Annotated in this window: 48 protein-coding genes, 2 tRNA genes and 1 other RNA gene (2 of these 51 only partly in view); 28 read left to right on the top strand and 23 right to left on the bottom strand. The window is 74.1% G+C overall.

The features are described 5' to 3' along the window. Positions 1 to 476, top strand: partial view of a type I restriction-modification system subunit M/S gene (locus ACFVU7_RS12115; RefSeq protein WP_158077683.1) — the final stretch only. It extends 1,903 nt beyond the left edge of the window; only the last 476 of its 2,379 coding nucleotides appear in the window; its start codon lies off the left edge, out of view; the stop codon is at positions 474 to 476. Beyond that, positions 469 to 669, top strand: a complete 201-nt coding sequence (locus tag ACFVU7_RS12110) for a hypothetical protein (RefSeq protein WP_074001804.1) — start codon at positions 469 to 471, stop codon at positions 667 to 669. The genes ACFVU7_RS12115 and ACFVU7_RS12110 overlap by 8 nt, the downstream gene beginning before the upstream one ends. 58 nt (positions 670 to 727) lie before the next feature. Here the strand turns inward: ACFVU7_RS12110 and ACFVU7_RS12105 are convergent. Continuing rightward, a tRNA-Ser gene (locus ACFVU7_RS12105) sits at positions 728 to 812 on the bottom strand. A gap of 111 nt (positions 813 to 923) precedes the next feature. Here ACFVU7_RS12105 and ffs point away from each other — a divergent pair. From ffs to ACFVU7_RS12055, 10 genes are all read left to right on the top strand, one after another. Continuing rightward, positions 924 to 1,014: signal recognition particle sRNA small type (gene ffs / locus ACFVU7_RS12100), an RNA gene on the top strand. Between the two features lie 81 nt (positions 1,015 to 1,095). Then, positions 1,096 to 3,321 carry a DNA polymerase III subunit gamma and tau gene (locus ACFVU7_RS12095; protein WP_388044983.1) on the top strand — a complete coding sequence of 742 codons (2,226 nt, stop codon included), beginning with the start codon at positions 1,096 to 1,098 and terminating at the stop codon, positions 3,319 to 3,321. A 159-nt stretch (positions 3,322 to 3,480) separates the two neighbouring features. Continuing rightward, positions 3,481 to 3,822: a YbaB/EbfC family nucleoid-associated protein gene (locus tag ACFVU7_RS12090; protein WP_074001802.1), complete on the top strand. Its 342-nt coding sequence runs from the start codon at positions 3,481 to 3,483 to the stop codon at positions 3,820 to 3,822. Between the two features lie 264 nt (positions 3,823 to 4,086). Beyond that, positions 4,087 to 4,686 (top strand): recombination mediator RecR, encoded by a 600-nt coding sequence (gene recR / locus ACFVU7_RS12085; protein WP_049658152.1) that lies wholly within the window; start codon positions 4,087 to 4,089, stop codon positions 4,684 to 4,686. Beyond that, positions 4,679 to 5,392 carry a DUF5063 domain-containing protein gene (locus ACFVU7_RS12080; RefSeq protein WP_241852803.1) on the top strand — a complete coding sequence of 238 codons (714 nt, stop codon included), beginning with the start codon at positions 4,679 to 4,681 and terminating at the stop codon, positions 5,390 to 5,392. Before recR ends, ACFVU7_RS12080 begins: the two co-directional genes overlap by 8 nt. A gap of 376 nt (positions 5,393 to 5,768) precedes the next feature. Continuing rightward, a complete protein-coding gene (locus ACFVU7_RS12075; protein ID WP_074001801.1) occupies positions 5,769 to 7,049 on the top strand; it encodes an aspartate kinase in 1,281 nt (426 codons plus the stop codon). 28 nt (positions 7,050 to 7,077) lie between these two features. Then, on the top strand, positions 7,078 to 8,145 hold the full coding sequence (locus ACFVU7_RS12070) for an aspartate-semialdehyde dehydrogenase (protein ID WP_387973478.1): 1,068 nt from the start codon (positions 7,078 to 7,080) through the stop codon (positions 8,143 to 8,145). A 292-nt stretch (positions 8,146 to 8,437) separates the two neighbouring features. After that, positions 8,438 to 8,983 carry a SigE family RNA polymerase sigma factor gene (locus tag ACFVU7_RS12065; protein WP_049658157.1) on the top strand — a complete coding sequence of 182 codons (546 nt, stop codon included), beginning with the start codon at positions 8,438 to 8,440 and terminating at the stop codon, positions 8,981 to 8,983. Next, entirely contained in the window at positions 8,976 to 10,274 is a 1,299-nt protein-coding gene (locus tag ACFVU7_RS12060; RefSeq protein WP_388044982.1) for a hypothetical protein, read from the top strand. The genes ACFVU7_RS12065 and ACFVU7_RS12060 overlap by 8 nt, the downstream gene beginning before the upstream one ends. A gap of 126 nt (positions 10,275 to 10,400) precedes the next feature. Beyond that, a complete protein-coding gene (locus tag ACFVU7_RS12055; protein ID WP_388044980.1) occupies positions 10,401 to 11,180 on the top strand; it encodes an SURF1 family protein in 780 nt (259 codons plus the stop codon). Between the two features lie 91 nt (positions 11,181 to 11,271). Here ACFVU7_RS12055 and ACFVU7_RS12050 read toward each other — a convergent pair whose 3' ends face one another. The 4 genes from ACFVU7_RS12050 to ACFVU7_RS12035 form a co-directional block, all read right to left on the bottom strand. Further along, positions 11,272 to 11,883, bottom strand: coding sequence for a hypothetical protein (locus ACFVU7_RS12050; protein ID WP_388044979.1), 612 nt, complete (start codon positions 11,881 to 11,883; stop codon positions 11,272 to 11,274). Then, positions 11,880 to 13,736, bottom strand: coding sequence for a S9 family peptidase (locus ACFVU7_RS12045; protein ID WP_375877592.1), 1,857 nt, complete (start codon positions 13,734 to 13,736; stop codon positions 11,880 to 11,882). The genes ACFVU7_RS12050 and ACFVU7_RS12045 overlap by 4 nt, the downstream gene beginning before the upstream one ends. Positions 13,737 to 13,931: 195 nt before the next feature. Continuing rightward, entirely contained in the window at positions 13,932 to 15,431 is a 1,500-nt protein-coding gene (locus tag ACFVU7_RS12040; protein WP_388044978.1) for an MFS transporter, read from the bottom strand. A 112-nt stretch (positions 15,432 to 15,543) separates the two neighbouring features. Then, entirely contained in the window at positions 15,544 to 15,921 is a 378-nt protein-coding gene (locus ACFVU7_RS12035) for a nuclear transport factor 2 family protein (RefSeq protein WP_380739122.1), read from the bottom strand. Between the two features lie 179 nt (positions 15,922 to 16,100). On the opposite strand from ACFVU7_RS12035, the gene ACFVU7_RS12030 reads away from it, so the two are divergent. Continuing rightward, positions 16,101 to 18,869, top strand: a complete 2,769-nt coding sequence (locus ACFVU7_RS12030) for an AAA family ATPase (RefSeq protein WP_388044977.1) — start codon at positions 16,101 to 16,103, stop codon at positions 18,867 to 18,869. Between the two features lie 266 nt (positions 18,870 to 19,135). Here ACFVU7_RS12030 and ACFVU7_RS12025 read toward each other — a convergent pair. The 4 genes from ACFVU7_RS12025 to ACFVU7_RS12010 all read right to left on the bottom strand — a co-directional run bounded on the left by ACFVU7_RS12025 (position 19,136) and on the right by ACFVU7_RS12010 (position 22,393). After that, positions 19,136 to 19,209: transfer RNA gene (locus tag ACFVU7_RS12025), tRNA-Pro, on the bottom strand. A gap of 100 nt (positions 19,210 to 19,309) precedes the next feature. Next, positions 19,310 to 20,254 carry a metallophosphoesterase gene (locus ACFVU7_RS12020; protein WP_049658238.1) on the bottom strand — a complete coding sequence of 315 codons (945 nt, stop codon included), beginning with the start codon at positions 20,252 to 20,254 and terminating at the stop codon, positions 19,310 to 19,312. Further along, positions 20,254 to 20,964 (bottom strand): CGNR zinc finger domain-containing protein, encoded by a 711-nt coding sequence (locus ACFVU7_RS12015; protein ID WP_388044976.1) that lies wholly within the window; start codon positions 20,962 to 20,964, stop codon positions 20,254 to 20,256. The genes ACFVU7_RS12020 and ACFVU7_RS12015 overlap by 1 nt, the downstream gene beginning before the upstream one ends. A 163-nt stretch (positions 20,965 to 21,127) precedes the next feature. Beyond that, positions 21,128 to 22,393, bottom strand: a complete 1,266-nt coding sequence (locus tag ACFVU7_RS12010) for a helix-turn-helix domain-containing protein (RefSeq protein ID WP_255357465.1) — start codon at positions 22,391 to 22,393, stop codon at positions 21,128 to 21,130. Positions 22,394 to 23,209: 816 nt separating this feature from the next. Between ACFVU7_RS12010 and ACFVU7_RS12005 the strand changes: the two genes are divergently transcribed. Then, positions 23,210 to 23,662, top strand: a complete 453-nt coding sequence (locus ACFVU7_RS12005) for a GatB/YqeY domain-containing protein (RefSeq protein WP_049658244.1) — start codon at positions 23,210 to 23,212, stop codon at positions 23,660 to 23,662. Positions 23,663 to 23,830: 168 nt separating this feature from the next. Here ACFVU7_RS12005 and ACFVU7_RS12000 read toward each other — a convergent pair whose 3' ends face one another. Then, the gene (locus ACFVU7_RS12000; RefSeq protein ID WP_388044975.1) at positions 23,831 to 26,200 is read right to left on the bottom strand and encodes a transglycosylase domain-containing protein; all 2,370 of its coding nucleotides are present in this window, start codon (positions 26,198 to 26,200) and stop codon (positions 23,831 to 23,833) included. Positions 26,201 to 26,623: 423 nt separating this feature from the next. Between ACFVU7_RS12000 and ACFVU7_RS11995 the strand changes: the two genes are divergently transcribed. After that, positions 26,624 to 26,947 (top strand): WhiB family transcriptional regulator, encoded by a 324-nt coding sequence (locus ACFVU7_RS11995; protein ID WP_030240986.1) that lies wholly within the window; start codon positions 26,624 to 26,626, stop codon positions 26,945 to 26,947. 111 nt (positions 26,948 to 27,058) lie between these two features. Here ACFVU7_RS11995 and ACFVU7_RS11990 read toward each other — a convergent pair whose 3' ends face one another. Together ACFVU7_RS11990 and ACFVU7_RS11985 are read right to left on the bottom strand one after the other, a co-directional pair. Further along, complete coding sequence (locus ACFVU7_RS11990) at positions 27,059 to 28,228, bottom strand: ArsA family ATPase (RefSeq protein WP_388044974.1); 1,170 nt, start codon at positions 28,226 to 28,228, stop codon at positions 27,059 to 27,061. After that, complete coding sequence (locus ACFVU7_RS11985; protein ID WP_117488530.1) at positions 28,225 to 29,298, bottom strand: ArsA-related P-loop ATPase; 1,074 nt, start codon at positions 29,296 to 29,298, stop codon at positions 28,225 to 28,227. The genes ACFVU7_RS11990 and ACFVU7_RS11985 overlap by 4 nt, the downstream gene beginning before the upstream one ends. 212 nt (positions 29,299 to 29,510) lie before the next feature. On the opposite strand from ACFVU7_RS11985, the gene ACFVU7_RS11980 reads away from it, so the two are divergent. From ACFVU7_RS11980 to ACFVU7_RS11960, 5 genes are all read left to right on the top strand, one after another. Next, a complete protein-coding gene (locus tag ACFVU7_RS11980; protein WP_158835332.1) occupies positions 29,511 to 29,669 on the top strand; it encodes a DUF4177 domain-containing protein in 159 nt (52 codons plus the stop codon). After that, complete coding sequence (locus tag ACFVU7_RS11975) at positions 29,666 to 30,133, top strand: RidA family protein (RefSeq protein WP_388044973.1); 468 nt, start codon at positions 29,666 to 29,668, stop codon at positions 30,131 to 30,133. The genes ACFVU7_RS11980 and ACFVU7_RS11975 overlap by 4 nt, the downstream gene beginning before the upstream one ends. A gap of 115 nt (positions 30,134 to 30,248) precedes the next feature. Then, on the top strand, positions 30,249 to 31,115 hold the full coding sequence (locus ACFVU7_RS11970) for an NUDIX hydrolase (protein ID WP_074001790.1): 867 nt from the start codon (positions 30,249 to 30,251) through the stop codon (positions 31,113 to 31,115). A gap of 144 nt (positions 31,116 to 31,259) precedes the next feature. Further along, entirely contained in the window at positions 31,260 to 31,433 is a 174-nt protein-coding gene (locus ACFVU7_RS11965; protein ID WP_158077682.1) for a hypothetical protein, read from the top strand. Further along, on the top strand, positions 31,430 to 32,263 hold the full coding sequence (locus ACFVU7_RS11960) for an MBL fold metallo-hydrolase (protein ID WP_388044972.1): 834 nt from the start codon (positions 31,430 to 31,432) through the stop codon (positions 32,261 to 32,263). Before ACFVU7_RS11965 ends, ACFVU7_RS11960 begins: the two co-directional genes overlap by 4 nt. 84 nt (positions 32,264 to 32,347) lie before the next feature. Here ACFVU7_RS11960 and ACFVU7_RS11955 read toward each other — a convergent pair whose 3' ends face one another. After that, positions 32,348 to 33,022, bottom strand: a complete 675-nt coding sequence (locus ACFVU7_RS11955; RefSeq protein ID WP_030288117.1) for a Crp/Fnr family transcriptional regulator — start codon at positions 33,020 to 33,022, stop codon at positions 32,348 to 32,350. Between the two features lie 310 nt (positions 33,023 to 33,332). Here ACFVU7_RS11955 and ACFVU7_RS11950 point away from each other — a divergent pair, with 310 nt between their 5' ends. The 3 genes from ACFVU7_RS11950 (at position 33,333) to ACFVU7_RS11940 (ending at position 36,910) form a co-directional block, all read left to right on the top strand. Continuing rightward, positions 33,333 to 34,979, top strand: a complete 1,647-nt coding sequence (locus ACFVU7_RS11950; RefSeq protein WP_388044971.1) for an FUSC family protein — start codon at positions 33,333 to 33,335, stop codon at positions 34,977 to 34,979. A gap of 51 nt (positions 34,980 to 35,030) precedes the next feature. After that, positions 35,031 to 35,531 carry a MarR family winged helix-turn-helix transcriptional regulator gene (locus tag ACFVU7_RS11945; RefSeq protein WP_049659810.1) on the top strand — a complete coding sequence of 167 codons (501 nt, stop codon included), beginning with the start codon at positions 35,031 to 35,033 and terminating at the stop codon, positions 35,529 to 35,531. A 266-nt stretch (positions 35,532 to 35,797) separates the two neighbouring features. Continuing rightward, positions 35,798 to 36,910 (top strand): sensor histidine kinase, encoded by a 1,113-nt coding sequence (locus ACFVU7_RS11940; protein ID WP_388044970.1) that lies wholly within the window; start codon positions 35,798 to 35,800, stop codon positions 36,908 to 36,910. A 46-nt stretch (positions 36,911 to 36,956) separates the two neighbouring features. On the opposite strand, the gene ACFVU7_RS11935 is transcribed toward ACFVU7_RS11940, so the two are convergent. Further along, positions 36,957 to 39,497, bottom strand: coding sequence for an ABC transporter permease (locus ACFVU7_RS11935; protein WP_388044969.1), 2,541 nt, complete (start codon positions 39,495 to 39,497; stop codon positions 36,957 to 36,959). Between the two features lie 234 nt (positions 39,498 to 39,731). After that, the gene (locus tag ACFVU7_RS11930; protein ID WP_380778627.1) at positions 39,732 to 40,364 is read right to left on the bottom strand and encodes a DNA-binding response regulator; all 633 of its coding nucleotides are present in this window, start codon (positions 40,362 to 40,364) and stop codon (positions 39,732 to 39,734) included. 123 nt (positions 40,365 to 40,487) lie between these two features. On the opposite strand from ACFVU7_RS11930, the gene nth reads away from it, so the two are divergent. The 4 genes from nth (at position 40,488) to ACFVU7_RS11910 (ending at position 44,240) form a co-directional block, all read left to right on the top strand. Beyond that, on the top strand, positions 40,488 to 41,381 hold the full coding sequence (gene nth, locus ACFVU7_RS11925; protein ID WP_375876585.1) for an endonuclease III: 894 nt from the start codon (positions 40,488 to 40,490) through the stop codon (positions 41,379 to 41,381). Next, positions 41,378 to 42,151, top strand: coding sequence for a CoA pyrophosphatase (locus tag ACFVU7_RS11920; RefSeq protein WP_049652149.1), 774 nt, complete (start codon positions 41,378 to 41,380; stop codon positions 42,149 to 42,151). The genes nth and ACFVU7_RS11920 overlap by 4 nt, the downstream gene beginning before the upstream one ends. 46 nt (positions 42,152 to 42,197) lie before the next feature. Further along, positions 42,198 to 43,385: a MarP family serine protease gene (locus ACFVU7_RS11915; protein WP_049652148.1), complete on the top strand. Its 1,188-nt coding sequence runs from the start codon at positions 42,198 to 42,200 to the stop codon at positions 43,383 to 43,385. Positions 43,386 to 43,538: 153 nt separating this feature from the next. Beyond that, positions 43,539 to 44,240 carry a metal-dependent hydrolase gene (locus tag ACFVU7_RS11910; protein WP_388044968.1) on the top strand — a complete coding sequence of 234 codons (702 nt, stop codon included), beginning with the start codon at positions 43,539 to 43,541 and terminating at the stop codon, positions 44,238 to 44,240. 112 nt (positions 44,241 to 44,352) lie between these two features. Here the strand turns inward: ACFVU7_RS11910 and ACFVU7_RS11905 are convergent, their stop codons facing one another. The 7 genes from ACFVU7_RS11905 to ACFVU7_RS11875 form a co-directional block, all read right to left on the bottom strand. Continuing rightward, entirely contained in the window at positions 44,353 to 44,553 is a 201-nt protein-coding gene (locus tag ACFVU7_RS11905) for a hypothetical protein (protein ID WP_049652146.1), read from the bottom strand. Positions 44,554 to 44,805: 252 nt separating this feature from the next. Next, entirely contained in the window at positions 44,806 to 45,912 is a 1,107-nt protein-coding gene (locus ACFVU7_RS11900) for an alpha/beta fold hydrolase (RefSeq protein ID WP_388044967.1), read from the bottom strand. Positions 45,913 to 46,122: 210 nt separating this feature from the next. Beyond that, positions 46,123 to 46,599 (bottom strand): phage holin family protein, encoded by a 477-nt coding sequence (locus ACFVU7_RS11895; protein ID WP_049652144.1) that lies wholly within the window; start codon positions 46,597 to 46,599, stop codon positions 46,123 to 46,125. Positions 46,600 to 46,848: 249 nt separating this feature from the next. Then, entirely contained in the window at positions 46,849 to 48,255 is a 1,407-nt protein-coding gene (nhaA, locus tag ACFVU7_RS11890) for a Na+/H+ antiporter NhaA (protein ID WP_388044966.1), read from the bottom strand. A 430-nt stretch (positions 48,256 to 48,685) separates the two neighbouring features. Continuing rightward, positions 48,686 to 50,662, bottom strand: coding sequence for an acetate--CoA ligase (gene acs, locus ACFVU7_RS11885; RefSeq protein WP_117488519.1), 1,977 nt, complete (start codon positions 50,660 to 50,662; stop codon positions 48,686 to 48,688). A 264-nt stretch (positions 50,663 to 50,926) separates the two neighbouring features. Further along, positions 50,927 to 53,359, bottom strand: a complete 2,433-nt coding sequence (locus ACFVU7_RS11880) for a SulP family inorganic anion transporter (RefSeq protein ID WP_388044965.1) — start codon at positions 53,357 to 53,359, stop codon at positions 50,927 to 50,929. Positions 53,360 to 53,812: 453 nt separating this feature from the next. Next, on the bottom strand, positions 53,813 to 54,820 hold the full coding sequence (locus ACFVU7_RS11875; protein ID WP_388044964.1) for an ATP-binding protein: 1,008 nt from the start codon (positions 54,818 to 54,820) through the stop codon (positions 53,813 to 53,815). Positions 54,821 to 55,036: 216 nt separating this feature from the next. Between ACFVU7_RS11875 and ACFVU7_RS11870 the strand changes: the two genes are divergently transcribed. Then, positions 55,037 to 55,927, top strand: coding sequence for an oxidoreductase (locus ACFVU7_RS11870; protein WP_074001781.1), 891 nt, complete (start codon positions 55,037 to 55,039; stop codon positions 55,925 to 55,927). 380 nt (positions 55,928 to 56,307) lie between these two features. Here the strand turns inward: ACFVU7_RS11870 and ACFVU7_RS11865 are convergent, their stop codons facing one another. Continuing rightward, positions 56,308 to 56,771 carry the 3' portion of an HAD family phosphatase gene (locus tag ACFVU7_RS11865; RefSeq protein WP_049660070.1) on the bottom strand. It continues 334 nt past the right edge of the window, so the window shows 464 of its 798 coding nt (coding positions 335-798); the start codon falls outside the window, past its right edge; its stop codon occupies positions 56,308 to 56,310.

Below are 56,771 nucleotides of genomic sequence, written 5' to 3'. Positions count from 1 at the left end.
TGTTGCGCGAGGGCGACATCCTCTGCACGCGTACCGGGACGGTCGGACCCGTGGCACTGGTGGGAGAGGAGGGGGCCGGCAGCCTCTACAGCGGGAACCTCCTCCGGCTGTACGACTTCGAACCCGATGTGGACCCGCGTTTCGTCCTGGCATACCTCTCGCTTCCGGGAGCCCAGGCATGGATCAAGGACCGGGCGGCGATGTCGACCGTCCACTCGATCAAGACCAGCGCGATGAGGCAGCTCCCGGTATCGCTGCCGCCGTACGAGGAGCAGCAGCGCGTTGGAGAGCTTCTGCGTGCGCTCGACGATCAGATCGCAGCCCACCAGCAGGCAGCTGCCGCAGCCGATGCCGCCAGGGGCGAGCTTTCAACGCTCTTGGTGGACACCGCGGCACTGCCGACCACTCACCAGTCCGATGCGGGCCTCATCCCTCCTATCGACCACACCACAGCAGAGGAAGCCGAAAATGAGTAGCCTGCCCGTCGTCACGCGAGTCCCGTGGCTGCTTGTCTCCGCGCTCACTTCCGTGGTCATCGCTTTGCTGGCCTTCATGCTGAAGCGGGGCGCCGGCACGGACCGGCACAGCGCCGTCATCACGGCCGGCGCGGCCTTCGCCAGCTGCATGCTGCTCTGCCTCGCGGTCCTCTCGGCCGCCGTGAGCGGCTGAACCGGACACCGGAAACGACGAAGGCCCGGGCCGCTGAGCGGTCCGGGCCTTCTGCCGGCGGAGGATACGAGATTCGAACTCGTGAGGGGTTGCCCCCAACACGCTTTCCAAGCGTGCGCCCTAGGCCTCTAGGCGAATCCTCCGTGGGAGAGCTTAGTACATGTTTCGGGGTGCTCGCGACCACCTGTCCCGCAGGCGGGAGGGTGGGGGTGGCCTGTGGATCGTTGGGGCGGGGATCCGGTACTGTGGGGGTCAGCCCCTCGTGTGGCGTCATCTCTCTGAACCCCCCCAGGGCCGGAAGGCAGCAAGGGTAAGAGGGCTCTGGCGGGTGCGCGAGGGGTCTTTGCGTTCCCGGGGCCCGGTCGGGGACGGTCGGCGGAGTGAGGGGCGACGCGTTTGTCGGTCCGTCCCGATATCGTCGGGGGTGTGTCCCTAGCCCTGTACCGCCGCTACCGCCCCGAGACCTTCGCGGAGGTCATCGGGCAGGAGCACGTGACCGCTCCGCTCCAGCAGGCCCTGCGCAACAACAGGGTCAACCACGCGTACCTGTTCAGCGGGCCGCGCGGCTGTGGCAAGACGACGAGCGCGCGCATCCTGGCCCGTTGCCTCAACTGCGAACAGGGGCCGACGCCGACGCCCTGCGGGGAGTGCCAGTCCTGTCGGGACCTCGCGACCGGCGGGCCCGGGTCGATCGACGTGATCGAGATCGACGCCGCCTCGCACGGTGGTGTGGACGACGCGCGCGAGCTGCGCGAGCGGGCGTTCTTCGCGCCGGTGCACAGCCGGTACAAGATCTTCATCCTGGACGAGGCCCACATGGTGACCTCGGCCGGCTTCAACGCGCTGCTGAAGGTGGTCGAGGAGCCGCCGGAGCACCTCAAGTTCATCTTCGCGACCACCGAGCCGGAGAAGGTGATCGGGACGATCCGGTCCCGGACGCACCACTACCCGTTCCGGCTGGTCCCGCCCGGCACGCTGCGCGACTACCTGGCGGAGGTGTGCGGCCGGGAGGGGATCCAGGTCGAGGACACCGTGTTCCCGCTGGTGGTGCGGGCGGGGGCCGGGTCGGTGCGTGACTCGATGTCGGTCATGGACCAGCTGCTGGCCGGGGCCGGCGAGGGCGGCGTGACGTACCAGATGGCCACGGCGCTGCTCGGGTACACCGACTCCGCGCTGCTGGACGAGGTGGTGGACGCCTTCGCCGCGCACGACGGGGCGACGGTGTTCCAGGTGATCGACCGGGTGGTCGAGGGCGGGCACGACCCGCGCCGCTTCGTCACCGACCTGCTGGAGCGGCTGCGCGACCTGGTGATCCTGGCCACCGTGCCGGACGCGGGGGAGAAGGGGCTGATCGACGCCCCGGCCGACCGGGTCGCGGTGATGCAGGCACAGGCGGACGCGTTCGGCGCGGCCGAGCTGAGCCGGGCCGCCGACCTCGTCAACACCGGGCTGACCGAGATGCGCGGCAACGCGGCGCCCCGGTTGCAGCTGGAGCTGATCTGCGCCCGGGTGATGCTGCCGGGCGCGTACAGCGACGAGCTGTCGTTGCAGGCGCGGATGGACAAGCTGGAGCGACGGGCGTCCGCGGGCGGGTTCGCCGCGCCGATGGCGGTGCCCGGGGGCATGCCGATGGCGGCTCCGACGGCGACGCCTCCGATGGCGGTGGCGCCGGTGGCCGAGGTGCCGGTGGCGCCCGCGCCGGTCCAGCCCGCCGCCGTACCGGCCGCGCAGGCCCCCCAGCCTGCGCAGGCCCCCCAGCCCGTACAGGCCGCGCCGCCCGCCGCCGCGCCCGCCGGGCCGGCGCCGGGTGCCTGGCCGATCCCGCGCAGCTTCCCGCCCGCCGGCGGGGCCCCCGCCGCGGCTCCCGCGGCGCCCCCCGTGGCGCAGCCGCAGGCCGCCCCGGCTCCGGCCCCGGCGCCGGCCGCCGCTCCCGTGCCCGCCCCGGCCCCCGCCCCGGTGGCGGCTCCCGGTGGGCAGCCGTCGGCGTCCGCGCAGCAGGGTGCCGCGCAGGTGCGGCAGCTGTGGCCGCAGATCCTGGAGGCGGTCAAGAACCGCCGCCGCTTCACCTGGATCCTGCTCAGCCAGAACGGCCAGGTGGCCGGGTTCGACGGCAGTGTGCTCCAGGTGTCCTTCATCAACGCCGGCGCCCGGGACAGCTTCGTCGGCAGCAACAGCGACGACGTGCTGCGCTCCGCGCTGGCCGACGCGCTGGGCGTGGACTGGCGGATCGAGTGCATCATCGACCCGTCCGGCGGCGTCGGCGGCCCGTCCGGCGGCGGCCTGTCCGGCGGTGGCCAGAGCGGCGGCGCACCGGGTGGCGGTGCCCAGGCCGGTGGCGGCTGGGGAGCCCCGGCGGCGCGTCCGGCGGCCGCCGCGCCGTCGATGCCCGCGCCAGCCCCGGCGCCCGTGCAGGCTCCGCCGGTCCAGGCCGCGCCGGCGCCCGTCCAGGCCCCGCCCGTGCAGCCCGCGCCGGTGCAGGCCCCGCCGCCGGTGGCGGCGCAGGCCCGTCCGGTGCGGTCGGTGGCTCCGGAGGACGACGTCCCGGAGGCGGACGACCCGGACCTCAAGGAGGACGTGTTCTCCGGCCAGGAGCTGATCATCCGCGAGTTGGGGGCGACGGTGCTGGAGGAGATCCACCACCAGGGCTCCTGAACCGGCCCCCGGGTCCTCCGGCCCAGGTCTCCAGGCCTACGGGCCCCTGAGCGGACCCTGATCCGGGCCCGATCCGGGGCCCGGACCGGCGGGCAGCACGTAGGCTCGGCGGTGACGGACGAAGCGCCGTACGACAGCCGTGACAGCAAGGAGACAGCCGTGTTCCCCGGTGGTGGCCAGCCCAACATGCAGCAGCTGCTGAAGCAGGCGCAGAAGATGCAGCAGGATCTCGCGAACGCCCAGCAGGAGCTGGCCGAGGCGAAGGTGAGCGGTTCGGCGGGCGGCGGCCTGGTCGAGGCGACGGTGACCGGTGCCGGTGAGCTGGTGGCGCTGAGCATCTCCCCGGCCGCCGTGGACCCGGACGACACCGAGACCCTGGCCGACCTGGTCCTGGCGGCCGTCCGGGACGCCAACCAGACCGCGCAGAAGCTGCAGGCCGAGCGCATGGGCCCGCTGACCCAGGGCCTGGGCGGCGGCGGCATCCCCGGCCTGCCGTTCTGACGTCGTCCAACGGCGGCTTCCAAGGCCAGAAGGTCTGAAGTTCAGACGACAGACCCATGTGATTTATGTGGGAGTCGGGCGTCGGGCGCTGTGTCCGACGCCCGATTCGTTGGATGATGGCACCGGAGCACCACCGGCCGTCCGGCACCACCGGCCCCGGCCACCCGGCTTCACCAGCTCCGGCTCCACGGGCCGCCAGGCCCCACCAGCCACCCGGCTCCACCGGCCGTCCGGCACACCGACCATCCGAGGGAAGGCGCGACGTTGTACGAGGGCGTGGTTCAGGACCTGATCGACGAACTGGGCAGGCTGCCCGGCGTCGGGCCCAAGAGCGCGCAGCGGATCGCCTTCCACGTGCTGCAGTCCGACCCGACGGACGTGCGCCGGCTGGCGCACGCGCTGCTGGAGGTCAAGGACAAGGTCCGCTTCTGCGCGGTCTGCGGCAACGTCGCGGAGGCCGAGCGGTGCCGGGTCTGCCTGGACCCGCGCCGCGACCTCGCCGTCATCTGCGTGGTCGAGGAGCCCAAGGACGTCGTCGCCATCGAGCGCACCCGTGAGTTCCGCGGCCGCTACCACGTGCTGGGCGGCGCGATCAGCCCCATCGAGGGCGTCGGCCCGGACGACCTGCGGATCCGCGAGCTGCTGTCGCGCCTCGCGGACGGCACGGTCACCGAGCTGATCCTGGCCACCGACCCCAACCTGGAGGGGGAGGCGACCGCCACCTACCTGGCCCGGCTCTGCAAGCCGATGGGCCTGAAGGTGACCCGTCTGGCGAGCGGCCTGCCCGTCGGCGGGGATCTGGAGTACGCGGACGAGGTCACCCTCGGCCGCGCCTTCGAAGGGAGACGACTGCTCGATGTCTGACCGGACGATCAACCAGCAGCCCCACACCCCCCACCAGCAGTCCCACGGGGAACCGGGGGCGCACGCCCCGCACGTCCACGGCCACGGCTCGGAGCCGGACGACTTCGCCGTGCAGATCGCCGACTCGGTGGAGAGCTTCGTGCTCGCCGTCACCGAGGTCGCCAAGGGCGACGAGCCCGGCAGCGCGGTCTCGCTGCTGCTCCTGGAGGTCTCGCAGCTGCTGCTGGCCGGCGGCCGGCTGGGCGCGATCGAGGACGTCGTCCCGGAGGACCGGTTCGAGCCGGACACCGGCCCCGAGCCGGACGGCGAGCAGCTGCGCGAGCGCCTCGCCGAGCTGCTCGCGCCGATCGACGTCTACCACGAGGTCTTCGACCCGTACGGTCCGCCGGAGAAGCCCAACGCCTTCCGGATCTCGGACGACCTGGCCGGCGTGGTCAGCGAGCTCCAGCACGGCCTGACCCACTACCGCGAGGGCCGGGTCAGCGAGGCGCTGTGGTGGTGGCAGTTCTCGTACCTCTCCAACTGGGGCACGACCTGCACGGCGGTGCTGCGGGCCCTGCAGTCGCTGATCGCCCACGTCCGGTTGGACAGCCCGATCGGCGCGGCGCCGGACGGCGCGGACACCGACGACGACGGGCTCACCGACGAGCAGCTGGAGCAGCAGGCGGGCGACCTGATGGCGGCCGAGCTCGGCCTCGGGCGGTAGTTTCCCGGGCGGAAATCCGGTGGGAAGCCGGCGGATCGCGGGCACAACGCGGTACGGATCCCGGCACGGATCGCGGGCTGATCGAATGCGCCCTCGGATTGTGACGAATGCCTCAGCGCCCCGGCCGGAAAAGAAATCCGGCCGGATCGCCGGCCCCCGGTCGGGCGATTCTTCGGAGCGGTACCGAATCGCCCGCAGACCTGACGGCGGAGCCGCCCGTACGGCCGCTCACGTGCTGAAACTACCGTCTCACGATATGGAAAGCGCCGGTCGGAGCACCCCTGCTCGGTAGACTGACGACGACCGCACCCCCCTCTCCCCCGGGGGGTACGGGGGCCCGTAGCCCCCGGAAAAGACTTCGAGTCGAGGAGCGCACGTGGGCCTTGTCGTGCAGAAGTACGGCGGCTCATCCGTTGCGGATGCCGAAGGCATCAAGCGCGTGGCCCGCCGAATCGTTGACGCCAAGAAGGCCGGCCATGAGGTCGTCGTCGTGGTGTCCGCGATGGGCGACACGACGGACGAGCTCATCGAACTCGCGGAGCAGGTGTCACCGCTGCCTGCCGGCCGTGAGTTCGACATGCTGCTGACCGCTGGAGAGCGCATCTCCATGGCGCTGCTGGCCATGGCGATCAAATCCCTGGGGCACGAGGCGCAGTCCTTCACGGGCAGCCAGGCCGGTGTCATCACCGACTCCGTGCACAACAAGGCGCGCATCATCGACGTGACGCCCGGTCGCATCCGCACCGCCCTGGACCAGGGCAACATCGCGATCGTGGCCGGCTTCCAGGGCGTCTCCCAGACCAGCAAGGACATCACCACGCTGGGCCGGGGCGGCTCGGACACCACCGCCGTGGCGCTCGCCGCCGCGCTGAAGGCCGAGGTCTGCGAGATCTACACCGACGTGGACGGCGTGTTCACCGCCGACCCGCGCGTGGTGAAGAAGGCCCGCAAGATCGACTGGATCGCCTACGAGGACATGCTGGAGCTGGCCTCGTCGGGTTCCAAGGTGCTGCTCGATCGGTGTGTCGAGTACGCCCGTCGCTACAACATCCCGATTCACGTACGCTCGTCCTTCTCGGGTCTTCCCGGGACGATCGTCAGCAACGACAACCCGAACAAGCCCGAAGGGGGCGAGATGGAGCAGGCCATCATCTCCGGAGTCGCCCACGACACCTCCGAGGCCAAGGTCACCGTCGTCGGCGTGCCCGACAAGCCGGGCGAGGCGGCGCGCATCTTCCGCGCCATCGCCGACGCCGAGGTCAACATCGACATGGTGGTGCAGAACGTCTCCGCCGCGTCGACCGGCCTGACCGACATCTCCTTCACCCTGCCCAAGACCGAGGGCCAGAAGGCCATCGACGCGCTGGGCCGGGTCAAGCAGGGCATCGGGTACGAGTCGCTCCGCTACGACGACGCGATCGGCAAGATCTCGCTGGTCGGCGCCGGCATGCGCTCCAACCCGGGCGTCACGGCGACCTTCTTCGAGGCGCTGTCCGCCGCGGGCGTCAACATCGAGCTGATCTCCACCTCGGAGATCCGCATCTCGGTGGTCACCCGCGCCGACGACGTGCCGGAGGCCGTCCGTGCCGTGCACAGCGCCTTCGGCCTGGACAGCGAGAGCGACGAGGCCGTCGTCTACGGCGGCACCGGGCGATGACCCGGGCACCGGGCCGGGACGCCGGGCGATGACCCGGCGTCCCAACCTCGCCGTCGTCGGCGCCACCGGCGCGGTCGGCGAGGTGCTGCTCGGGCTGCTCTCCCTCCGCCAGGACGTCTGGGGCGAGGTCCGACTCGTCGCCTCCCCGCGCTCGGCCGGCCGTACGGCGGTGGTGCGCGGGGAGACCGTCGGGGTCGTCCCGCTGAACGAGGAGGCCTTCGCGGGGATCGACGTCGCGGTCTTCGCCGTCCCCGACCAGGTCTCCGCCCAGTGGGCGCCGATCGCGGCGGCCAAGGGCGTCGTGGTGGTCGACGACTCGGCCGCCTTCCGCACCGCGGAGGACGTGCCGCTGGTCGTCCCGGAGGTCAACGCGGCCGCGCTGCGGATCCGCCCGCGCGGCATCGTCGCCAGTCCGGCCGGCACCACGCTCGCGATGATCGCCGCGGTCGGCGCGCTGCACGCCGAGTACGGGCTGGCGCAGCTCGTGGTCGCCTCCTACCAGGCCGCCGGCGGCGAGGGCCGCGACGGCGAGGCGGCGCTGCGCGCGCAGACCGGGCTGGTGGCGGGCACCGCGGTCGGCCGGCAGACCGGCGACCTGCGCGCGCTGATCGCCGATCAGGGGCCTTTCGCCGCCCCGCTCGCGCTCAACGCCGTGCCCTGGACCGGCGGGCTGCGCGAGGGCGGCTGGTCCGCCGAGGAGATGGGCATCCGCGACGAGTCCCGCAAGGTCCTCGGCCTGCCCGCCCTGAAGGTCTCGGCGACCTGCGTCCACATCCCCGTCGTCCGCACCCACGCGCTGGCCGTGCACGCGCGGTTCGAACGCGAGGTCACCCAGGAGCACGCGCAGGAGATCCTGCGGGACGCGCCCGGCGTGGTCCTCTACGACGACCCGGCGGCGGGCGAGTTCCCGACGCCGAACGACGTGGTCGGGACGGACCCGGTCTGGGTCGGGCGGGTCCGGCGGGCGCTGGACGAGCCGGAGGCGCTGGACCTCTTCCTCTGCGGGGACAACCTGCGCAAGGGCGCGGCGCTCAACCTGGTGCAGCTGGCCGAGCTGGTGGCGGCGGAGCTGACGGCGGGAACGCCGACGGATTAGGTCCTGACGGGCTCTCACGGGTTCCGATGTGCCCGCTTGTGTCCACACCTGTGTCCATACCTGTGTTCGCTCCTCGACACAATCTGTCCGGAATCCCGTGGGAATCCCCTGGAGGCCTCTTCCGCCGATGCGGAAGAATGGGCCCCGGGCTGGGCAACCATGACAGGGGATCGAGTGTCCAACGTGCGTGGCGAACGTGATGGTGGGGGCAAGGGCGGGCATCCCGGCAAGAGCCGCGGTGTCCTTCCCCTCGCGCGCCCCGAGGCCTGCGAGTAGGCCGGAAGAAGACCAGATGACGGCGGCCGCACCCGGTGCGGCGGACTCCGGTGCCGGTACCGACGCGGGTACCAGCGAGGACCTGCTCACCGCGACCTACCAGGCGCACTACCGCTCGCTGCTGCGGCTCGCCGCGCTGCTCCTCGACGACCTCTCGACCTGCGAGGACGTCGTCCAGGAGGCGTTCATCCGGGTGCACGCCGCCCGGCGCCGGGTGCGCGAGCCCGAGAAGACCCTGGCGTACCTGCGGCAGACGGTCGTCAACCTGTCCCGCTCCACGCTGCGCCGCCGCATCCTCGGGCTGCGACTGCTGCCGAAGCCCATGCCTGACATGGCCAGTGCAGAAGAAGGTGCTTACGATGCCCTGGAGCGCGACCAGTTGAAGGCCGCGCTGCGTGGTCTGCAACGCCGTCAGCGGGAGGTTCTGGTGCTGCGTTACTTCGTGGACATGACGGAGGCGCAGGTCGCCGAGACCCTGGGCATCTCGCTCGGCTCGGTGAAGGCCTACGGCTCGCGCGGGCTCGCCGCCCTGCGCGTCCAGATGGCGGCCGGACATGGCTGAGGCGGACGGCGACCGACGGCGGCCGGCGGACGGCACTCCGGAGGCGGGCGGGCCTGAGGTGAACGGACCCGGGACGCCCGGGGCGAACGAGCCCGGGGCGACCGGGCTCGGCGCGACCGGGCTCGGCGCTTCCAGAGCGAGCAGGCCCGGGGCCGAGGCCCCGGAGGAGCTGCTGTCCCTGTCCACCGAGGAACGGGCGGTGCGCGAACTGCTGCACGGCGCCGTCTCCGGCATCCAGCCCGCGGCCGGCGGGCTGCCGCGGATCCGGCGGGCGGTGCCCCGCCGCCGGGCCGCCCGGCGCGGTGCCTGGACCGGGGCGGCCGCGCTCGCCTTCGTCGTCGCGATCGGCCTGCCCGTCCTGCACGAGGGGGAGCACCTCGGGCTCTCCGGCGGCCCCGGCTCGGCCGACGCCAAGAGCCCGGCCGCCGCCTCGCCCAGCGGCACCGCCGGGACGACCGGCGGCACCGGGGCGGCCTCGCACGCGAACCCGAGCGGCCCCGGCGACACCACCCCGCCGCCCGGTACGGCCTCGGCCCCGCACAGCCCCGGCGGCGGGCAGGCGAGCACCGACGGCGGCGTCGCGCCCAGCGGGACCTCCGGCGCCGGTGACGGCGGCATCGTCCCGCTCTGCACCCGGACGGACCTCGGTGAGGGCCTCGCCCAGGTCGGCACGGCCGACGGCGACGGGCGGATCTACGGCTCGTTCACCGTCTACAACGTGTCCGGGCGCAGCTGTCGGCTCGGCGGGCCGGGCTCGGTGGCGGTCACCGCCGTCAGCGGCGGCGACCGCGGCCGCATCCGCACCGCCGACCACGCCCCGGGCGACCCGGCCGCCGGCCTGCCCGCGATGGACGGGGAGCCGCCGGTGCTCGCGCCGCGGGCCGGGTACCGGGTGCCGTTCGCCTGGGTCCCCGACCAGACCTGTACCGGCTCGGGCACCCTGAGCACCCCGTCGAACAGCGTCAACCAGGTGGCCCTGCGCTCGGACGTCCCCGCCGCCGAGTCCGGCGCCCCGGCCTCCGTCCCCACCAGTGAGGTCAGCGCCAACCCGCCGGCCTCCTCGTCCCCGTCGGCGGGCCCCACCACGGCCCCCAGCCCGACCGCGACGCCGACCGGCAACCCGACCACCGCGCCGCCCGCCGTGACCATCGCCCACACCCCCGCCCCCGGCAGCCCGGCGGCCGCCACGGCGACCCTGCCGGTGGCGTGCAGCGGCACCGTCTACCGCGGCGGCGTCCAGGGGCTGGGCGGCCCGGCGCCGCAGCCGTCGGGCTCACCGACGGCTCGGTGACGGCTCGGTGACGACGGCCTGAGCGTGGCCGCCGATGTAGAGGAGGGGCCGGGGCGACCGCCCGGAGGCGGCCGTGTTCGGGGCCCGGGGGACGGGGCGGGTGTGAGGAGTGGATACCGTGGGGGTGTGTACCGGTTCCTCCTGACTCCGCGCTGGCTCGGCGGCACCGTCGTGGCCGTGGCGGCCGTGGCGGTCTGCCTGTGGCTGGGTTCCTGGCAGCTCGGCCGCTTCGAGGACCGGGTGTCCACGCACCAGGAGGCCAAGCAGGCGGTCACCGCTTCGGGTGACGCCCGGCCGATCGACGCGCTGCTCAACCAGGCGACCCCGCAGGTGAGCACGGAAACCGTCGGCAGGACCGTCACGGTGACCGGCAGCTACGACGGCGAGCACCAACTGCTCGTCCCCAACCGCGTGGTGGACGGCAAGCAGGGCTACTACGTGCTCACCCCGCTGCGCACCGCCGACGGACACGCCGTCGCCGTGGTGCGCGGCTGGTCGGCCGGGGACCCGACCGCCGCCGGGCCGCCGCCGGGCGGAGAGGTGACGGTGACCGGGCGCCTCCAGGCCAACGAGTCGGTGGGCAGCAACGGCGCGGTGGCGGGCGGTCTGCCCGCCGGGCAGCTCGGCATGATCAACCGGGCCTCGCTGCTGAACGTGCTGGAGTACGACGGCTGGTACGACGGCTGGGTGGCCGCCGACGACGCGCCCGCCGGGCTGGCCTCCGTACCGACCGTGCAGCCGCAGGGCGGCGACGGGCTCACCCTGCGCGCGTTCCAGAACCTGGGCTACACCCTGGAGTGGTTCGTCTTCGGCGGGTTCGTGGTCTTCATGTGGTACCGCCTGGTGCGCCGGGAGGCGGAGGCGGAGCAGGACCGGGCCCTCGGGCTGGACCCGGTCCTGGACTGACCGGCGGCGCCTTGACGCCGACGCCGGTTCGGCGCTCGGCCGCTCCAGCTCGGCGCTTGGTCGCCCCGGCTCGGCGTTCGGCCGCCCCGGCTCAGCGCTTGGTCGGCAGGGCCGGTGCCGGTGTCGGCTTGACCGCCGGCGGGGGCGTCGTCGGCGTCGGCGTCTGCGGGGGGAGCAGCGGCTGGGTCGGGGTCGACGAGCCGGTGGGCAGCGGCGTCGGGTCGCTGTGGCAGTGGCCGCTGCCGTTGCCGCCGCTGCCGTTGTGGTCGTCGGAGTCGTAGTGGTCGATGTGGTGGTGCACGCTGCGACCGGTCTTGGAGCCCTTGGACCCCGACCCCTTCGAACCGGACGAGCCGCTCTTGCCGCCCCCCTTGGCGAGCTGGACCGGGTCGCCCCCGTCCGCGGGCGGCGTGTACACCGCCCGCGCGACGGCCGCCCCCGGACCCGCCGCGCCCGCCTTGGTCGCGGTGCCGGCGTGCGGAGTGACGGGCGGTGTGGCGGGCGGTGTGGCGCCGGCGGGCGGCGTCGCGGCGGCGGTCGGTGACGCGGGCACGGCCGGCGCGGGCGCGACGGCCGAGGAGCTCGGTACCGGCGGGCCGGTCGGGGGCGGGCAGGACGCGGTGTTCCGCTGTGAGCCCGAGCAGCCGGTGAGCACCAGGGCCCCGGCGACCGCCACCCCCGCGAGCATCAGCAGGCGTCTCACGCAGCCCCTCCGTCTCCGTCACGCCCGGCCGTGCCCAGGTGCCGCCGCACGAAGTCGATCTCCAGTCGCAGCTGCTTGATCCGCTCCTCCACCACCAGCGAGCCGTGCCCGGCGTCGAAGCGGTACACCTCGTGCGGCTTGCCGAGCCGCTCCAGCCGCTCGACGTAGTTGTCGATCTGCCGGATCGGGCAGCGCGGGTCGTTGACCCCGGCGCTGATGTAGACCGGCACCCGCACCCGCTCGACGTAGGTCAGCGGCGAGGAGGCGGTGAAGCGCTCCGGGACCTCCTCCGGGGTGCCGCCGAAGAGCGTGCGGTCCAGCGACTTGAGCGCCTCCATCTCGTCGGCGTACGCGGTGTGGTAGTCCGCGACCGGGACGGCGGCGAGGCCGAGGGCCCAGTCGTCGGGCTGGACGCCGAGGCCGAGCAGGGTCAGGTAGCCGCCCCAGCTGCCGCCGGTGAGGACCAGCCGGGCCGGGTCGGCGAGGCCGCTGTCGACGGCCCAGGCGCGGACCGCCGCGATGTCCTCCAGCTCGATCAGGCCGACCCGCTCGTGCAGCGCGTCCGTCCAGGCCTGGCCGTAGCCGGTCGAGCCGCGGTAGTTGACCCGGACCACCGCGAAGCCGTGGTCCAGCCAGGCGGCCGGACCGGCGGCGAAGGAGTCGCTGTCGTGGTGCGTCGGGCCGCCGTGGATCTCGAACACGGTCGGGTACGGGCCCTGCGCGGGCGTCGCCGGCCGCTGCACCAGGGCGTGCACCCGCCCGCCGGGCCCGTCCACCCAGACGTCCTCGACCGGCACCGAACCGGGCGGCACCGCGCCGGGCGCCCGCAGCACGACCGTCCCGGCGGTGGAGCGGACGGCGGAGGGCTCGGCGGCGGAGGACCACAGGTACTCGACGGTGCCGTCCGGACGGGCGGTGGCGCCGCTGACGGTGCCGCGCGGGGTCTCCAGGCGGGTCAGCCGGCCGTCGGCGAGCGCGTACGAGAACAGCTCGCTGCGCGCCTCGTACTCGTGCTCCACCAGCAGTGCCTCGGCGCCGGGGCGCCACTGCGCGGAGACGTCGCCGGGCAGCTCGCGGCCCTGCTCGTCGCGCAGCGGGAGGGCGGTCTCGGCGCCGGTGGCGACGTCCCAGATCATCGGCTCCCAGCGGCCGGTGCGCTGGTGGGCGACCAGCAGGCGGGTGTCGCCCTCGACCGGGGCGAAGCCCAGGCAGGCGACGCCGCGCGGCTCGTCCCGGCCGGTGACCTCGTCCAGCTCGGCGACGGTCTCGACGCCGCCGTCGGCGGTGATGCGCACGACCCGGATCGCGGAGTGCATCGCGTCGCCGTGCTCGGTGTGGTCGATGGCGAGCAGGGTGCTGTCGTGGCTGAGGTCGCCGATGCCGCCGTACTCCTCGTGCCGGTAGACCTCGACCGGCACGGCGGCGCCGGGGCGGCGCAGGTGCAGGGTGGTGCCGTCCTCGTCGGTCGAGCGGCCGACCACCACGGTGCCGTCGCGGCCCAGGGCCAGGCCGGCCGAGTAGGAGGCGGCGAGGCCGGGCACGGCCTCCTCGTCGGGGCCGCCCGCGAACGGCTGGCGGCGCCAGACGCCGAACTCGTCGCCGTCGTGGTCGTCGAACCACCAGACCCAGTCGCCGTCGGGGGACAGCTCGGCGTCGGTGGTGCCGTTCGGACGGTCGGTGACCCGACGGTGGGCGCCGGTGGTGCGGTCCCAGGCGTAGACCTCGTAGGTGCCGGTCGCGTTGGACACGTACAGCGACCGGTCGGGGGCGTCCTCGGCCCAGTCGGGCAGCGACACCCGGGCCGCCCTGAACCGCTGCTCCCACGCCGGTACGGCGCTCTTCTCCTCGCTCATCCGACCATCCAACCCGATCGGGGGGAGGGAAGGGAACGGGCGGGTGGGCTTCGGCCCACCCGCCCCGTGCCGCCGGGGTGGCGGCGGGGTGCCGGCGCAGGTGTCGCCGTGCGCGGTGGCCGGGGCGTCCACGAACGCCCGGCCCGGGGCCCGGGTTCCGTGGGGCCGGGGCGGGTGGCCGGGGCCATGCCGGGGTCAGCCCTCGCGCGGCGCTTCGTGCGCTCGGTGCGCTTCGGCCGCTCCGGGGGCCCCGTGTGCTCCGCGCGGCAGGAACCGGACCAGGCCCACGAGCACCAGCTCCAGCACCGCCAGGGCCAGGACGCTGCGGCCGAAGGCGGCGGCCGGGTCGCCGGCGCCGTAGTAGACCAGGCCGATCAGCGCGATCCCGAGCGCCCCGCCGACCTGCTGCACGGTGGACACCACCCCGGCCGCGGAGCCGGCCAGCCGCGGCTCGACGCCGGCCAGGACCACCGAGGTCACCGGGGCGATCACCAGGCCCATGCCGAGGCCGTCCACGAACAGCCCGGGCGCCAGCCACCGGACGCCGCCGTCCGCGGCGCCGTACGCGGTGAGGGCCAGCAGGCCCAGCCCGAGGGCCATCAGCAGCCCGCCGAGGGCGATGGTGCGGCGCTCGCCGAGGCGGGCGGTGACGCGGTGGGTGGTGTTGGAGGTGATCAGGTAGCCCAGGCCGATCGCGGTGAAGACCAGTCCGGCGCCCAGCGCGTCCAGGCCGCGGCCGAACTGGAGGTGCAGGGCGAGCACCAGGAAGAAGGAGCCCTGGCCCAGCCAGAAGGCGAGTTGGGCGAGCAGGCCGGCGCTGAAGGCGCGGTCGCGGAAGAGCCGGGTGTCGACCAGCGGGGTGGTTGCGGTGGTGGCCGTGGCGGCGGCGGTGGTGGCGCGGTGCTGGTGCACGGCGAAGACGGCCAGCAGGGCGAGCGAGCCGCCCAGGCAGAGCCCGGTCCACAGCGGCCAGTGCAGCTGCGGGCCCTGGATCAGCGGCAGCACCAGGCCGGTCAGCGCGGTGGTGACCAGCAGCACGCCCACCGGGTCCAGGCCGGGCCGCTGCGGGGCGCGGGACTCCGGCAGGCTGCGGCGGACCAGCGGGAGGGCGGCCAGTCCGATCGGCAGGTTGATCAGGAAGCAGCTGCGCCAGCCGAGGCCGAAGAGGTCCGCGCGGATCAGCAGCCCCCCGATCAGCTGGCCGAACACCGCGCCGACGCCCATGGTCAGCCCGTACCGGGCGAAGGCCCGAGCCTGGGCGGCGCCGCTGAACGCGGTCCGCAGGATCGCCAGCACCTGCGGACCCATCAGCGCCGCCGACAGGCCCTGCGCCACCCGGGCGCCGACCAGCGCGGCCGCCGTGGGGGCGAGGCCGCAGGCGGCGGAGGCGAGGGTGAAGAGGGCCAGGCCGAGCCCGAACACCCGGCGGCGGCCGTACCGGTCGCCGAGGCGGCCGGCGGTGACCAGGCCGGCCGCGAGGGCCAGGCTGAAGCCGGCCATCACCCACTGGACGGCGGCCGGGCCGGCGCCGAGGTCGCCCTGGAGGGAGGGGAGGGCGACGTTGACGACGAAGATGTCGAGGGCGGTCATGAAGGTGGCGGTCAGGACGACCGGCAGCAGCCCCTTGGGGGCCGTCGGCGCCGTTGCCTCTGTCTCGGCCTCGGTGGGCCGCCGGGTGTTCAGTGAGGTGCTCATCTCGGGCTCTTCTCAAGGGGGTTGGCGACTCAAGCGGGTCGGCGGCCGGTGCCGAGGGGCGGGCGCGGTGGGGAGCGCTCCGCCCCTCGGCCGGAGCGGCGGTCTGAGGGGGTCAGGCGCCCGGCACGCGGTCGAGGAAGCCGTACACCGCGCCGATCCGGCCGTCCGGGGTGGCCGCCAGCACGTCGAAGCCGATCACCACCGGCTCCGCGCCGGTCGGGCCCAGGTTCCAGGTGAAGCGGGCGACGTCGTGGTGCGCGTCGACCGGGCCGAGGGTGAACTCCAGCCCCGGGAACTGGGCCTGGGCGGCGCCGATCAGCGCGTCGATCGCGTCCCGGCCGGTGACGGCGGCCAGCGGGTCGGTGTAGCGGCCGTCCTCGGCCCACACCTCGTCGACCAGCTTGCGGCGGGCCGCCGGGTCGGTCTCGTTCCACACCGCGAGGTAGCGCTCGGCGAGCTGCTGGAGGGCGGCGGTGGTGATCTCGGTCATCGTCATCTCCCGTGTTCCGGTGTGTGGTTGGCCGGGTCGTTCCCGGTGCTCACCACGGTAGGGACGGGCGGCCGACGGCGAATCCGTCACGTATGGGTATGGGGGTACGTAGCCTCCGCGGAGGCGTACCGGTGCCGTGGTCGGCAGTGGTGCGCGGCCCTGCTGGGTAGGGTCGGGGCATGCTGTACGGGAGGGAAGGCGAACAGGCCGCCGTGGACGGGCTGTTGGACGGGGCGCGGGCCGGACGCAGCGGAGTGCTGCTGCTCCGGGGCGAGGCCGGCATCGGCAAGACCGCGCTGCTGGACGACGCCGTCGCGCGGGCGGGGGAGGCGTTCCGGGTGGTCCGGGCGGCCGGCGTCGAGTACGAGGCCGAGCTGCCGTACGCCGGGCTGAGCCTGCTGCTCGCGCCCGGCCTGGACCGGCTGGACGTCCTGCCGGGCCCGCAACGGCGGGCGCTGGAAGCGGCGTTCGGGCTCTCCGACGACGAGCGGACGGGCGACGACGGTGGGGCGGGCAGCGATGGGGCGGGCGCCGACCGGCTGCTGGTCGGGCTCGCCACGCTCGGCCTGCTCGCCGAACTCGCCGCCGACCGGCCGCTGTTGTGCGTCATCGACGACGTGCAGTGGCTGGACCGGGCCTCCCTGGACGCCCTGCTGCTGGCCGCCCGGAGGCTCCAGGCCGAGGGGGTCGCCCTGCTGCTCGCCGCCCGCACCGGCGGCCCGGCCGGGGCCGGCGGCAGCCCGGCGGAGCGCCCGCTGGGCCTGCCCGAACGGCAGGTGACCGGCCTGTCCGAGGCCGACGCCACCCGGCTGCTGGCCCGGCGGGTCGGCCCCGACCTGCCGTCCACCGTCCGCGACCGGCTGCTCGCCGAGGCGGCCGGCAACCCGCTCGCGCTCACCGAACTCCCGGTCGCCGCCGGGCCGCAGCCGCCGGCGCCGGGCGGCCTGCCACTCACCAGCAGGCTGCTGATCGCCTTCCACGGCCAGGTCACCGGCCTGCCCGCGGCCACCCAGACACTGCTGCTGGTCGCCGCCACCGAGGAGGGCGGGGCACTGGACGTCGTCCTGCCCGCCGCGGCCGCCCTCGGCGTCACCGCCGAACACCTCGCGCCCGCCGAGGCGTCCGGCCTGGTGACGGTCACGGCCGACCGCCGGATCGCCTTCCGGCACCCGCTGCTGCGCTCCGCGATCCTCCAACGGGCGCCGCACCACCAGAAGACGGCGGTCCACCGGGCCGTCGCCGGCGCGCTGCCGGACGGCGACCGCCGCACCTGGCACCTCGCCCTCGCCGCCACCGCCCCTGACGCCGGCCTCGCCGACGCGCTGGAGCGCACCGCCGTCCGCGCCGGGCGCCGCGGCGGCCACGGCGGCGCCGCCGCGTACGAGCGCGCCGCCCGCCTCACCCCGGACCGCGACGGCGCCACCCGCCGGCTCGTCCTGGCCGCCGAAGCCGCCACCGAGGAAGGCGAGTTGGTACGGGCCGAGACGCTCGCCGACGAGGCCTCCGGCCGTACCGACAACGTCCTGGCGCACGCCCTGCTCGACCAGGTCCGGGCCACCGCCCACTTCTGGCGCGGCTCCTACCCGACCGCCCACCGGCTGCTGCTCGACGCCGCCGGTACCGACATCGACCCGCCGTACGCCGCCCGGATGCTGCTCCAGGCCTTCCATGCCGCCTGGTACGCGGGGGAGGAGCCGGTGGCCGCCGTCCTGGACCGCCTGGCGGTCCTGCCGCTCGCCGCCGACGACCCCCTCGCCCCGCTCGCCCGCCACCTGCCCGCGGCCGTCCTGCCCGCGCTCGGCCGGCCCGCCGGCCCGCTGCCGCCCGTTCGGGAGGCCGCCGAGGCCGCCCGCCGGGCCGGGGCCGAGAGCCCGGTCGACCTCGTCCAGCTGTGCGGCGCCACCCTGGTCCTCGGACGCGACGAGGAGACCGCCGAACTCGCCGCCGAACTGGTCGCCGAGGCCCGCGCCAAGGGCATCGTCGGCGTGATGCCCACCCTGCAGTTCTTCCTCGCCGAGGCCGAACTCTTCCACGGCCGCCACCGCGACGCCGAACTCACCGCCACCGAAGGCCTCGGCCTCGCCCGGGACACCGGCCAGCACCAGTGGGTCAGTCAACTCACCGCGCTGCTCGCCCACCTGGCCGCGCTCGACGGCCGCACCGACCACTGCGCCGAACTCGCCGCCACCGCCCTCGCCACCACCGGCCCGCAGACCGCCGCCCCCGCCGCCGGCCAGGCCTGGGCCCAGTGGGCGCTCGCCCTGCGCGACCTCGGCCAGGGCCGCGCCGGCGACGCCGCCGACCGGCTGCACACCCTCACCACCGGCCCGCACCGCCACCACGTCAGCGCCACCCGGGCCGTCCCCGACCTCGTCGAGGCCGCCGTCCGCCTCGGCACCCCCGAACGCGCCGCCGAAGCCTACGAACGCTTCGCCCGCTGGACGGCCGCCGCCGACCGCCCCTGGGCCGAGGCCCTCCGGCTGCGCTGCCAGGCCCTGCTAGGCCCCGACGAACTCGCCGAGACCACCTACCGCGCCGCCCTCTCCCGGCACGAAACGGCCCACCGCCCCTTCGAACAGGCCCGCACCGCCCTCCTCTACGGCGAATGGCTCCGCCGCACCCGCCGCCGCACCGACGCCCGCCCCCACCTGCGCACCGCCCTGGAGACCTTCGACCGCCTCGCCGCCCACCCCTGGGCCGCCCGCGCCCGCACCGAACTCTCCGCCACCGGCACCCCGGCCCCCACCCCGGCCACCCCCACCGGCACCCCCCAGTCCCCCCTCACCCCCCAGGAACTCCAGATCGCCCGCCTCGCCGCCCAGGGCCTCACCAACCGCGACATCGCCGCCCAGCTCTTCCTCAGCCCCCGCACCGTCGCCCACCACCTCTACAAGGCCTACCCCAAGCTCAACATCACCTCCCGCACCGAACTCCCCACCGCCCTCTGACGGCCCGGCCCCGGCGACGGCGGCGCGGCCGCGGAGCCCCGGACGCACCGGCGCTGTCCGTACGGGGAGTTGGCCTTGCCCGCAGCGCGGCTCGCCCGGCGGCCGGGGCGGGGCGTCGTGCGCGCGGTGGGGCCTGCCTGCGGTCGGCCGGTGGAGGTCGCGGACGGCACCCGGGCGTCGGACCCGGCTGAGGAGTGGTCACCCGGCCGGTCGCGCACAACGACAGAGGGCCTGCCGGATTTCTCCGGCAGGCCCTCTGTACTGGGTCGGGGTGGCGGGATTTGAACCCACGGCCTCTTCGTCCCGAACGAAGCGCGCTACCAAGCTGCGCCACACCCCGGTCTTGCGGTTTGTCGCTCCGTCTCCTTCGCGACGAGTAGAACTCTACCGGACGCTCGCCGAGACACGAAATCCGGTTTCGAGCGGGCGTCCGGTGGGGGTCAGCGGGCTGCCGGGACGAGGGTGAGGAGGGTGGCCTCGGGGGGGCAGGCGAAGCGGACGGGGGTGTAGCGGTTGGTGCCGCAGCCGGCCGAGACGTGGAGGTGGGAGCGGTGGCCGCCGGCGGTGTGGGTGGAGAGGCCCTTGACCCGGCGGGTGTCGATGTCGCAGTTGGTGACCAGGGCGCCGTAGAAGGGGATGCAGAGCTGGCCGCCGTGGGTGTGGCCGGCCAGGATCAGCGGGTAGCGGTCGGCGGTGAAGGCGTCGAGGACGCGCAGGTAGGGCGCGTGGACGACGGCGAGGGAGAGGTCGGCGTCGGGGGACGGGCCGCCGGCGACCTCGCTGTAGCGGTCGCGCCGGATGTGCGGGTCGTCGAGGCCGGTGAACTCCAGGTCGAGCCCGTTCACGGTGAGCCGGCCGCGGGTGTTGGTGAGGTCGAGCCAGCCGGCCGCGTCGAAGCCGTCGCGGAGCTTCTCCCAGGGGTTGTGGACGGCGCCGGTGATGCCGCGGCGGGCGGTGCCGTCGGGGTTGTTCATGCCGTGGGCGCCGCTGCGCATGGCCTGGAGGTAGCGGGCCGGGTTCTTGCGGGCCGGGCCGTAGTAGTCGTTGGAGCCGAAGACGTAGACGCCGGGGAACTCCATGAGCGGTCCGAGCGCGTCGAGGGTGGCCGGGACGCCGAGCGGGTCGGAGAGGTTGTCGCCGGTGTTGACCACCAGGTCGGGGCGCAGGCCGGCCAGGCTCTTCAGCCAGCGCTGCTTCTTGCCCTGCCCGCTCACCATGTGGATGTCGGACACCTGGAGGACCCGGATCGGGCGGGCGCCGCGCGGGAGGACGGGGACCTCGATCCGGCGGAGGCGGAAGGCCCGGACCTCGTACCCGACGGAGTAGGCGAGACAGGCGGCGCCGGTGGCGGCGATGCCGAGGGGAACGGAGTACAGCGGTCGCATCAGCCCATGCTCTCAGACGGTCGATCAGCCTGTGTACGCCCGGAGTCGGGGGTGGGGGCGGAGGTCGGCGGGGCCTCCTCGGAGTCCCGGCGGGCGCGTAGCGCGCGGACCTTGTGGCGGTTGCCGCAGCGCTCCATGGAGCACCAGCGGCGCCGGCCCGGCCGCGAGGTGTCGACGAAGATCAGTTGGCAGTTGTCGGCGCCGCATTCCCGGACCCGGTCCGCGTACGGGCCGGTGAGCAGGGCGATGGCGTCCCGGGCGAGGGTGGAGACCAGCTGGGCCCCGTCGGCGGGCAGTGGGGCGGCCGCGGTGCCGTCGGGGGCGATCCGGGGGACCAGCGGCGGGTGCTCGGCGGCCCGGTTGAGGACGGCGTGGTCCGCGGGCGTGCCCCGGCCGCCGTGGGCGCGGGCGGCGGCCAGGCGCCACAGGGCGTCGCGCAGGGTGCGGGCGGCGGCGAGCTGGGCGGGGGAGATCCGTACGGCGTCGGCGGGCAGTCGCAGCCGGGACGGCGGGAGCCAGGCGGCGAGGTCGGCTGGCCGGTGCAGCACCTCGTACCGGGCGTACGGGCCGGGGCCGCCGGTGGTGAGCAGTTCCAGGCAGAGGGCGCCGGGGTCGAAGTGGAAGCGGCCGCCCCCGGGGGTGGTGAGGAGCAGCCCGGGCGGGGTGGCGGGCGGTCCGTCGGCGGCGCTGCGGTCGGCTGCGTCGGTCATGCGGCCCAGGATAGGTGTAACCGGGATGAAGGGTTACGGGCCGGGAGGGCGGACTACCAGGCGGGGGCGGCGGTCGACCGCGGCGAACTGACCCGCGCTCAGAAAGCCCGTGCCGCCCGTGCCAGGAGCAGTGCTCCAGGCGCGGGCGGCACGGGGCCGGCCCTCAGGCCGGGATGGCGTTGACGTACTCGCGCATCATCCGGGGCACCCGGTACGCGTACTGGTGGCCGCGCTTCACCTGGACGACGGAGAAGTCGACCAGCTCGGCCAGCACGTCGAGGTTGCGGGAGGGCTCCCGGCCGCCGTCGACCGGCTGCTGCCGGACGTCGTCGATGGAGAACTCCTCGGGGAACCGGGAGAACCGTCTGAGCGCCCGGCGCTGCCGTTCGTCGAGGAGCCCGTACGCCCAGGCGAGGCTGCGGTGCAGCGAGCGGTGGTGGGAGAGCCCGCCGACCTCCTCCTGGCCGAGGATCGGGAGCACCCGGCACTCGTCCACCAGGACGTGCAGGGGCACCGAGCGCATCCGGACGGCGGCGTTCTCGATCGCGAGCGCCAGGCCGCCGAGGCGTCGGCAGAGCTCGACCACCTGCGGCATCTGGTCGCCGAGGTCGAGCGTCGGGACGACCGAGTGCACCCGGCGGCAGAACAGTTCGGCGGCGGGCGGGCAGCCGTAAGGGCCGTCCGGGTGGTCGACCGACAGCGGCGCCACCTCCCACAGGTCGGCCGGGACCCCGGCGGGCGCCCGCAGCGAGGTGATCATGATGTGGAGCGCCGGGTGCCGCGCCAGCAGTGCCCTGACCTGCCGGGCCACCGTGTCGATGACGTGCTCGGCGTTGTCGACGACCAGCAGCAGCTGCGGCTCGGGGTCGGTCCGCGGGTCGCGGCCGACGCCCCGCAGGAGGGTGTCGAGCGCGCGCTGGGCCTGGGCCGAGGCGGCGGCGGGGTCGACGGCCTCGGGGGTGACCGAGCCGAGCTCCAGGACCGCGACGCCGTCCCGGAAGCGGTCCAGCAGGTGGGCGGCGGAGTCCAGCGCCAGCCGGGTCTTGCCGACCCCGGCCGGTCCGGTGAGCACCAGCGGGCGGCCCGGCCGCAGGGCGGTCACGACGTGCAGCAGGTCGGCCTGGCGGCCGACGGTGACGTCCGTCTTGGGCCGCAGCCCCTGCCACCGCGCGTTGTCCGGGAGTTCGGCGACGCGGACCGGCGGTCCGGGCTCCGGCCGGGCGGGCAGCAGCCCGGCCGGGGCGCCCGCCTGGACGGCGTGGGAGAGCAGGGGGTCGTCCCGGTTGGTCGCCGCGGAGAACAGCGCGCCCACCAGGAGTTCCACGGAACTGCGCCGCGGATTCCGGATGGCGCCGGTTTCCAGATTACGAATGGTGCGGACGCTGACGGTGGAGTGTTCGGCTAATTGCTCCTGGCTCCATCCGACCATCTTCCGTTGGGTTACCAACATCGAGCGAAGCTGATTGTTGTCCATTCCCCCGCGCTTCCTGCTGTCGTGAGCAGAATAAAAGTCAGAAATCAGTGCGCCGTGCTGCGGCGCCAATCACTCCGAAAAACGATCGCCGTCGGCCGTCCGGCGGAGCGCAGGCGTGAGCGCCCGCGCGGACCGGGACCGCAGGGCGCCCGGGCCGCAAGGTGTCAGGGTTGCAGGGCGCCTGGCCGGCAGTGTGTCAGTGCCGTGGAATAATGAATCGGGGACGTGGTGACGGTTTGTCGCGGCTGATCGTGGCGGCCTTCGGCGATGATTCGGGGATGATTCGACGGTGAGGTGACCGCCGCCTTCGGGCTGCTCGGGCGACGCGCGAACGAGTGTACTACGCGGACTATTTTCGGCGAAGCGGTCGCAGTGTTCGATGTACCCCTGCGGAACCGGCAACTTCGCTCCGGAACAGGCAGTTCTCGGCATTTCGGCCGAGAATGTGCGGGCATTATCGGCCACCTTGGCCGAATCCCGTCGTCCGTTCCCGGCCGGGGGCATCGATTGTTCACGGACTCGACCGCCGCCCGTTCCCGGGCCGGACCGTTTCCCTGACCGTTTCCCGGGCTGCTTCCCCGGCTGCTTCCCGGGTCGGACGGCTACCGCCCGCCCCGCCGCGCCCACAGCCGTCAGCGGGGCGGCAGCGGCGCGCCGACGGGCGACGGTCGGCCGTACTTGTCGGGGATACTCGTTCAACTGCGGAAACCCCGGTGGATGCCCACGGGAAACCGGTTGAGCCCACCCACAGCCGAAGGATAAGAAGAGGAAATGACAACGCTCAAGGAGCAGCTGCACGAGGACCTCACGGCTGCCATCAGGGAACGGGACGAACTGCGCTCGTCCACCATCCGGCTCACGCTGTCCGCCGTCACCAGCGAGGAGGTGGCGGGCAAGCAGAAGCGCGAGCTGTCCGACGCCGACGTGCTGAAGGTGATCGGCCGCGAGGCGAAGAAGCGCCGGGAGGCGGCCGAGGCCTTCGGGAACGCCGGCCGGACGGAGCAGGCGGCCCGGGAGCTGGCCGAGGGCGAGGTGCTGGCGGGCTACCTGCCCAAGCAGCTCTCCGACGAGGAGCTGGCCGCGATCGTGGCGGCCGCCGTGGCCGAGAGCGGCGCGACCGGCCCCCAGGCGATGGGCGCCGTCATGAAGCTGGTGAAGCCCAAGGTCGACGGTCTGGCCGAGGGCAGCCGGGTCGCCGCCGCCGTGAAGGCCGCCCTGGTCTGAGCCGCGGCTCAGACCAGGGCCCGCCCCGGGCCCGTCCAGGGTCGAACCCCGGGCGGCCCCGGCCCCGCCCCCTGGTGCCCCGGCAGCACGCCGAAGGGGCGCCCTCCGCACTGGAGGGCGCCCCTTCGGCATGTTCCGCGGCGCGGGTCACCCCGCCGGGAGGGCGGGTCAGCCGTTCCCGTTGCCGCCGCCGTGGCGGCCGCCGTTCCCGTTCCCGGGGCCGGGCGGGAAGGTGAACCCGCCGGGGAAGCCGCCGGGCAGCCCGCCGGGCAGACCGCCGGCCTGGTTGCCGGGCAGCCCGCCGGGCTGGCCCGGGTTGCCGCCCTGCTGCGGCGGCGGGGGGTTGCCGGCCGGCGGCTGCTGGGCGTTCGGGTCGGTGGCCGGCGGGGTGGTGCCCGGCGGGGGCGTGGCCGGCTGCGGGTCCGGGATGTTGGCGGTCTGGATCGGCTCCACGGGCGTGCCCTTGAGCGCCTGGTTCATCGCCAGCTGCCAGATCGGGCCGGGGCCGTCGGCGCCGAAGACCTCGGGGAAGTACTTGCCGCCGATGGTGATGTTCTTCATCTTGACGCCGCCGGCCGGGCCGCCGAGCCAGACCGAGGTGGCCAGCGACGGGGTGTAGCCGCTGAACCAGGCGGCCTTCTTCTCGTCGGTGGTACCGGTCTTGCCCGCGATCTTGCGGCCGTCGTCGAGGCCGAGGGAGGCCGCGGTGCCCTTCTCGGTGACGTTGAGCAGGACGGCGTTGAGCGAGTCGGCGGTCTGCTCGGAGAAGGCCTGGCTGCACTGGGACTGCGGGACGGGGACGTCCTTGCCGTCGACCGTGGTGATCTTGTTGATCGCGATCGGGGTGCAGTACTTGCCGCGGGCGGCGAAGGTCGCGTAGACGTTCGCCATGGTCAGCGGGGAGAGCTCCAGGGTGCCGAGGACCATCGAGGGCACCTCCTGGAAGGCGTCGCCCTTGGCGGACTGGGTGATGCCCAGCTTGTTCGCCATCTGCTTCATCGCGCAGAGGCCGACCTGCTGCTCCATCTGCACGAAGTAGGTGTTGACCGAGCGGGCCATCGCCTCCTTCAGCTGGTACGGCCCGACCTCGCTGTCCTGCTCGTTCTTCACCGTCTCCTTGGGCTTGACGGTGTTCTTCCAGGTGCCCGAGCAGGTGGACATCTGCGGGTACTCGATCTTGTTCTCGGACGGGAACGCCTGGGTGTTCGACATGCCCGACTCCAGCGCCGCCGCGGCCAGGATCGGCTTGAAGGTCGAACCGGTCTGGAAGCCGTTGCCGCCGCCCATGGCCGCGTCCACGTTGAGGTTGACGACGGTCTGGTTCTTGTTCGGGTCCAGGCCGTACGGGCGGGTCTGGGCCATCGCCAGGATCTTGCCGCTGCCCGGCTCCATCATGGTCGCGGCGGCCGACACCGGGTCGGTCACGTTGACCTTCTTGGTGACGGCGTTCTGGGCGGCGGCCTGCTTGTCCGGGTCCAGCGTGGTGTAGATGTTCAGGCCGCCGGTGTTCCACAGCTTCTTGCGCTCGTCGGCGCTCTTGCCGAAGGCCGGGTCCTGCTTGACCACGTGGCGCACGTAGTCGCAGAAGAAGCCCATGCCGGCCTGGGCGGTGATGCAGCCGTTCTGCGGGTCCTTGTACTTCAGACCCAGCGGGGCGGCCTTCGCCTCCTTCGCCTGGTCGGCGGTGATGTGCTTGTTCTCCAGCATCTTGTCGATCACGACGTTGCGGCGCTTGAGCGTGTTCTCGGGGTAGCGCACCGGGTCGTACTGCGACGGGTTCTGGACCACGCCGGCCAGGGTGGCGGCCTCGGCGACGGTGAGGTCCTTGTTGCTCTTGCTGAAGTAGCGCTGGGAGGCGGCCTCGACCCCGTAGGCCTGGTGGCCGTAGAAGGTGATGTTGAGGTAGTTGGTGAGGATCTGATCCTTGCTCAGGTCCTCCTCCAGCTTGATGGCGACCTTGAGCTCCTGGATCTTGCGGCCCAGGGTCTTGCGCTGGGCCTCCAGGACGGCCGCCTGGTCGTCGCCGGCCTTCTCCACGTTGACGTTCTTCACGTACTGCTGGGTCAGCGTGGAGGCGCCCTGGGAGGCGGTGCCGCTCTCCGCGTTCTTGCTGATCGCCCGGAGGACGCCCTTGAGGTCGACGGCGCCGTGCTCGTAGAAGCGGGCGTCCTCGATGTCGACCTGGGCGTGCCGCATGAACGGCGACATCTGGTCCGCGGTGATGACGGTGCGGTCGCGCTCGTAGACCTTGGCGATCAGGCCGCCCTTGGCGTCGAAGATCTGCGTCGCCTGGGTGAGCGGCGGGGTCTTGAAGTCGTCGGGGATGTTGGCGAAGCTCTCCGCCGTGTCCTTGGCGGTCAGCCCGATGGCGCCGACGGCGGGCAGGGCGAGGCCTGCCAGCAGGACTCCGGAGAGCACGCTGACGCCCAGGAACTTCACGCCGTTGCCGGCGTGCTCCATCGGGGATCCGCCGGTCCGGCCGCGCGGAGCTCCGGTGTTGCCTGGGGGCTGGGTTGCCTGGGGGCGCTTCGGTGCCATGGGGAGAACCCTACGTCGCGGATTCCCGCACACCGGGGCAGGTGTTCGCCTAGGCTTGTCACAAGCTTGCGACAGCTTCGGTGCGTCAACATCGTTCACTCTTGTGGGCGAGAAGACTTGCCCGAATTACCCGCTGATGTCCGGGTTTTGAGGCAGCTGTGGCCTGCTGTGCCGGTGTGGTCGGTCGCACTCAGTGACGACTCCTGTGGCGAGAGTGGGGGTTCCGCTCTTGGCAAGGTGTGCGACCTGCGATCACTCCAACGAGTGAGCTGATCGCCACCCATAGTCCAATTGGGTCATTCGAGATTGAGCCCGAAGGGGCTGTTGCAAGCTGTCGTTCTTCCGTAACGTCCTCAACTGGCAACGGTGAATATGCCGTTGCCGCCGTGGGGGAGCCTCGATACGGGAGAGGACGGCGCCGGCATGGGCTGGGTTGACGACTGGAGTGCGCAGGCCGCCTGCCGCACGAGTGATCCGGACGAACTGTTCGTCCAGGGGGCGGCACAGAACCGCGCGAAGGCGGTGTGCAGCGGCTGCCCCGTCCGGACCGAGTGCCTCGCGGACGCCCTGGACAACCGGGTGGAGTTCGGGGTGTGGGGCGGGATGACGGAGCGCGAGCGCCGGGCGCTGCTGCGCCGCCGCCCGACCGTCATCTCGTGGCGGAGGCTGCTGGAGACGGCGCGCACCGAGTACGAGGAGTCCCTCGCGACCGGGGTGATACTGACGGACTACGCCCAGGCGGGCTGAGCCCGGCCGCACCACGCGGCCCGGGCCGGTCGGCCCCGCGGACGGGGGGCCGAGCCGCGCAGGGCCGGTGACCGCGCCGGGTTGTACCGCCGGGGTCGGTGACCGCGCGGGCTAGACCGCGCCGTTGAGCCGGTCCCCGATGGCCCGCAGCCCGTCCAGGTCGTGCACGTCGCCCGGCAGCGCCGGCACCTCCACGATCGGCACGTCCGGGTACACCGAGACGAAGCGGTCGCGGGTACGGCGTTCACGCCCCATGATCTGCATCCGCTCGGCGTGCAGCCGCAGCAGCCCGGCCGCGAGCAGCTCGGCCTCGGGCGAGGCGTGCTCCGAGCCGTTCTCCTCCAGGGCCTCGGCGGCCGCCAGCGCCCGTTCCGCGGTGAGCTGCGGTGCGCCCGTGCCGTGCACCCGGTTGAGCACCAGCCCGGCCAGCGGCATCCGGTCCGCGGCCAGCCGGTCCACGAAGTACGCCGCCTCGCGCAGCGCGTCCCGCTCCGGCGCCGCCACCACCAGGAACGCCGTGCCCGGCGCCTTGAGCAGCTGGTACGTGCGGTCCGCGCGCTCCCGGAAGCCGCCGAACATCGAGTCCATCGCGCTGACGAAGGTCTGTACGTCGGTGAGCAGCTGGGCGCCGAAGATCTTGCCCAGGGTGCCGGTGAGCAGGCCCATCCCGGCGTTCAGGAAGCGCATCGCGCTGCGGCCGCCGACCTTGGCCGGGGCGGTGAGGATCCGGATCACCCGGCCGTCCAGGAAGGACCCGAGCCGGTTGGGCGCGTCCAGGAAGTCCAGCGCCGAGCGGGACGGCGGGGTGTCCACGACGATCAGGTCCCACTCCTCGGCGGCGCGCAGCTGCCCGAGCTTCTCCATCGCCATGTACTCCTGGGTGCCGGCGAAACCGGCCGACAGGGACTGGTAGAAGGGGTTCTCCATGATCGCCCGGGCCCGTTCGGGCTCGGCGTGGGCCAGCACGACCTCGTCGAAGGTCCGCTTCATGTCCAGCATCATGGCCTGGAGCTCGCCGGTCCCGTTCACCCCCTTGACCACCCGGGGGGTGTTGTCCAGCTCGGTCAGGCCCATCGACTGGGCGAGCCGGCGGGCCGGGTCGATGGTCAGCACCACGACCTTGCGGCCGCGCTCGGCCGCCCGCAGGCCGAGGGCCGCGGCGGTGGTGGTCTTGCCGACGCCGCCGGAGCCGCAGCAGACGATGATCCTGGTCCCCGGGTCGTCGATCAGCTCGTCCACCGCGAGCCGCCGTCCGGTGCTCCGCACCCCGTTCGAGGTCATGCCGCCCCCTGCCGCTTCAGTTCGCCCGCCAGCCGGTACAGCCCGCCGAGGTCCACGCCCTCGCCCAGCAGCGGCAGTTCGTACGTCGGGAGCCGCAGCTGCTGGATGTCGGCGCGCTGCGCGCGCTCCAGCTCGACCCGCTCGGAGTGCTCCCTGGCCTGCTCCAGCAGCGGGTCGAGCAGCGGCTCCACCGCCGCCCGGACCTTCTCCCCGGTGCGGGTGCGGCCGCCGAGCCCGGCCTCGCCGAGCGCCAGGGCGACCTCCTCGCGGTGGTCCCCGTCCACCGCGGCCACCGCCGCCGCGTCCAGCACCGGCGGCCGGACCATGTTGACCATCACCCCGCCCACCGGGAGCCTCGCCTCGCGCAGCTCCTCGATGCCGTCGACCGTCTCCTGCACCGGCATCTCCTCCAGCAGGGTGACCAGGTGCACCGCGGTCTCCGGCGACTTCAGCACCCGCATCACGGCCTGCGCCTGGGTGTGTATCGGGCCGATCCGGGCCAGCCCGGCGACCTCGGCGTTGACGTTCAGGAACCGGGTCAGCCGCCCGGTCGGCGGGGCGTCCATCACCACCGCGTCGTAGCGCCGCCGGCCGTCCGGGTCCTTGCGCCTGGTCGCCTCGCAGGCCTTGCCGGTGAGCAGGACGTCCCGTACGCCGGGCGCGATGGTGGTGGCGAAGTCGACGAAGCCGACCTTCTGGAGCGCCTTCCCGGCCCGGCCGAGCTTGTAGAACATCTCCAGGTACTCCAGCAGCGCCAGCTCGGTGTCGATCGCCAGCGCGAAGACCTCGCCGGGCCCGCCCTCCGCGGCCGGCAGCCCGAGCTGGGCGCGGGAGACCGAGGCGATCCGGCGCTCCTCGTACGGGAGCGCGGCGATCCCGAAGAGCTCGGCGACGCCCTGCCGGCCCTCGACCTCGATCAGCAGCACCCGTCCGCCGTCGGCGGCGAGGGCCAGGGCCAGTGCCGCGGCCAGCGTGGTCTTCCCGGTGCCGCCCTTGCCGCTGACCACGTGCAGCCGGACGCCCTCCCAGTCGGGGTCGCGCCGGGCCGCCTGGCCGGGGGTGCGTGCCACGCTCCGTCTCCGTCCGTCTCCGTCCTACGGGCGTCCCCTCCTGACGAGGGTGCCCCTCGCCAGGGTGCCCTCCCGCGAGGGTAACCAGGGAGCGCACCGGATGCCCGGAGCACCTGGGCCGTCAGGCCGGATCATGCCCTGTTTGTGCCCCACCTCACACGCCTCGCGGCGGGCGGCGCGGATCGCCGCGACGGCTCGTCTAGAGTCTGGCCATGACCAAGTGGGAATACATGACGGCGCCCCTGCTGGTGCACGCGACCAAGCAGATCCTGGACAACTTCGGCGAGGACGGCTGGGAGCTCGTCCAGGTCGTGCCCGGCCCGAACCCGGAGCAGCTGGTGGCCTACTTCAAGCGGGAGAAGAGCGCATGAGCCGGGTCGAGTCGAAGCTCGCCGAGCTGGGCCTGACCCTGCCGGAGGTGGCCGCCCCGGTCGCCGCCTACGTCCCGGCCCTGCGGACCGGCGACCTCGTGTTCACCTCCGGCCAGCTCCCGGTCGTCGGCGGCAAGCTGCCGAGCACCGGCAAGGTCGGTGCCGAGGTGTCCCCGGAGGAGGCCAAGGACCTCGCGCGGATCTGCGCGCTGAACGCCCTGGCCGCCGTGAAGTCGGTGATCGGCGACCTCGACCAGGTCGAGCAGGTCGTCAAGGTCGTCGGCTTCGTCGCCGCCGCCCCCGACTTCATCGGCGTCCCGGCCGTCGTCAACGGCGCCAGCGAGCTGCTCGGCGCGGTGCTCGGCGAGGCGGGCGTGCACGCCCGCAGCGCCGTCGGCGTCGCGGTGCTGCCGCTGGACTCCCCGGTCGAGGTCGAGATCCTGGTGCGGGTCAAGAGCGCCTGAGCGTGATCACGGAGGCGGGGCCGGGCTCGTCCGGCCCCGCCTCCGTGGTGCCCGGGTGGGCCCGATCCACTCGTGAGCCTGGCGGTAATCGTCGGGCACGCCCTAGCATCCGGGCATGGACCATCGAGCGACGACGCTGCCGATGCCGCCCGGCTGGCCCGCCCGGATCCGGGCGGTCGAATCCGGCGCGGTGACCCCGCCGGTGCCCAGGGCCGCCGCGACCGTCGTGCTGCTGCGCGACGCCGCCGAGGGGCCGGAGGCCTACCTGCTGCGCAGGCGCACCTCGATGGCCTTCGCGGCCGGGATGTACGCCTACCCGGGCGGCGGGGTGGACCCGCGGGACGCCGAGGTCGAGCCGGGCTGGGCCGGTCCGTCGCCCGAGGAGTGGGCCCGGCGGCTCGGGGTGGACGCCCGGACGGCGCGGGCGGTGGTCTGCGCGGCCGTCCGCGAGACCTTCGAGGAGGCCGGCGTGCTGCTGGCCGGCCCGGACGCCGACAGCGTCGCCGCGCCGCGCGACTGGTCCGCCGAGCGGGCCGCGCTGGAGGCCCACGAGCTGTCCTTCGCCGAGTTCCTCCGCGACCACGGGCTGGTGCTGCGCAGCGACCTGCTGGGCGGCTGGGCCCGCTGGATCACCCCGGAGTTCGAGGAACGGCGCTACGACACCTGGTTCTTCGTCGCCGCGCTGCCGGCCGGCCAGCGCGCGGCCCTGGAGGTCGGAGAGGCCGACCGGGTCGCCTGGCTGACCCCGGCCGAGGCGGTGCGGGGCCACCGGGAGGGCCGCTTCGGCATGCTGCCGCCGACTGTGACGGTGCTGCGCGAGCTGTCGTCGGTACGGACCGCCGCCGAGGCCCTGGCCGCGGCCGCCGACCGCCCGCTGGCGCCGGTCCTGGGCCGGGCCGAGGTCCGCGGCGACCGTCTGACGGTCCGCTGGCCCGGCTACGAGGAACTGACCATCGACGGGGAGTTCCCCGAGGGGTCCTGAGCGTTCCACCGACGGGGACCGGTCGTACGAGCCGTACGGCCGACGCGCTCCGCACGACCGGCACGACCGGCACGACCTGCACCACCCGCACGACCCGCACGACCCGACCTTGCCGTACCGACGCAGAGAAAGGACCGACGCCCGATGACCCACGACGACGTGGCTCGCCGGACGGCACCCGAGCTGCCCGCCCGCCGCCTGAACCCCCGTGACCTCGCCTGCGACAGCCAGGTCCCGTTCGTCGAGGTGGCGCAGCGCGCCCTCGTCCGGGCGCTGCCGTTGCGGGCCCTGCACCGGCACGTCGGAGGCGGTCGGTGAGCGGACTCCTGCCGGGCGACCCCGCCGCCGCCGTCGGCGGCGAGGCCACCCCTCGGGCGCTGTGCGTGCTGGCGCCGAACCCGTCGCCGATGACGCTGGACGGCACCAACACCTGGCTGCTCTCCGAGCCGGGCTCGGACCTCGCGGTGGTGATCGACCCGGGCCCGCTGCACGAGGGGCACCTGCGCCGGGTGGTCGACCTCGCGGAGGAACGGGGCAAGCGGATCGCGCTGACCCTGCTCACCCACGGCCACGCCGACCACTCCGAGGGCGCGGCCCGCTTCGCCGAGCTGACCGGGAGCGAGGTACGGGCCCTGGACCCGGCGCACCGGCTGGGCTCGGAGGGCCTGGTCGGCGGCCAGCGCCTGGACGTCGGCGGCCTGGACCTGCGGGTGGTGGCCACCCCGGGGCACACCTCGGACTCGCTGACCTTCCACCTGCCGGCCGACGGCGCGGTGCTCACCGGCGACACCGTGCTCGGCCGCGGCACCACGATGGTCGCGCACCCCGACGGCCGGCTCGGCGACTACCTGGACTCGCTGCGCCACCTGCACACCATGGCCTCCCGGCACGGCGTGCGGACCGTGCTGCCGGGCCACGGCCCGGTGCTCGCGGACGCGCTCGGCGCCGTCGACTACTACCTGGCCCACCGGGCGTCGCGGCTCGCCCAGGTGGAGACCGCGGTCGAGGCGGGCTGCCGGAGCGCCTCCGAGGTGGTGGCCCGGGTCTACGCCGACGTGGACCGGGCGCTCTGGCCGGCCGCCGAGCTGTCGGTGCGGGCCCAGCTGGACTACCTGGAGGAGCACGGGCTGATCCAGGGCGCCGACTGACGCGGTGGACGCGTAGGGCCCGGTGGACGCGGAAGGGCCCGTCCGATCCGGACGGGCCCTTCCGCGTTCGCGGGTTCGCGGGTGTCAGCGCGAGCGGCGCGACAGCCGCTCGACGTCCAGCAGGACCACCGCGCGGGCCTCCAGCTTCAGCCAGCCGCGGCCGGCGAAGTCGGCGAGCGCCTTGTTGACCGTCTCGCGGGAGGCGCCGACCAGCTGGGCCAGCTCCTCCTGGGTGAGGTCGTGGGCGACGTGGATGCCCTCCTCGGACTGCACGCCGAACCGGCGGGAGAGGTCCAGCAGGGCCTTGGCGACGCGGCCGGGCACGTCGGAGAAGACCAGGTCGGACATCACGTCGTTGGTGCGGCGCAGGCGGCGGGCGATGGCCCGCAGCAGTGCGATGGAGACCTCGGGGCGGGCGTGCAGCCAGGGCTGGAGGTCGCCGTGGCCGAGGCCCAGCAGCTTGACCTCGGTCAGCGCGCTGGCGGTCGCGGTGCGCGGGCCCGGGTCGAACAGCGACAGCTCGCCGATCATCTCGCTGGGGCCGAGCACGGCGAGCATGTTCTCGCGGCCGTCCGGGGAGGCGCGGTGCAGCTTGACCTTGCCCTCCGCCACGACGTACAGCCGGTCGCCCGGGTCGCCCTCGTGGAACAGCGACTCCCCACGGGCGAGGGTGACCTCGGTCATGGAAGCGCGCAGCTCGCCGGCCTGTTCGTCGTCGAGTGCCGCGAAGAGTGCGGCGCGCCGCAGAACGTCGTCCACGTGCTTCCTCCTTCTCGGCCGTACGGCGGGTGGGCCGTCCGGCGCAAGTTCCGTTCAGTGTTCTGCATCACCAAGCATGGCGCATGTCGCTCCGATCATATGAGGAGGGGGTGTGTCGGGGTGTGCCGTGCGGGGCCATTCGTACCGGCGGACCACGGGTCGGGCCCGGGAACGGGAGGCCTCCGGCGGCTGTCGGTCGAACTCTTGTCCGTCCGACTCGAACAGGGAATCGCCCTCACCGTGCGGGTGTCCGGGGTGCGGCACCGCGGACATATGTTTCACGGATAAATTACCTGTTAATCTTTTTTGCATGGTCACCACCGCCCAGTTCCGCCAGGCACTTCGGGTCGGTCCGGCCGGGGACGGCTGGCACAAGCCCGCGCTCAGCGCCGTGGTCACCCTCGGCGCGCTCAACCTCACCCTGTTCGGCCTCGGCCGGCTCGACCTCGCCCTCTACACCTCGGCCGGCGGCCTGGGCGCGCTGTACGGGCACGGCCTGCCGTACCGGGCCCGGGCCCGGATGCTGGTCGGCGTGTTGCTCGGGACCGTGCTCAGCACCGGTGCCGCCCTCACCGCCGCCGCGCTGACCCGCGACGCCGCCGTCCTGGTCGCGGTCGCGGCGGTGCTCGCCGCCCTGCACAAGCTGCTCTGCGACGCCGCCCGGGTCGGCCCGCCCGGCAGTCTGATCATCACCTTCACCTCCTCCAGCTGCGCCTTCGTCCCGCAGCGGCTCGGCGAGGTCCCGCCGCACCTGGCGCTCACCGCGCTCGGCGCCGCACTGGCCTGGCTGGTCTGCATGGCCCCGGCCCTGGTGCGCCCGTACGGGCCCGAGCGGATCGCCGCCGCCCGCGCCCTGGAGGCCGCGGCCCGGCTGCTGCGGACCGATCCAGGCCGGCCGGACGCCGCCGCCCGTACCGCCCTGGTCGGCGCGGTCGAGGCGGCCCGGCAGAGCCTCGCGCTCTCCTCCCCGGCCCGGCGGCGCGCCCTCGGCGACGCGCCCGAGCGGCTGCTGGTCCGCGCGGAGGCCGCGCTCGCCGGACCGGCCCGGCCCGAGGACGCCGGGTGGTACCTCGACCGGGCCCGCGAGCTCCGGCGCGGCCGCCCGCTGCCGTCGCCCGACCTCACCGAGGCGGAGGCCGCGGAGACGGAGACGGAGGCCGCGGCCGCCCGCCGGCCCGGCCCCCGGCCACCGCTGCGGCTGGCGCTGCGACCGGGTTCGGCGCTGCTGCCGATCGCGCTGCGCGTCGCGGTCGGCTGCGCCGCCGCCGGGTGGCTCTCGCTGGCGCTCGGCGTCGGCCGGCCGTACTGGGCGGTGGTCACCGCCGCCTCGGTGTTCCAGGCCAACAGCACGCAGTCCTGGCAGCGCGCGCTGCAGCGGGTGCTGGGCAACCTGCTCGGCCTGCTGCTGTTCACCGCCGCGCTGCCCGTCGCCCACTCGGGCCCGGTGGCGCTGATCGGGCTCGGGCTGCTCTGCCAGTTCGGGGCCGAGGCGACGATCGCCCGCAGCTATTGGCTGGCGACGGTCTTCGTGACCCCGATGGCGCTGCTGATGACGGAGTTCGCGGGCCCGCAACCGGCCGGGACGCTGGTCGCCGACCGCTGGCTGGACACCTGCGTCGGCGCGCTCACCGGCCTCGCGGCCTGCCTGCTGGTCACCAACCGCCGCACCGCCACCCGGCTGACCCACGCCCTGGCCGGAGCCGAGGCCGCCGGCCACCGGGCCCTGGCCGCCGTCTCCACCGTCTCCGCCGCGAGCGCCCCGGAAGCGCGCGCCGCCCGCACCGGCCTCGCCGCCGCGCTGCTGGAACTGCGCGAGGCCACCGACACCGCCGCCGGCGAGTGGCGCCGCCCCGCCCTCCCGCACCAGCGCGCCGCCGCCACCGAGCAGCGGTCCCACCACCTGCTGGCCGCCCTGCTGGAACGCCGCGGCCGAGGGGACCAACCGGACACGGCCTAGGATCGACAGGGTCGAAGCCGACCGGCAGGCCGCAGAACGGGAGCAGCACGCGTGGAGGACGTCGTCGCAGGTGTGCTGCGCCAGTGGGAGCGGGCCTACCCGGGGCTGGACACCGGTCCGATCGCCGTCCTCGGCCGGATCAACCGCTGCGCCGCCCTGCTCCAGCAGACCCCCGACCCGCTCACCCGGGCCGGCCTCACCCGCGCCGAGTTCGACATCCTCGGTGCCCTGCTCCGCCTCGACCGCGAGCTGACCCCCACCCAGCTCGCCCGGGAGAGCTTCGCCTCCGGCGCGGCCGTCACCAAGCGGCTGCGGCTGCTGGAGGAGCGAGGCCTGGTCAGCCGCCGCACCGACGACCGGGACCGCCGGGTCGCCCACCTCGCGCTCACCGAGCAGGGCCGCACCCTGGTGGACGGGCTGATCCAGGAGCTGGTCGCCCACGACCGCGCCCTGCTGGCCGGCCTCACCCCCGCCGAGCAGGACCGGCTCGCCGAGGCCCTCAGCGGCCTGCTGAACAGCCTGGAGGGGACGATCGGCCGCACCCCGGGCTGAGCCGACGGGCCCCGGCTGCCGGCTCGACGGACTCCGACGAAGCGTCAACGGCGCTGCTCCGGTGGGACCGTATGCTCGCGGTGCGGTGTACGGGGGCGCGTCGGGTACGAAGCGGGCTCCGTACGTCGCGTGCGGCGTGTCGAGTCGTCTACCGGGAGCTCCCCTTGGGCCACAGCGCGGACCGAACCGGCGGCGATCGTCTCCGGCCGAAGCGCCCGGGCGGCTCGGCCGACCCCCTCACGCGGCTCACCCGGGGCATCGTGGTCATGACCGCCGTCGGCTTCTGTGCCGCCTCGGCGGTGGCCACGGTCCGCAACCACGACGGTCTGGCCTACCAACTGCCCGCCGTCGCCCTCCTGTTGGTCCTGCTCGGCTTCCAGATCGGGCACGCCGGCCCGTGGCGCCTGGCGCGGCGCTGGTGGCCGTGGAGCCTGGTCGCCCACGGGGTGCTCACCTACCTGCCCTTCCTGCTCCTCGACGGGACGTGGGTCGGCATCCCCGGTTCGTTCGCCGGGTCGGTGCTGCTGACCGTCGCGGCGCCGCGCTCCTGGGCGCTGGCCGCCGCGCTGGTGGTCGCCCAGTACCCGCTCTGCGCGGCGCTGGGCGGGAACACCGGCCAGTGCGTCAACGCGTCGGTGTCCGTCGTCGTGGGTGGCATCGTGGTGTACGGGGTGGCCCGACTCGCCGACCTGATCACCGAGTTGCGGGCGGCCCGGACCGAGCTGGCCGAGCTCGCGGTGGACCGGGAGCGGCTGCGCTTCGCGCGCGACCTGCACGACCTGCTCGGCTCCAGCCTCTCGGTGGCGGCGCTGAAGTGCCAGCTCGTCGAGCGGCTGGCCGCGGAGCACCCGGAGCGGGCCCGCGCGGAGCTCGCCGAGGTGCTGGCGCTGGTGCGGCAGGCGATGGCGGACACCCGCCGGCTCTCCAGCGGCGACGTCCGGATGTCCCTGGCGCGGGAGGCGCGTTCGGCGGTCGCGACGCTGCGGGCGGCCGGGATCGAGGTCGAGGCCGACCTGGACTGCGAGGGGTTGCGGCCCGAACTCGACGCGGTGCTGGCCACCGTGCTGCGCGAGGCGGTCACCAACCTGCTCCGGCACAGCACGGCCCGGCGCTGCGGGATCCGGGCGGGCCGGGACGACCTCGGCACGGTGCGCCTGGTGGTCTCCAACGACGGCGTTCCGGACGAAACCGGCGACGTGCAAGGCGAGTTGGGCGATGGTCCGGACGAACCCGGCGGTGGGCGCGGCATCGGGAACCTCACCGAGCGGCTGCGGTCGGTCGACGGCCGGCTGACCGCCGAGCGGGACGGAGCGGGCTGGTTCCACCTCGCGGCCGTCGTCGAGGCCGCGCCCGCCCGGTCGGCCGCCCGCGCCGCCTGACCGCGGTCCGCCTGCCCGGTACGGCCGACAGGTCCACGCGGCCCGGTCATTCGCGCATCCCCATCGCCTCGGTCGGCTCCCGCCGCAGGGCCAGCCAGGTGGTCAGCAGGACGGTGCCCGCCCCCAGCAGCGCCGCCCCGCCCAGCACCGCGGCCACCCAACTCCCGGGCGGCGCGGGCCAGGCCGGGCCGCCGAGTGCCAGGCCGACCGGGACCAGGACGGCGGCGGTGACCGCCGCGCCGAGGAGGAGCGCCACGGCGACCGTGATCCCGCCCTCCCAGGCCATCATCCGCAGCACCTGGCGGCGCGTGGTCCCCACCATCCGCAGCAGCGCGAACTCGCGCAGCCGTTCGGACGTGGCCATCACCATGGTGTTGACGACGGAGATGGCGGTGAACAGGCTGATGACGCCGAGCAGCAGCCGGGCCACCGCGGTGGCCGCCTCCTGCTGGTGCCGGCGTGCCGCGTCGTAGTCGGCCCGGTCGCTGATCCGGGCCATCGGGTAGGCCGGGGTGAGCCCCTGGAGTTCCCGGGTCACCTGCCCGGGGTCGGCGCCGGGGGCGGTGCGGACCAGTACGGTCGCCGCGAGCAGGTCCGGCAGGTGGGCGGCGGCGAATCCGGTGGGCAGCAACGCGTCGGCGAAGCGGTCCTCGCGCTCGTAGACGGCCGCCACCGTGGCGGTGCTGTCGCTGCCGTCATCCCAGCGGATCCGGACCGGGGCGCCGACGCCGACCTTGAGGCGGGAGGCCGTCCGCCGCCCCAGGGCGATGCTCTCGCCGCGCAGCCGGTCCAGCGAGCCGGCCGTCACCCCGGGGTCGAGCAGTTGTTCCAGCCCCTGCGGGTCCACGATCCGGGCGTCCGCCCCGGCGGCGCCGCCGCCGTCCGCCGCGGAGCCCGAGGACACCATGACGAAGCCGGGGACCAGGCCGCCGGCCGCCGCGACGCCGGGCAACCCGCGGACGGCTTCCGTGAATTCCGTCGGCAGTCCGATGCCCCTCGCCTGGGCCACGTGGTCGGCCAGCAGCCGCCGGCCCTCCTCGGCGGCGCCGGCCTGCGCCTTGACGACCGGGACGAGCAGCATGCTGCCGTTGAAGGCCACCGCCAGTACCAGCGGGGTGACGGCGGCCGCGAAGCGGCGGGGCTGGGCCCGCAGGGAGGCGGAGGCGAGGAACCCGGCGACCGGGAAGAGCAGGCCCACCGGCCCGCCGATCACCACACCGGCGACCCGGCCGATCAGCGGCCCGAGCAGGGCCACCCCGAGCAGCAGCGGCACCACCATGCCCTCGGCCGTACCGGCCCCGTCGCGGCCGCCCGTCGAGTGGGCCAGCACCACGCCGCAGACGGCGAGCGTCGCCAGTCCGAGGCCGGCACGGAGCCGGCCGATCCGCGGCGGCGGCGTCGAGGCGTCGCGCAGCGCCCGGGTGGGTTCGACCCGGGAGGCCCGGCGCGCGGCGGCCCGGACGGCCAGCTGGGCGGTGACGACGGTGCCGCCGAGGACGACCAGTGGGGCGGTCGGCCCGATGTGCAGCGGCACGTCCGGGCCGACCACCCCGCGGTCGGCCAGTGCGCCCCGCAGCAGTGCGGCGAGGCCGGTCCCGGCCGGGAGGCCGACGACCGCGGCCGCGAGGGTCAGCAGCAGCGTCTCCAGCGCGATCATCCGCCGCACCTGCCCGGTGGTGGCGCCGACCGCCCGCAGCAGGGCCATCTCGCGCAGCCGCTGCTGGACGGAGAGCGCGAGCGCCCCGGCCACCACGAAGGTCGAGACGAGCAGCGACAGGACGCCCATCGTCCCGGCGAGCGAGGAGAGGCCGTCCCCGGGCCCGGACGTGCCGGTGAGCTCCAGCTCGCCGCGTTCGTCGCCGGTGTGCACCCGGGGCCCGGACCAGTCCGCCTCGCCGTCGCGGGCCCGCGCCTCGGCGAGCGCCCGCCGGGCCTGCCCGGCCAACGCCCGCAGGTCGGTCCCCTCCGTGACGGTGATGCCGATCGCGTCCGCGCCGGTCGTCGTCCCGGCGAGCCGGGCGGCCTGCCCGGGGCTGAAGAAGAGCGCGCTCTGGCGGGACAACTCCCTTGGCGGCGCGGCCAGTCCGGACACGGTGTAGTCGCGCGGCGCCCCGGTGGTGGCCAGCCGTACGGTGCCGCCGGGCGCGACCCCGGCGCGGGCGGCCGTCGCGGTGTCGAGGACCACCTCGTCCGGTCCGGCCGGGGCGCGGCCGGAGGTCAGCCGGAACGGGGCGAGGGCGGCGCTCGTCCAGGAGTGCCCGAGCGAGGGGCCGCCCTGCGGTCCGGACAGGACCCGCCCGTCGGCGGTGGCCACGGCCGCCGGGAAGGAGACCTCGGGGAGGGCGGCCGAGACACCGGGCAGTTCGGCGAGTGCGCCGGTCAGCGGTCCGGCGTCCGGGAGGCGATGGCCGTGGCCGATCACGAGGGGGGCCGCGGCGTACCGTTCGGTCGGCGTGCCCGCGCGCAGGCCGGACTCCAGCAGGACCCCGCAGGCGGTGGTCAGGACCAGGGCGCAGAGGAGCGCGGTGAAGGCGCCGGCGAAGCCCGCCTTCCGGGCCCGTACCGTCCGCCAGGCCAGCTTCAACACGTGGCTCAGCCCCCCGCCGGTACGCCCTCGATGACATCGCGAGCCTAGCTCCGGGCGCTTCGGACGGAATTCCCTTCGTTGACGAAGGAAGGCCTTGGTGAGCCGCGCCGTGGGCCGTCCACGGCCGGATCCATGGGAAACGCACGGTCCGTCGCCCCGTCGCCCCGTCGCCCCGTCGCCCCGTGGCCCCGTCGCCCCGTGGATCCGGTGACCCGACGCCTCCGGGTCGGCGGATCACCGGGAACGATCCGGACCCACCGTCGGCAGCCAGCCCATCTCCTCGGCGATCCGGATCGCGTCGACCCGGCCGCGGCCCCCGGTCTTGGCCACCGCGGCGGCCAGGTGGTTGCGCGCGGTGCCCGTCGAGACGAACAGCCGGGCGGCGATCTCGCTGACGGAGTCCCCCCGCGCCGCGAGCCGCAGGACCTCCGACTCCCGGGGCGTCAGCGGGTTCTCCCGGGTGTCCAGGGCGGCCAGCGCCAGCTCCGGGTCGACGACGCGCTCACCGGCGGCCACCTTGCGGATCGCCGCGGCCAGCTCCCGGGCCGGGGCGTCCTTCCCGAGGAACCCGAGCGCACGGGCGGAGAGCGCGGCGCGCAGGTGGGCGGGTCGCACCAGTCCGGTGAGGACCAGCGTCCGGCAGCCGGGGAGCTTCTCGTACAGTTCGGCGGCCGCCCGCAGCCCGTCCAGTCCGGGCAGGTCGATGTCGAGCACCGCGACGTCCGGGCGCACCTCCAGGGCGGTCGGCACCACCTGGTCCCCGCGCTCCACGTCGGCGACGACCTCCAGGTCCTCCTCGTACGCGAGGAGGGCCATCAGCGCGCCGCGCACCATGCTCATGTCCTCTGCCAGCAGGACCCTGATCATCCGCACACTCCCCCTGTCAGGTGACGGCCACGGGCGGAGTTCATTAGACAACAGGCCTTGCCAGGGCGGGTTTCCGTGCTTGATCGGCCCCGAGCGGTCCTCCGGTCGGCGTAGCCTTCGTGCATGGCAGAGAGCAAGGTCCGGAAGGCCGCGGCGAAGAAGCCGGTGGCGAGGACGGCGGCGGTGAAGACGGCGGCGGTGAAGCCGAGGAAGCCGGAATCGCACCTGGCGATGGTGCGGCGGGCCCGGCGGATCAACCGCGAGCTGGCGGAGCTGTACCCGTACGCGCACCCGGAGCTGGACTTCGAGAACCCCTTCCAACTGCTGGTGGCCACCGTGCTGTCGGCGCAGACCACCGACCTCCGGGTGAACCAGACCACCCCGGCGCTGTTCGCGAAGTACCCGACGCCGGAGGACATGGCGGCGGCGAACCCGGAGGAGCTGGAGGAGGTCATCCGCCCGACCGGATTCTTCCGGAACAAGGCGAAGTCGCTCATCGGCCTGTCGATAGCGCTGCGCGACGAGTTCGGCGGCGAGGTCCCCGGTCGGCTGGCCGACCTGGTGACCCTGCCCGGCGTCGGCCGCAAGACCGCCAACGTCGTCCTCGGCAACGCCTTCGGGGTCCCCGGCATCACCGTGGACACCCACTTCGGGCGGCTGGCCCGCCGGTTCGCCTGGACCACCGAGGACGACCCGGTGAAGGTCGAGGCGGCCGTCGCCGAGATCTTCCCGAAGTCGGAGTGGACGATGCTCTCGCACCGGGTGGTCTTCCACGGCCGCCGGATCTGCCACTCCCAGAAGCCCGCCTGCGGCGCCTGCCCGATCGCGCCGCTCTGCCCCTCGTACGGCGAGGGGGAGACCGACCCGGAGAAGGCACGCAAGCTGTTGAAGTACGAGATGGGCGGCCAGCCCGGGCAGCGGCTGCGGCCGCCGGCCGACTTCCCCGGGGAGGCGGCCGCCCGTGCGGACGCCGCCGTCCACCACGGACAGGTCGCGGACCTGGCGGTGGACGCGTGAGCGGGCGGTGCGGGCACCCCGGGCCGGAGGCCGGGGGAGTCGCGCGGGGCATCGAGCTGGACGGGCTGCCGGCCTGGCTGGAGCCGGTCCGGGAGGCGGCCGAGCGGGTGATGCCGGAGCAGCTGAGCCGGTTCCTGCCGCCGGCCGAGGGCGGCCGTCCGGCGGCCGTGCTGATGCTGTTCGGCGAGGGGCCGCAGGGCCCGGACCTGCTGCTGATCGAGCGGGCCCGCTCGCTGCGCTCGCACGCCGGGCAGCCGTCCTTCCCGGGCGGCGCGCTGGATCCGGAGGACGGCGACCCGAACGGCCCGGGCCCGATCGCGGCGGCGCTGCGCGAGGCCTGGGAGGAGACCGGCCTGGACCCGGCCGGGGTGCAGGTGTTCGCCGAGCTGCCCCGGCTGTACATCCCGGTGAGCAGCTTCGTGGTGACCCCGGTGCTCGGCTGGTGGCGCGAGGAGTCGCCGGTGCGCCCGGTGGACGCGGCGGAGACCGGCGCGGTGTTCCGGGTCACCGTCGCGGAGCTGGCGGACCCGGAGAACCGGGTGCGGCTGCGCCATCCGTCCGGGCACGTCGGGCCCGCCTTCGCGGTCGCCGGGCGGCTGGTCTGGGGCTTCACCGCCGGGGTGATCGACCGGGTGCTGCACCACAGCGGCCTGGAGCTGCCCTGGGACCCGTCCAAGGTCGTCGACCTGTCGGACGAGGCGCTGGCCCTGGTCCAGGGCGACCTCGAACACTCCCGGGTGCTGCCGGGCGGCGACGCCGACGCTTCGTGACGGGCCGCCGGCGCGTCCGGCGCGCGGGCCGTGGGAGGGTGTCCGAGTGAACGTCCTGGATGTGCTGCTGATCGCCGCGGCCGTGGCATTCGCCGTGTCGGGCTACCGGCAGGGCTTCGTGGTCGGCGTGCTCTCACTGGTCGGCTTCCTCGGCGGCGGCCTGCTCGCCGTCGAGCTGCTGCCGCTGCTGCTGCTCGACCACATCGGCCCCGGCACGACGGCCTCGGTGGTGGCCGTGGTGGTGGTGATCGTCCTCGCCGCGATCGGCCAGGCGGTCACCGCGCACTTCGGCTGGAAGCTGCGCGGGCACATCGGCCGCCGCCCGGCCCGGGTGCTGGACGCGAGCGGCGGCGCGGTGGTGAACGTCGTCTCGATGCTGCTGGTGGCCTGGCTGATCGGTTCGGCGCTGGCCGGGGCGTCGCTCCCGACGGTCTCCAAGCAGGTCCGGTCCTCGGCGGTCCTCGGCGGGGTGCAGAACGCGCTGCCCGACGACGCGCCGAACTGGTTCTCGGACTTCTCCAAGGTGCTCGCCCGCAACGGCTTCCCGCAGGTCTTCAACCCCTTCGAGCACGAGCCGATCACCCAGGTCGACAGCCCCGACCCCGCGCTGGCCGGCAGCCCGGCGGTGGCGCGGGCCCGGCAGAGCCTGGTCAAGGTGGTCGGCACGGCGACCTCCTGCGGCAAGACCCTGGAGGGCAGCGGCTTCGTCTTCGCCCCGCACCGGGTGATGACCAACGCCCACGTGGTCGGCGGGGTCAACGAGCCGACCGTGCAGATCGGCGGCGTCGGCCAGCTGTACGACGCGACGGTGGTCCGCTACGACTGGCAGCGCGACATCGCCGTCCTGGACGTGCCCAAGCTGAACGCGCCCCCGCTGGCCTTCGCGGGCGAGGCCAGGACCAACGACAGCGCGATCGTGGCCGGCTTCCCGGAGAACGGCGCCTTCAACGTCCAGCCGGCCCGCATCCGCGGCCGGATCCAGGCCAACGGCCCGGACATCTACCACCGCGGCCAGGTGGTCCGCGACGTCTACTCGGTGCGTTCGCTGGTCCGGCAGGGCAACAGCGGCGGACCGCTGCTCACCCCGGACGGCGAGGTGTACGGCGTGGTCTTCGCCAAGTCCCTGGACAGCGCGGACACCGGCTACGTGCTGACCGCGGCCGAGGTGCGCGAGGACGCCGTGCAGGGCGGCGCCGCGACCGCCCGGGTGGACACCCAGGGCTGCGCGCTCTGACCGGGGGCCGGAGCCCGGGGGAGTCGCGCCGGGCCGGAGCGGCCGATATCCGTCGCTCCGTCAGACGGCACTGGTAGCCTCGGCCGCGCTCACCCGTTCGGCTCAACCGGGCGCCGTCCCGGGGTGGGCCCGACAGGAGGTCGTGGCAGTCCGATGATGGGTCACTCGCACGCGGTGAGCGGGGCGATGCTGTACGCGGCCTCGGCCCCCTTCCTGCCCCCGCTGCTGCTGCACACCACCCTGCAGCCCGCGGACATACTGATGGGCACGGTGCTGTGCGCGGGCGCGGCCCTGCTGCCGGACCTCGACCACCACGACGGCTCGATCGCCAACTTCCTCGGTCCGGTCTCCAAGATGCTCTGCCGCTTCGTGGCCTGGATCTCCGGCGGCCACCGGCACGCCACCCACTCGCTGCTGTTCGTCGCGCTGATGGGCGCCAGCACCTGGGCTGGGGTCACCTACCTGGGCCGCTACTTCACCCTCGGGCTGACCTTCTTCCTGCTGGCGCTCGCGATCCGGGCGCTGCGGCTCTGCCCGCCGGGCGACGGCCCGGAGGCGTGGATCACCGTCATCGGCCTGGCCGCGCTCGGCACCTTCGGGATGAACACCTGGATGCCCAACTCGCCCGGCTGGCTGCCGTACGCGGTGGCCCTGGGCACGCTGGCGCACCTGCTCGGCGACTGCCTGACCAAGAAGGGCGCGCCGCTGCTCTGGCCGCACAAGGAGCGCTACGAGGTCGTGCTGATCAAGCGCAGCGGGAACAGCGTCGAGACCAAGGTGCTGGTGCCGATCATGTCGGTGGCGACCTTCGTCCTGCTCTGGTTCACCGCGCTGTCGCCGACGATCGTGAACTGAGGCGACGGTGTCTGTGACGACGGTGAACTGAACGGGCCTGTCGGGCCCGCCGGGCCCGCCGGGCGCTTCCGGCGCCCGGCGCACCGGCCGACGGTGGACGCGGCGCGAGGCCTCAGGTCTCGCGCCGCAGTCGTGCGCCCACCCAGCGGGCGCGCCGGCCGAGGATGCGGGGGATGCCGAGCTGCCGCCGCTCCGTGCGCTGACGGCCGTCGGGGCCGTCGAAACCGAGGTCGTCCGCCCGGTCGGGCCGGTGGGCGGAGCGCTGGGGGCTGTTGTGACGTCGGCCGCGCGGGGCGCCGCCGCTTTCGGGCATCCAACTCATACCGGAAGGGATGCCCCTGGGCCGGTGGAGGTAACCGCCCGGGCCTCGCCGAAATTGGCCTATGCGGTTGTCATATGAGCGTAAAGATAGGGGAGTTGGGGCCGAGAGCCCGTCCCGTGGACCGCACGTACGGCCGCGTGCCCGCCCGGTACGGCCGTGCCCCCGGTTCCGTACGGCCGCGCCCCCGGTTCGTACGGCCGTGCCCCCGGTTCGTGCGGCCGCACCGGGCGGGACCGTACCGGGTCACTCCTTGTGGCGGCCGATCCAGTCCAGCAGCTCGGCGGTGAACTCCTCCGGCGCCTCCTCGTGCGGGAAGTGCCCGACCCCCGGCAGCAGCCGCCAGCGGTACGGCGCCGCGACGTACTCGCCGCCGCCGAGCGCGGTGTGCGACAGCAGCACCGGGTCCGCGGCGCCCTGGACGTGCAGGGTCGGCGCGGTGATCGGCTTCTTCATCCGCCGGGCGAACTGGATGCCGTCCGGCCGGGCCATCGAGCGCAGCAGCCAGCGGTACGGCTCGATCGAGCAGTGGGCGGTGCTGGGGATCTGGATCGCCTGCCGGTACGCGTGCAGCGCGGCCTCGTCCAGGCTGTTCGGACCGGTCCAGGAGGTCAGGTAGCGGCCGACCAGCTCGGCGTCGTCGGCCACCAGGCGGCGTTCCGGTATCCACGGCCGCTGGAAGCCCAGCACGTGGTCGAAGGCGGCGAACTGCCGGCGGTCGGTCAGCAGCGCACGGCGCAGGTCCCGCGGGTGCGCGGCGGAGACCACGGTGAGGCTCTGGATGACGGACGGCCGCATCACCGCCGCCACCCAGGCCAGGGTGCCGCCGGAGGCGTGCCCGACCAGGTGCGCCCGGCGCTCGCCGAGCGAGCGGATCACCCCGGTGATGTCCAGGGCGAGGTTGCCCGGGTCGTACCCCCGCGGGGTGCGGTCGCTGCCGCCTATGCCGCGCAGGTCGAGCGCCACCGCCCGGTAGCCGGCCTCGGCGAGCGCGGTCAGCTGGTGGCGCCAGGCCCACCAGTACTCGGGCCAGCCGTGCACCAGCAGCACCAGCGGGCCGGAGCCCAGCTCGGCGATGTGGAAGCGGGCGCCGTTGGCCGCGAGGTCGCGGTGCGTCCACGGGCCGGGCTGCCGGACGTTCCAGGCCTCGCCGCTCTCCGCCGAGGTCCCGGCGGAGGTCGGACTGTTGTCCTCGGGGCCGGTGTCCTCGGGGCCGGTGTCCTCGGAGGCGGCGCCGGGGCCGCCGGGGCCTTCGGGGCCTTCGGGAGTGAGCCCGGCGCCGGAGTCAGGACCGGAGTCGGGGCCGGAGTCGGCGGACGGCTGCGCGGGCACGGGCGTCTGGTCAAGCGGCATACCGAGAGCGTGTCACATCCGCGCGTCGGACACGTGCCCGGCACTCGTTGTCGGCCGGTCCGGCGCCCGTCGACGCGGCGCCGTCCGCCCCCTGCCGTTGCCCTGCTGCTGCCCTGGCGTCCTCCTGCCGCAGCCCCGGCGGCGCCTGGTCGGTGACGGGGCGCCGGTTATGGGGCGCCGGTTACCGGGCGCCGGTTGTGGGACGCCGGTTTACGGGATGCGGCCGAAGGCCCGGTCGATCTCCTCCTGGGTGGCCGGGCGCGGCCGGGCGTTCTTCAGCACGTCGGCGGTCTTCTGGGCGCCCTCGATGGTGCGCACCGGCTTCTCGATCTTCTTGAACGAGCGCCAGGCCAGCATCCCGAGCAGCACCGCGAGCAGCAGGTAGGCGCCCGCCACGATCAGGAAGGACCAGCCCAGCGACAGGCCCAGCGCGTGGATGCCGAAGGCCGCCGCGGCACTCAGCATCGGGATGGAGAACAGCGCCACCACACCGGCGACGATCAGCGAGACGCCGCCCGAGACGCCGCGCTTGACGTCCGCCCGGATCTCGGACTTGGCGAGCGCGATCTCGTCGTGGACCAGCGCGGACAGGTCGGCGGTGGCCGCCGCGAACAGCTGCCCCACCGAACGCTCGCCCTCGTAGGGCGCCCGGCCGTTGCTGGACGGGTCTGCGGCTCCTGCGGGCATCAGCGGTTCTCCTCTGCGGCTGTACGGCGTGACGCCGCCGCGGGTGTGCGGTTCCGGGGGCCGGTGGGGGGTCCGGAGGCGTCTGTGGGTTGTCGACAGCTCAGAATCATGCCCCTACCGGTCAGTCGGACACCACTCCGGGGCCCCGCCGGAGGGACGTGTCCCGGCGGCCGGGGCGCTCCGGAGGCCTCCCGGAGGGGTTTGCGGGGCGCTTTTCCGGAGGGGTTCTCCAGGGGGCTCCCAGGTGCCTCAGCCGGGCTGGCCGGGCCGGTCCCGGGGGCCGGGGGCGGGGTCCTGCCCCTCGTCGGTCGTCGGGTGGGCCGCCTCGCCGACCCGTGCCCGCCAGGCCGGGTCGTCCTCCTGGTAGACGTCCGGGACACCGTCCCCGTCCAGGTCCCGGTCCTCCTCCTCGCACAGCTCGCGGTAGTGCCGGTTGCGCAGCTTCAGCAGGACCGTGGCGACCGCCGCGGCGAGCACCGAGCCGACCAGCACGGCCGTCTTGGCCCGGGCGGCGAGTGCCGGGTCGTCCGGGAAGGCCAGTTCGCTGATCAGCAGCGAGACGGTGAAACCTATGCCCGCGAGCACCGAGACCGCGACCATGTCGGCCCACTTGAGCCGCGGGTTCAGCTCGGCCCTGGTGAACCGGGCGGTCAGCCAGGCGCCGCCCAGCACGCCCACGGACTTGCCGACCAGCAGACCGATCACGATGCCGAGCGGTGCGGCCTGGGTGAACACCTCGCGCAGCTTCGGACCGGAGACGGCCACGCCGGCCGAGAACAGGGCGAACACCGGGACGGCCAGGCCGGCCGAGAACGGGCGGACCAGGTGCTCGATGTGCTCGCCGGGGGAGTGCTGCTCGTCGCCCTCCCGGTGGCAGCGGAGCATCAGGCCCATCGCGACGCCCGCCACCGTGGCGTGGATGCCGCTCTCGTGCATCAGCGCCCAGTTCACGACGGCCAGCGGCACGAAGAGGTACCAGCCGTGGACACCGCGCCGGTGCAGGAACCAGAACAGCACCAGCCCGGCGAAGGCGAGGCCGAGCGCCCAGAACTTGATGCCGTGGCTGTAGAAGATCGCGATGATCAGGATCGCGATCAGGTCGTCGACGACCGCCAGGGTGAGCAGGAAGGCGCGCAGCGCGGACGGCAGGTGGCTGCCGACCACGGCCAGCACGCCGAGTGCGAAGGCGATGTCGGTGGCGGTCGGGATCGCCCAGCCGCCGGGGTGCCCGCCGGGGCCGGAGTTCACCAGGGCGAAGAGGATCGCGGGCAGCGCCACCCCGCAGACGGCGGCGACCACGGGCAGCAGCGCGGCACTGGGCGTGCGCAGCTCACCCGCGACGAACTCGCGCTTGAGCTCGATCCCGGCGACGAAGAAGAAGATCGTCAGCAGGCCGTCCTTGGCCCAGGTGGCCAGGGAGAGGTCGAGGTGGAGCGGGGCGGAGGGGCCGACGGTGTAGTCGAGCACGCTCTGGTAGGCCTGCGGCCAGACGTTGGCCCAGATCAGCGCGATGACGGCGGCGCCCAGCAGCAGCATGCCGCCGACCGTCTCGGTGCGCAGGGCGTCGGTGATGAAGGTGCGCTCGGGCAGTGACAGCCGGCCGAGGAACTGCCGGCGGCGGTTCGTCGGCTCATGGACGGGCGGCTGGTCGGTCACGGGGACCTCCTGGGGCTGGGAGCGGCAACGGATGCACGGGTGGTGCAGTTGCCGACCAGACTTCCCGGCGCGCCCTGTGACGCCCGCGACTCCCGTCAGGGATCTTGATGCGTCCTTAATAGTCTAGCGGGACGTTTGGGTGACATCCGGATTGTCCTATCCAAGGACTTAAGCCCTACGGGCCGGTTCTGCACTCCGGAGGAGCAGCGACCCGGCACCCGAACGGTCGCTCTGTACCCGAACGGGTGCGGAAGCGGCGGTTGACGGAACGACCGGCGGAACGACCGGCGAGACGGTTGTCGTACGGCTGACGAAACGGATGGCGAAACGGCTGTGCCCCGGACGGGGATCACCGTCCGGGGCACAGCCGTTGTCTCAGTGGGTCAGCCGTCGCGGACCCGGAGGGTCAGCGGCCGCCGGCCCGGTGGGCTCAGCCGTTGCCGTTGCCGTTGCCGTTGCCGTTGTCCGAGGACGGCAGCTGGGCCTGGATCTGGCTCATCACCGTGCTGTCCGCCAGGGTGGTGGTGTCACCGACCTCGCGGCCCTCGGCGATGTCGCGCAGCAGGCGGCGCATGATCTTGCCGGAGCGGGTCTTCGGCAGCTCGCCGACCACCTTGATCTGCTTCGGCTTGGCGATCGGGCCGAGCGTGCGGCCGACGTGGGCCCGCAGCTCCTCGACCAGTTCGGGGCTCTCGGTGGCACCGCCGCGCAGGATCACGAAGGCGACGATGGCCTGGCCGGTGGTGGCGTCGGTCGCGCCGACCACGGCGGACTCGGCCACGGACGGGTGGCCGACCAGGGCCGACTCGACCTCGGTGGTCGAGATGTTGTGGCCCGAGACGAGCATGACGTCGTCCACCCGGCCGAGCAGCCAGATGTCCCCGTCCTCGTCCTTCTTGGCACCGTCACCGGCGAAGTAGCGGCCCTCGAAGCGCGACCAGTAGGTGTCGATGTAGCGCTGGTCGTCGCCCCAGATGGTGCGCAGCATGGACGGCCACGGCTCGGTGAGCACCAGGTAGCCGCCGGAGCCGTTCGGCACCTCGGCGGCGTTGTCGTCCACCACGGTGGCCGCGATGCCCGGCAGGGCGCGCTGGGCCGAGCCCGGCTTGGTCTCGGTGACGCCCGGCAGCGGGCTGATCATGATGGCGCCCGTCTCGGTCTGCCACCAGGTGTCCACGATCGGACACGTGCCGCCGCCGATGTGCTCCCGGTACCAGATCCACGCCTCGGGGTTGATCGGCTCGCCGACGCTGCCCAGCACCCGCAGCGAGGACAGGTCGAACTTCGCGGGGATGTCGTCGCCCCACTTCATGAAGGTGCGGATCGCGGTCGGCGCGGTGTAGAGGATGGTCACGCCGTACTTCTGGACGATCTCCCAGAACCGGCCCTGGTGCGGGGTGTCCGGGGTGCCCTCGTAGATGACCTGGGTGGCGCCGTTGGAGAGCGGCCCGTAGACGATGTACGAGTGGCCGGTGACCCAGCCGATGTCGGCGGTGCACCAGTAGACGTCGGTCTCCGGCTTGAGGTCGAAGACCGCGTGGTGGGTGTAGCTGGCCTGGGTGAGGTAGCCGCCCGAGGTGTGCAGGATGCCCTTGGGCTTACCGGTGGTGCCCGAGGTGTAGAGGATGAACAACGGGTGCTCGGCGTCGTGCGCCTCGGGGGTGTGCTCGGTGGACTGACGCGCGGTGATCTCGTGCCACCAGACGTCGCGGCCCTCGGTCCACGGGATGTCCTGCCCGGTGCGGCGGACCACCAGGACGTGCTCGACGCCGTCGACCTTGGTGAGCGCCTCGTCGATGGCCGGCTTGAGGGCGGAGGGCTTGCCGCGCCGGTAGCCGCCGTCGGCGGTGATGACGAGCTTGGCCTCGGCGTCCTGGATGCGGGAGGCGACGGCGTCGGAGGAGAAGCCGCCGAAGACCACCGAGTGGGTGGCGCCGATCCGGGCACAGGCGAGCATCGCGACGACCGCCTCGGCGATCATCGGCAGGTAGACGGCGACCCGGTCGCCCTTGCGGACGCCGAGCTCCAGCAGCGCGTTCGCGGCCTGCGAGACCTCGTCCTTGAGCTGGGCGTACGTGATCGAACGGCCGTCGCCGGGCTCGCCCTCGAAGTGGATGGCGACCCGGTCGCCCAGGCCGTTCTCCACGTGGCGGTCGACGCAGTTGTACGCGACATTGAGCTTGCCGTCGGCGAACCACTTGGCGAAGGGAGGGTTGGACCAGTCGAGGGTCTCGGTCGGCTCGACGGCCCAGGTGAGGCGACGGGCCTGCTCGGCCCAGAAGCCCAGACGGTCCTCGGAGGCCTGCGCGTACGCGGCCACGGTGACGTTGGCGGCGGCGGCGAGCTCTGCCGGAGGGGCGAAGCGCCGCTCCTCCTTGAGCAGGTTGGCCAGGCTCTCGTTGCTCAACGCGCACTCCTCATCGAGTCATGATCGGGGGCGATCCCGTGCGTGGGGATTGTCCCGTGTGTCCCAGCGCACAGCTCACCAGGCGAACGGGGCAGTTGACAAGAGGCTCCTGTGAATTGGTGTAGACCTTTGACCGACGGCCGGGCGGCGGCCGACCGGCGACCGGCCGGCCTCGCGTCCGGTCCGCCGCGGAGGACCGGACGGCCGTTCGGGGGTGGGTGGGCCCGTGCCCCGGCCCGCCCGGCGGGGACACGGACCCGGCTCTCAGGCGGCCAGCCGGGGGCCCTCCTCGCCGCCCTCGACCGGAACCCGATCATCCTCCCTCACCCGTTCGGCCGATGCTGTGTTCGGCCGGACATCGGGGCCGGTTCCGATGGGGGCCTCGGTGTGGTGTTCGATTCCGTTCGCGTCCTTCCCGGTGCGGGCCTCGACCGGGCTGAACGTCCCGGCGGCCCGGTCGAGGACGTAGGCCTGGGCCGTCGCGAGGTCGAAGTACATCCCGACCAGCCGCAGGGTGCCCTCCTCGACCCGGCGCTCCACCGCCGGGTTGGCCAGCAACTGGTCCAGCTGCTGGACCACGTTGGTGATGCAGAGCTGCTCCACGACGTCCACCGCGGGCCGGGCGGCGAACTCCGCCGGGACCCGTCGGAGCCGGTCCAGCGAGCCGCGGCCGTTGCGCAGCCAGCGGGTCAGCGGGGTGGGCGGCCCGGGGCGCTCGTGCACGCCGTCCAGCAGGGCCTGCATCGCGCCGCAGCCGGAGTGGCCGCAGACCGTGATCGAGCACACCTCCAGCACCTCGACCGCGTACTGCACCGCGGCGGCCACCGAGTCGTCCGCCGCGCCGGGTTCGTGCGGGGCCGGCACCAGGTTGCCCACGTTCCGCACGGTGAACAGGTCCCCCGGACCGCTGTTGGTGATCATGCTGGTGACCATCCGGGAGTCCGCGCAGGTCAGGAAGAGCTGGGAGGGCGTCTGCCCCTCGCGCGCCAGCCGGGCGAGTTCCGGCCGGACCAGCGGGGCGGTGTGCAGCTGGAACACCCGGACGCCGTCCAGCAGTCGGCCGTGCGGGTCCTCCTGCTGCTCGATGCAGTGGTGGCCGACCCAGGGCGTCCAGGCCCGGCAGCGGTGCGGGCCCGGTGAACTGCCCGCACGCACGGTGCCGTCCGGGTCGAGCACCTCGTCGTCCTGGCGGCGCGTCACCATCGAGACCAGGCCGCCCGCCTCCTGGTGCCCGGCCCGCCAGGTGTGCAGCGTCTCGTACGCGGCGTGGTCCAGGAAGGAGCCGTCGTGGACCACGGTGACCTCGGCCCCGGCCGGGATGCCGGCCAGTGCCCGACCGAGCCGGGGCACGGTGGTGAAGGTGAGCGGGCCGTGCGTCCGGACGGTGACCGCGCCCCCGGGGCCGGTCTCCACGTCCACGTGGGCGCGGGTCAGCCGGTAGAGGGCGAGCAGGACGGCGGTGCCGGCGCCGATCGCGACACCCCACAGCACGCCGCCGGCCACCACGCCGAGCACGGTGATCAGGTAGACCGGGAACTCGCGGTGCCGGTGCACCTTGCGGATGTGCGCGAAGCTCACCATCTGCAGCCCGACCACCAGCACCAGCGCGGCGAGCGCGGCCAGGGGGATCCGGCGCAGTCCGCCGGTCAGCGCCAGCGCGGCGGCCAGCACCCAGACGCCGTGCAGCACCGAGGCCCACCTGGTCTGGCCGCCGGCCCGCACGTTGGCGGTGCTGCGCACCGCGCCCCCGGCGACCGGCAGCCCGCCGACCAGTCCGCTCACCAGGTTGGCGAGGCCCTGCCCGCGCAGTTCGCGGTCGAGGTCGCCGGTGCGGCGGGACATCCGGTCGGTCGCGACGGCGGACAGCAGCGACTCCACGCTGGCCACGGCGGTGACGGTGAGGACGGCGGCGAGCAGCCCGAGGACCGGGCCGTGCGGCAGCGCGGGCAGGAGGGCCTGCGGCCGCCAGGCGGGCAGCTCGATGTGGGCGAGCCGCAGGTCCAGGGCGAACACGAGGGCGGTGGCCAGTGCGACCCCGGCCAGCGGGCCGGGGACCCTGGCCAGCCGGGCGCCGAACTCGCCCGCTCGGCCGGGCAGTCGGCCGAGCCGGGGCCAGCCGACCAGGACGGCCACGGTCACCGCGCCGGCCAGCAGCGCGGGTGGGTGCGGGCCGGCCAACTGGCCGGGAAGGGCCAGGATGTCGGCGATCGCGGAGCTCTGCGGCGAGCCGCCGAGGACGACGTGCAACTGCGCGATGGCGATGGTGATCCCGACCCCCGCCAGCATGCCGTGCACGATCGCGGGCGAGACGGCGAGCGCGGTCCGGGCCACCCGGCGTGCGCCGAGCAGGAGTTGGAGCAGTCCGGCGGCGACGGTGATGGCGCAGGTGGCCCGCCAGCCGTACTGGGCGATCAGTCCGGCGGTGATCACCGTCAGCGCCGCCGAGGGGCCGCTGACCTGGAGCGGTGTGCCGCCGAACAGCCCGACCACGATGCCGCCCACGGCCGCGGCGGCCAGGCCGGCGGTGAGCGGGGCGCCGGTGGCGAGCGCGATGCCGAGGGAGAACGGCACGGCGATCAGGAAGACCACGAGGGACGCGGAGAGATCCTGGGCCCACCGGATGCGGGGGCCCGCGCCCGGCGGCGCGTGGTCGGTGGTGTCGGAGGCGATGGGGGCACTGGAGATGTCGAGGGTCATTGTCTTCCCGTCTGTCCGGGGGAGCGAACGCAGTCAGGTCCGGCGGTGAATCCGGGGTGGGGCTCCGGGGCGGATCGGCTGTCGTGGGCGCGACGGTGTGGCGGGATGGCGTGGGCGCGGCGGGGGAGTGCGGGTGTCACCGGCCGGCGTTGACCATCAGGCCCGCCAGGGCTTCGGGCGAGGTGCGGGACGTCTCACCGGGGGCCACCGGGCGAACCATCAAGACTCGGTAAACCGAGGGTAATGAAAGCTTTGCACAGCGTGGTTCCGGGAGGGAAGCGGAAAACCCCCTGATTCACCCCAATGGGTGGTGGCCTAACGGTCGGGAATCTGCTGGTCGCAGCGGTCGTGGCTCCCGTCCGCCGGGGTCGGCTCCGGGGCCGGGCGCGGCGAACGGGCCGCGACCTCCCGGAGCGGGGGAGGTCGCGGCCCGTTCGGCGGCGGTGGTGGGGGTCAGGCGCGGGCGCCCGCCGGGGCGGTGCGCGTGTCGCCGTCCGCGAACCCGCCCAGGACGAAGTCCTCATCCACCTGGGTCGCGAGGTCGATGCCGACCTTGGAGTTGGCCCAACTCTCCGCGTTGCGGCGGTGGAAGAGCACCGCCTGCTCGGTGTAGCGGCGCGCGTCCCGCCGCCCGTACGCCGCGTCGGCCTCGATCCGCAGCTCCTCCAGCACGGCCCGGTCGGCCGTCTCCAGGGACTTCAGCGGCGGTTCGGCGCCCTGCTCCAGGCGGCGCACCCAGTCCGACTGCCGGAAGGTGGTGAGCAGGTCGTCGCCGACCTCGCGGCGCAGGAAGGCCAGGTCGTCCGGCCCCTGCACCTTGTTGCCGACCACCCGCAGCCGCACGCCGAAGTCGCGGGCGTAGTCCTTGTACTGGCGGTAGACGGAGACACCCTTGCGGGTCGGTTCGGCGACCAGGAAGGTCAGGTCGAAGCGGGTGAACAGGCCGGAGGCGAAGGAGTCCGAGCCCGCGGTCATGTCGGTCACCAGGTACTCGCCCGGGCCGTCCAGCAGGTGGTTGAGCAGCAGCTCCACCGCGCCGACCTTGGAGTGGTAGCAGGCCACCCCGAGGTCCTCCTCGGTGAACGCGCCGGTCGCCAGCAGCCGGACCGAGCCCTCGTCCAGCGCGATCGGGCGGGCGCAGGCGGCGTAGACCGGGTTCTCCTCGACGATCCGCAGCAGCCGCGAACCGCGGCCGGGCGGCGTGGTTTTGATCATCTCGTCGGAGGAGCGGATGAGCGGGTTGCTGCCGCGCAGGTACTCCTTGATCTCCGGCAGGTGCCCGCCCAGCGAGGGCAGGGCGGCGGCCTGAGTGTCCGTCAGGCCCAGCGCGGGGCCCAGGTGCTGGTTGATGTCGGCGTCCACGGCGACGACCGGCCGGCCCAGGGCTGCCAGGTGGCGGATGAACAGCGCGGACAGCGTGGTCTTCCCGCTGCCGCCCTTGCCGACGAAGGCGATCTTCATCTGGGGACTCCGGCTCTCGCTCAGGGCCCTCGCTGCGGGCCGTCCGCCCAGGGGCCGCGCGACGCCGCCCCTAGTTGGAAATCGTTATCGTCTCCGATAGCGGCCATGCTAGCCGGGGTTTGGGTGTCGCCGGGGGCGGGAAGTGGGGATTGCCTCTAACGGGTGATGCGGGGTTGCTGTTCCGGGAGGGGCGGCCCGTTCATTACTCTCGGGTAGGTGAGCACTGGAACTGATCCCCTCGCCCCGCTGGCCCAGCTCCCCGGGGTGCCCGACGCGGTCGCCGAGGTGCGCAAGGCCGTCGACCGGCTCTACGGCCACCGGGTGATGCGCCGCCGCGCGGCCGAGGTCACCTCCGAGTCCGCGCTGCGCGGCGCCCGCGCGTCGGCGGCCCTGGCCGGGGCCGACTGGCCGCTGGAGGAGGTCCGCCGCCGCAGCGACTTCGGCGCGGACCCCGAGGCCCGGACGGTCGGCGCGGCCCTGCGGATCGCCGCCGAGGCCGGCCAGCTGCTCAGCATCTGGCGGCACTCGCCGCTTCAGGTGCTGGCCCGGCTGCACCTGCTCGCGGTCGGCGACGGCGATCCGGCCGCCGGTCGGCCGCGGCGGGCCGGGGAGGGCGCGGAGGTGCTGTTCCCGCAGGAGCTGGAGCCGGTGGAGAGCGTCGAGGTCGAGGCCGTCGACGGGCCGCCGCCCGTGCTGCCGCCCGCTCCGGGTGCGGAGGAGGTCGCGGCCCGGCTCGACCAGCTCTCCCGGCTGCTGGTGGCGCGCGCGGAGGGCCAGGGCGTGGGCACGCCGGCCCTCGTCGTGGCCTCGGTGGTGCACGGCGAACTGCTCGCGCTGCGGCCGTTCGGCGCCCACAACGGCGTGATCGCGCGGGCCGCCCAGCGGATCGTGCTGATCGCCGAGGGGCTCGACCCGAAGTCGATCTGCCCGGCCGAGGTCGGCCTGGCCGAGCTGGGCACCGCCGCCCACCGCCGAGCCCTGGCCGGCTACCTGGCGGGGACCCCCGAGGGGATGGCGGCCTGGATCGCGTACAGCGGTCGGGCGCTGCGGCTCGGGGTGCGGGAGAGCACGGCGGTCTGCGAGGCGATGCAGCGCGGGATGGTCTGAGCGCCCCGCTCGGGACGGCGCGCGCGCCCCGGGAGGGGCGCGCGGAGACGAGGATGCGGCGGCACCTGCTCCTGCCGGGTGCCGCCGCTGGTGCAGATACCGGGTGACCATGCATGCACCGGAAGTGCCGATCAGACGGGGATCCTGCCCGTTCGTCTGGTCCGGCGGCCCGACAGCGGGTCGGCTGCATGTGGGTGCCCGGATATCTGTACGTGCGGTCCGTGGGGCCTGAACTGCGTTGTCGGTTTGACCTCTTAAGGTCCTGACCGGGTCTCGCGGGCCGTGCTTCATTTGTATCGCGTTTCGGGGGAAAGGGGAACCCGAAAAGAGAAGTCTGTCCCGATTGACCGTTTTGTCCAAGGGCTGCCGGGCCGCCCGCCTCAGGCGAGGGGGCGCCTCCGGCGGGCCAGGTACCAGATCACCCCGGCGGTCACCACGGCCGTCCCGACCGCCACCGCGGTCAGCACCGAGCCGCTCGGGGCCGAGAACTCGGGCAGTCGGCGCCGCAGTTCCACCGGCTTGTCGAAGACCAGCACCGGCCACTCCCGGGCCTGCGCCTCTTTCCGCAGCGCGCGGTCCGGGTTGACCGCCGACGGATGGCCGACCGCCTCCAGTAGCGGCAGGTCGGTGGAGGAGTCGCTGTAGGCGAAGGAGGCGGCCAGGTCGTAGCCCTCGGTCGCGGCCAACTCCCGAATGGCCGCGGCCTTGTTCTCGGCGTAGGCGTAGTACTCGATCTCGCCGGTGTAGCAGCCGTCCTCGACCTGGAGCCGGGTGGCGATCACGTGGTCCGCGCCGAGCAGCCGGCCGATCGGCTCGACCACCTCGGAGCCGGAGCTGCTGACGA

This window comes from Kitasatospora sp. NPDC058046, assembly GCF_042885595.1.
In the GTDB taxonomy this organism is placed as follows: Bacteria; Actinomycetota; Actinomycetes; order Streptomycetales; family Streptomycetaceae; genus Kitasatospora.
The sequence above is the reverse complement of the archived record's forward strand: the minus strand, read 5'-3'. Positions and strand labels throughout refer to the sequence as shown.

Bases quoted from the DNA above. Each gene is read 5' to 3' on its own strand.
- ACFVU7_RS12110 (WP_074001804.1), top strand. From the start codon at position 469: ATGAGTAGCCTGCCCGTCGTCACGCGAGTCCCGTGGCTGCTTGTCTCC.
- ACFVU7_RS12080 (WP_241852803.1), top strand. From the start codon at position 4,679: ATGTCTGACCGGACGATCAACCAGCAGCCCCACACCCCCCACCAGCAG.
- ACFVU7_RS12070 (WP_387973478.1), top strand. From the start codon at position 7,078: ATGACCCGGCGTCCCAACCTCGCCGTCGTCGGCGCCACCGGCGCGGTC.
- ACFVU7_RS12065 (WP_049658157.1), top strand. From the start codon at position 8,438: ATGACGGCGGCCGCACCCGGTGCGGCGGACTCCGGTGCCGGTACCGAC.
- ACFVU7_RS12060 (WP_388044982.1), top strand. From the start codon at position 8,976: ATGGCTGAGGCGGACGGCGACCGACGGCGGCCGGCGGACGGCACTCCG.
- ACFVU7_RS12045 (WP_375877592.1), bottom strand. From the start codon at position 13,736: ATGAGCGAGGAGAAGAGCGCCGTACCGGCGTGGGAGCAGCGGTTCAGG.
- ACFVU7_RS12040 (WP_388044978.1), bottom strand. From the start codon at position 15,431: ATGAGCACCTCACTGAACACCCGGCGGCCCACCGAGGCCGAGACAGAG.
- ACFVU7_RS12035 (WP_380739122.1), bottom strand. From the start codon at position 15,921: ATGACCGAGATCACCACCGCCGCCCTCCAGCAGCTCGCCGAGCGCTAC.
- ACFVU7_RS12030 (WP_388044977.1), top strand. From the start codon at position 16,101: ATGCTGTACGGGAGGGAAGGCGAACAGGCCGCCGTGGACGGGCTGTTG.
- ACFVU7_RS12020 (WP_049658238.1), bottom strand. From the start codon at position 20,254: ATGCGACCGCTGTACTCCGTTCCCCTCGGCATCGCCGCCACCGGCGCC.
- ACFVU7_RS12015 (WP_388044976.1), bottom strand. From the start codon at position 20,964: ATGACCGACGCAGCCGACCGCAGCGCCGCCGACGGACCGCCCGCCACC.
- ACFVU7_RS12010 (WP_255357465.1), bottom strand. From the start codon at position 22,393: ATGGTCGGATGGAGCCAGGAGCAATTAGCCGAACACTCCACCGTCAGC.
- ACFVU7_RS12005 (WP_049658244.1), top strand. From the start codon at position 23,210: ATGACAACGCTCAAGGAGCAGCTGCACGAGGACCTCACGGCTGCCATC.
- ACFVU7_RS12000 (WP_388044975.1), bottom strand. From the start codon at position 26,200: ATGGCACCGAAGCGCCCCCAGGCAACCCAGCCCCCAGGCAACACCGGA.
- ACFVU7_RS11995 (WP_030240986.1), top strand. From the start codon at position 26,624: ATGGGCTGGGTTGACGACTGGAGTGCGCAGGCCGCCTGCCGCACGAGT.
- ACFVU7_RS11990 (WP_388044974.1), bottom strand. From the start codon at position 28,228: ATGACCTCGAACGGGGTGCGGAGCACCGGACGGCGGCTCGCGGTGGAC.
- ACFVU7_RS11980 (WP_158835332.1), top strand. From the start codon at position 29,511: ATGACCAAGTGGGAATACATGACGGCGCCCCTGCTGGTGCACGCGACC.
- ACFVU7_RS11975 (WP_388044973.1), top strand. From the start codon at position 29,666: ATGAGCCGGGTCGAGTCGAAGCTCGCCGAGCTGGGCCTGACCCTGCCG.
- ACFVU7_RS11970 (WP_074001790.1), top strand. From the start codon at position 30,249: ATGGACCATCGAGCGACGACGCTGCCGATGCCGCCCGGCTGGCCCGCC.
- ACFVU7_RS11965 (WP_158077682.1), top strand. From the start codon at position 31,260: ATGACCCACGACGACGTGGCTCGCCGGACGGCACCCGAGCTGCCCGCC.
- ACFVU7_RS11950 (WP_388044971.1), top strand. From the start codon at position 33,333: ATGGTCACCACCGCCCAGTTCCGCCAGGCACTTCGGGTCGGTCCGGCC.
- ACFVU7_RS11940 (WP_388044970.1), top strand. From the start codon at position 35,798: ATGACCGCCGTCGGCTTCTGTGCCGCCTCGGCGGTGGCCACGGTCCGC.
- ACFVU7_RS11930 (WP_380778627.1), bottom strand. From the start codon at position 40,364: ATGATCAGGGTCCTGCTGGCAGAGGACATGAGCATGGTGCGCGGCGCG.
- nth (WP_375876585.1), top strand. From the start codon at position 40,488: ATGGCAGAGAGCAAGGTCCGGAAGGCCGCGGCGAAGAAGCCGGTGGCG.
- ACFVU7_RS11910 (WP_388044968.1), top strand. From the start codon at position 43,539: ATGATGGGTCACTCGCACGCGGTGAGCGGGGCGATGCTGTACGCGGCC.
- ACFVU7_RS11905 (WP_049652146.1), bottom strand. From the start codon at position 44,553: ATGCCCGAAAGCGGCGGCGCCCCGCGCGGCCGACGTCACAACAGCCCC.
- ACFVU7_RS11900 (WP_388044967.1), bottom strand. From the start codon at position 45,912: ATGCCGCTTGACCAGACGCCCGTGCCCGCGCAGCCGTCCGCCGACTCC.
- ACFVU7_RS11895 (WP_049652144.1), bottom strand. From the start codon at position 46,599: ATGCCCGCAGGAGCCGCAGACCCGTCCAGCAACGGCCGGGCGCCCTAC.
- ACFVU7_RS11880 (WP_388044965.1), bottom strand. From the start codon at position 53,359: ATGACCCTCGACATCTCCAGTGCCCCCATCGCCTCCGACACCACCGAC.
- ACFVU7_RS11875 (WP_388044964.1), bottom strand. From the start codon at position 54,820: ATGAAGATCGCCTTCGTCGGCAAGGGCGGCAGCGGGAAGACCACGCTG.